The 57,671-nt window shown below is 67.6% G+C and carries 48 protein-coding genes (1 of these 48 running past the window's edge); 22 read left to right on the top strand and 26 right to left on the bottom strand.

The features are described 5' to 3' along the window. Positions 1-422, top strand: the end of a protein-coding gene (locus N7573_RS07340; RefSeq protein WP_032130162.1) for a heme biosynthesis HemY N-terminal domain-containing protein. Its footprint begins 874 nt before the window's first position; the window shows 422 of its 1,296 coding nt (coding positions 875-1,296); the start codon falls outside the window, past its left edge; its stop codon occupies positions 420-422. 116 nt (positions 423-538) lie between these two features. On the opposite strand, the gene N7573_RS07335 is transcribed toward N7573_RS07340, so the two are convergent. Then, positions 539-1,834: an acetyl-CoA C-acetyltransferase gene (locus N7573_RS07335; protein ID WP_099551602.1), complete on the bottom strand. Its 1,296-nt coding sequence runs from the start codon at positions 1,832-1,834 to the stop codon at positions 539-541. A gap of 93 nt (positions 1,835-1,927) precedes the next feature. On the opposite strand from N7573_RS07335, the gene N7573_RS07330 reads away from it, so the two are divergent. Further along, entirely contained in the window at positions 1,928-2,815 is an 888-nt protein-coding gene (locus N7573_RS07330) for a hypothetical protein (protein WP_049423143.1), read from the top strand. 117 nt (positions 2,816-2,932) lie between these two features. Here N7573_RS07330 and N7573_RS07325 read toward each other — a convergent pair whose 3' ends face one another. The 8 genes from N7573_RS07325 to N7573_RS07290 form a co-directional block, all read right to left on the bottom strand. Then, positions 2,933-3,547: a superoxide dismutase family protein gene (locus tag N7573_RS07325; protein ID WP_032130159.1), complete on the bottom strand. Its 615-nt coding sequence runs from the start codon at positions 3,545-3,547 to the stop codon at positions 2,933-2,935. A 31-nt stretch (positions 3,548-3,578) separates the two neighbouring features. Further along, complete coding sequence (locus N7573_RS07320; RefSeq protein ID WP_014035519.1) at positions 3,579-4,148, bottom strand: superoxide dismutase family protein; 570 nt, start codon at positions 4,146-4,148, stop codon at positions 3,579-3,581. Between the two features lie 93 nt (positions 4,149-4,241). Further along, complete coding sequence (gene ntrC, locus N7573_RS07315) at positions 4,242-5,690, bottom strand: nitrogen regulation protein NR(I) (protein ID WP_279913418.1); 1,449 nt, start codon at positions 5,688-5,690, stop codon at positions 4,242-4,244. Beyond that, a complete protein-coding gene (locus tag N7573_RS07310; RefSeq protein ID WP_279913420.1) occupies positions 5,683-6,744 on the bottom strand; it encodes an ATP-binding protein in 1,062 nt (353 codons plus the stop codon). Before N7573_RS07310 ends, ntrC begins: the two co-directional genes overlap by 8 nt. A gap of 115 nt (positions 6,745-6,859) precedes the next feature. Continuing rightward, positions 6,860-8,905 (bottom strand): TonB-dependent receptor, encoded by a 2,046-nt coding sequence (locus tag N7573_RS07305; protein ID WP_279913421.1) that lies wholly within the window; start codon positions 8,903-8,905, stop codon positions 6,860-6,862. Between the two features lie 140 nt (positions 8,906-9,045). After that, positions 9,046-9,360, bottom strand: a complete 315-nt coding sequence (locus tag N7573_RS07300; RefSeq protein WP_032130155.1) for a hypothetical protein — start codon at positions 9,358-9,360, stop codon at positions 9,046-9,048. Between the two features lie 84 nt (positions 9,361-9,444). Next, positions 9,445-10,620, bottom strand: coding sequence for an MltA domain-containing protein (locus tag N7573_RS07295; protein WP_279913422.1), 1,176 nt, complete (start codon positions 10,618-10,620; stop codon positions 9,445-9,447). A gap of 65 nt (positions 10,621-10,685) precedes the next feature. Beyond that, positions 10,686-12,197: an alpha/beta fold hydrolase gene (locus tag N7573_RS07290; protein ID WP_279913423.1), complete on the bottom strand. Its 1,512-nt coding sequence runs from the start codon at positions 12,195-12,197 to the stop codon at positions 10,686-10,688. 127 nt (positions 12,198-12,324) lie between these two features. On the opposite strand from N7573_RS07290, the gene N7573_RS07285 reads away from it, so the two are divergent. Next, positions 12,325-14,034 carry a sensor histidine kinase gene (locus N7573_RS07285; RefSeq protein WP_182267012.1) on the top strand — a complete coding sequence of 570 codons (1,710 nt, stop codon included), beginning with the start codon at positions 12,325-12,327 and terminating at the stop codon, positions 14,032-14,034. Continuing rightward, complete coding sequence (locus tag N7573_RS07280; protein WP_164080640.1) at positions 14,022-14,723, top strand: LytTR family DNA-binding domain-containing protein; 702 nt, start codon at positions 14,022-14,024, stop codon at positions 14,721-14,723. Before N7573_RS07285 ends, N7573_RS07280 begins: the two co-directional genes overlap by 13 nt. A gap of 87 nt (positions 14,724-14,810) precedes the next feature. On the opposite strand, the gene N7573_RS07275 is transcribed toward N7573_RS07280, so the two are convergent. The 4 genes from N7573_RS07275 to glnA all read right to left on the bottom strand — a co-directional run bounded on the left by N7573_RS07275 (position 14,811) and on the right by glnA (position 19,374). Next, positions 14,811-15,557, bottom strand: coding sequence for an N-acetylmuramoyl-L-alanine amidase (locus N7573_RS07275; RefSeq protein ID WP_189720335.1), 747 nt, complete (start codon positions 15,555-15,557; stop codon positions 14,811-14,813). Between the two features lie 248 nt (positions 15,558-15,805). Beyond that, positions 15,806-17,236, bottom strand: coding sequence for an ammonium transporter (gene amt / locus N7573_RS07270; protein ID WP_279913872.1), 1,431 nt, complete (start codon positions 17,234-17,236; stop codon positions 15,806-15,808). A gap of 21 nt (positions 17,237-17,257) precedes the next feature. Further along, entirely contained in the window at positions 17,258-17,596 is a 339-nt protein-coding gene (locus N7573_RS07265; protein ID WP_004134334.1) for a P-II family nitrogen regulator, read from the bottom strand. Positions 17,597-17,964: 368 nt separating this feature from the next. Next, positions 17,965-19,374 carry a type I glutamate--ammonia ligase gene (glnA, locus tag N7573_RS07260; protein ID WP_004153533.1) on the bottom strand — a complete coding sequence of 470 codons (1,410 nt, stop codon included), beginning with the start codon at positions 19,372-19,374 and terminating at the stop codon, positions 17,965-17,967. 224 nt (positions 19,375-19,598) lie between these two features. Between glnA and N7573_RS07255 the strand changes: the two genes are divergently transcribed. Together N7573_RS07255 and N7573_RS07250 are read left to right on the top strand one after the other, a co-directional pair. Beyond that, positions 19,599-20,393: an undecaprenyl-diphosphate phosphatase gene (locus tag N7573_RS07255; RefSeq protein WP_180844556.1), complete on the top strand. Its 795-nt coding sequence runs from the start codon at positions 19,599-19,601 to the stop codon at positions 20,391-20,393. Between the two features lie 73 nt (positions 20,394-20,466). Continuing rightward, entirely contained in the window at positions 20,467-21,294 is an 828-nt protein-coding gene (locus N7573_RS07250) for an META and DUF4377 domain-containing protein (RefSeq protein WP_012509681.1), read from the top strand. A gap of 137 nt (positions 21,295-21,431) precedes the next feature. Here N7573_RS07250 and N7573_RS07245 read toward each other — a convergent pair whose 3' ends face one another. From N7573_RS07245 to N7573_RS07205, 9 genes are all read right to left on the bottom strand, one after another. Further along, positions 21,432-22,043 (bottom strand): YbhB/YbcL family Raf kinase inhibitor-like protein, encoded by a 612-nt coding sequence (locus tag N7573_RS07245; protein WP_279913492.1) that lies wholly within the window; start codon positions 22,041-22,043, stop codon positions 21,432-21,434. 10 nt (positions 22,044-22,053) lie between these two features. Continuing rightward, complete coding sequence (locus tag N7573_RS07240) at positions 22,054-24,123, bottom strand: tetratricopeptide repeat protein (RefSeq protein WP_279913491.1); 2,070 nt, start codon at positions 24,121-24,123, stop codon at positions 22,054-22,056. Between the two features lie 56 nt (positions 24,124-24,179). Further along, on the bottom strand, positions 24,180-25,169 hold the full coding sequence (locus N7573_RS07235) for an alpha/beta fold hydrolase (protein ID WP_049462242.1): 990 nt from the start codon (positions 25,167-25,169) through the stop codon (positions 24,180-24,182). A gap of 52 nt (positions 25,170-25,221) precedes the next feature. Beyond that, positions 25,222-26,013 carry a lysophospholipid acyltransferase family protein gene (locus N7573_RS07230; RefSeq protein WP_049398187.1) on the bottom strand — a complete coding sequence of 264 codons (792 nt, stop codon included), beginning with the start codon at positions 26,011-26,013 and terminating at the stop codon, positions 25,222-25,224. 120 nt (positions 26,014-26,133) lie between these two features. Further along, positions 26,134-26,568, bottom strand: a complete 435-nt coding sequence (locus N7573_RS07225) for a hotdog fold thioesterase (protein WP_032128719.1) — start codon at positions 26,566-26,568, stop codon at positions 26,134-26,136. Between the two features lie 10 nt (positions 26,569-26,578). Beyond that, positions 26,579-28,630, bottom strand: coding sequence for a phospholipase D family protein (locus N7573_RS07220; RefSeq protein WP_049462234.1), 2,052 nt, complete (start codon positions 28,628-28,630; stop codon positions 26,579-26,581). After that, a complete protein-coding gene (locus N7573_RS07215) occupies positions 28,627-29,244 on the bottom strand; it encodes a YceI family protein (RefSeq protein WP_032128717.1) in 618 nt (205 codons plus the stop codon). Before N7573_RS07215 ends, N7573_RS07220 begins: the two co-directional genes overlap by 4 nt. Positions 29,245-29,248: 4 nt before the next feature. Continuing rightward, positions 29,249-29,725, bottom strand: coding sequence for a histidine phosphatase family protein (locus tag N7573_RS07210; protein ID WP_279913490.1), 477 nt, complete (start codon positions 29,723-29,725; stop codon positions 29,249-29,251). Between the two features lie 49 nt (positions 29,726-29,774). After that, the gene (locus N7573_RS07205; RefSeq protein ID WP_010487235.1) at positions 29,775-30,404 is read right to left on the bottom strand and encodes a ParA family protein; all 630 of its coding nucleotides are present in this window, start codon (positions 30,402-30,404) and stop codon (positions 29,775-29,777) included. 123 nt (positions 30,405-30,527) lie between these two features. Here N7573_RS07205 and N7573_RS07200 point away from each other — a divergent pair, with 123 nt between their 5' ends. Next, complete coding sequence (locus N7573_RS07200; protein WP_049398189.1) at positions 30,528-32,012, top strand: AAA family ATPase; 1,485 nt, start codon at positions 30,528-30,530, stop codon at positions 32,010-32,012. A 423-nt stretch (positions 32,013-32,435) separates the two neighbouring features. Here the strand turns inward: N7573_RS07200 and N7573_RS07195 are convergent, their stop codons facing one another. Further along, complete coding sequence (locus tag N7573_RS07195) at positions 32,436-33,071, bottom strand: hypothetical protein (protein ID WP_032128715.1); 636 nt, start codon at positions 33,069-33,071, stop codon at positions 32,436-32,438. 168 nt (positions 33,072-33,239) lie between these two features. Here N7573_RS07195 and N7573_RS07190 point away from each other — a divergent pair, with 168 nt between their 5' ends. From N7573_RS07190 to N7573_RS07180, 3 genes are all read left to right on the top strand, one after another. After that, positions 33,240-36,926 (top strand): indolepyruvate ferredoxin oxidoreductase family protein, encoded by a 3,687-nt coding sequence (locus N7573_RS07190; RefSeq protein WP_049421094.1) that lies wholly within the window; start codon positions 33,240-33,242, stop codon positions 36,924-36,926. 157 nt (positions 36,927-37,083) lie between these two features. Next, a complete protein-coding gene (locus N7573_RS07185; protein WP_004134030.1) occupies positions 37,084-37,341 on the top strand; it encodes a helix-turn-helix transcriptional regulator in 258 nt (85 codons plus the stop codon). A gap of 3 nt (positions 37,342-37,344) precedes the next feature. Further along, positions 37,345-38,667, top strand: coding sequence for a type II toxin-antitoxin system HipA family toxin (locus N7573_RS07180; RefSeq protein ID WP_279913748.1), 1,323 nt, complete (start codon positions 37,345-37,347; stop codon positions 38,665-38,667). Here the strand turns inward: N7573_RS07180 and N7573_RS07175 are convergent, their stop codons facing one another. Next, positions 38,668-39,282 carry a DUF938 domain-containing protein gene (locus tag N7573_RS07175; RefSeq protein WP_049462868.1) on the bottom strand — a complete coding sequence of 205 codons (615 nt, stop codon included), beginning with the start codon at positions 39,280-39,282 and terminating at the stop codon, positions 38,668-38,670. It abuts the gene before it with no gap. 642 nt (positions 39,283-39,924) lie between these two features. Between N7573_RS07175 and N7573_RS07170 the strand changes: the two genes are divergently transcribed. From N7573_RS07170 to N7573_RS07130, 9 genes are read left to right on the top strand one after another with little or no spacing between them, the layout of a single operon-like run. Beyond that, the gene (locus N7573_RS07170; protein ID WP_277778855.1) at positions 39,925-41,556 is read left to right on the top strand and encodes a TldD/PmbA family protein; all 1,632 of its coding nucleotides are present in this window, start codon (positions 39,925-39,927) and stop codon (positions 41,554-41,556) included. A 30-nt stretch (positions 41,557-41,586) separates the two neighbouring features. Beyond that, entirely contained in the window at positions 41,587-43,221 is a 1,635-nt protein-coding gene (locus N7573_RS07165; RefSeq protein WP_032128710.1) for a TldD/PmbA family protein, read from the top strand. 21 nt (positions 43,222-43,242) lie between these two features. Beyond that, positions 43,243-44,577: a TldD/PmbA family protein gene (locus N7573_RS07160; RefSeq protein WP_279913123.1), complete on the top strand. Its 1,335-nt coding sequence runs from the start codon at positions 43,243-43,245 to the stop codon at positions 44,575-44,577. Further along, positions 44,577-45,284 (top strand): DUF4159 domain-containing protein, encoded by a 708-nt coding sequence (locus N7573_RS07155; RefSeq protein WP_032128709.1) that lies wholly within the window; start codon positions 44,577-44,579, stop codon positions 45,282-45,284. Before N7573_RS07160 ends, N7573_RS07155 begins: the two co-directional genes overlap by 1 nt. A 16-nt stretch (positions 45,285-45,300) precedes the next feature. Continuing rightward, positions 45,301-46,284, top strand: a complete 984-nt coding sequence (locus N7573_RS07150) for a MoxR family ATPase (protein ID WP_279913122.1) — start codon at positions 45,301-45,303, stop codon at positions 46,282-46,284. 7 nt (positions 46,285-46,291) lie between these two features. Continuing rightward, positions 46,292-47,188, top strand: a complete 897-nt coding sequence (locus N7573_RS07145) for a DUF58 domain-containing protein (protein WP_279913120.1) — start codon at positions 46,292-46,294, stop codon at positions 47,186-47,188. After that, positions 47,185-48,306 carry a BatA domain-containing protein gene (locus N7573_RS07140; protein ID WP_279913118.1) on the top strand — a complete coding sequence of 374 codons (1,122 nt, stop codon included), beginning with the start codon at positions 47,185-47,187 and terminating at the stop codon, positions 48,304-48,306. Before N7573_RS07145 ends, N7573_RS07140 begins: the two co-directional genes overlap by 4 nt. Next, on the top strand, positions 48,303-50,465 hold the full coding sequence (locus N7573_RS07135) for a hypothetical protein (RefSeq protein WP_279913116.1): 2,163 nt from the start codon (positions 48,303-48,305) through the stop codon (positions 50,463-50,465). Before N7573_RS07140 ends, N7573_RS07135 begins: the two co-directional genes overlap by 4 nt. Continuing rightward, the gene (locus tag N7573_RS07130) at positions 50,462-52,276 is read left to right on the top strand and encodes a hypothetical protein (RefSeq protein WP_279913114.1); all 1,815 of its coding nucleotides are present in this window, start codon (positions 50,462-50,464) and stop codon (positions 52,274-52,276) included. Before N7573_RS07135 ends, N7573_RS07130 begins: the two co-directional genes overlap by 4 nt. Positions 52,277-52,375: 99 nt before the next feature. On the opposite strand, the gene N7573_RS07125 is transcribed toward N7573_RS07130, so the two are convergent. Together N7573_RS07125 and N7573_RS07120 are read right to left on the bottom strand one after the other, a co-directional pair. Then, a complete protein-coding gene (locus N7573_RS07125) occupies positions 52,376-53,050 on the bottom strand; it encodes a hypothetical protein (protein ID WP_277778862.1) in 675 nt (224 codons plus the stop codon). A 39-nt stretch (positions 53,051-53,089) separates the two neighbouring features. Next, positions 53,090-53,608: a hypothetical protein gene (locus tag N7573_RS07120; RefSeq protein WP_277778863.1), complete on the bottom strand. Its 519-nt coding sequence runs from the start codon at positions 53,606-53,608 to the stop codon at positions 53,090-53,092. A gap of 212 nt (positions 53,609-53,820) precedes the next feature. Between N7573_RS07120 and N7573_RS07115 the strand changes: the two genes are divergently transcribed. From N7573_RS07115 to N7573_RS07105, 3 genes are all read left to right on the top strand, one after another. Then, entirely contained in the window at positions 53,821-56,310 is a 2,490-nt protein-coding gene (locus N7573_RS07115; RefSeq protein WP_279913110.1) for a DEAD/DEAH box helicase, read from the top strand. After that, positions 56,307-57,329 carry a ribonuclease H-like domain-containing protein gene (locus tag N7573_RS07110; RefSeq protein WP_279913108.1) on the top strand — a complete coding sequence of 341 codons (1,023 nt, stop codon included), beginning with the start codon at positions 56,307-56,309 and terminating at the stop codon, positions 57,327-57,329. Before N7573_RS07115 ends, N7573_RS07110 begins: the two co-directional genes overlap by 4 nt. 66 nt (positions 57,330-57,395) lie before the next feature. After that, on the top strand, positions 57,396-57,671 hold a 276-nt coding region (locus tag N7573_RS07105), incomplete at its 3' end, for an I78 family peptidase inhibitor (RefSeq protein WP_279943113.1).

The following is a 57,671-nucleotide window of genomic DNA, read 5'->3' as shown; positions in this document are numbered from 1 at the left end:
TGGCGCTGTATGGCCGCCTGCCGGCCGAGCGCCTGGCCACGCGTCAGGCCAACCTCGCGCGCTGGCGCAACGTGCACGACAGCTCGGCTGCGCTGCGCCTGGCACAGGGCCGCGTGGCCCTGGCCCAGCAGCAGTGGGATGCCGCCGATGCGTTCCTGCACGAGGCCATCGCCGCGGGCGCCGGTGCCCCGGCGTGGGAGGCACTGGGTGAGCTGTTCGCACAGCGTGGCGAGCACGCGCTGGCCGCGCAGTGCCTGGCCAATGCGCTGCGACTGCAGCGTGGCGAGGACAGCGTGGAACTGGTGCGCGGCACCGAAGCGCCGCTGCGTGCCACGGTGGAGGAGCAGCCGGTTACGGTGCAGCCGCCGGTGTATGACGCCAACGAAGAGCGCGACGAATTCGGCAATCCACGGTTGCCGTGAAGCGTGCCGACCAACGGTCGGCACCCACCGGAGCAGAAAAACGCCGCCCATTGGGCGGCGTTTTCATCTGTGGAACCCGGTAGTCGCCAACCTTGGTTGGCGCGCGGTCGCAGCGATCAGCGCTCGACGATCGCCACTACGCCCATGCCGCCGGCGGTGCAGATCGACACCAGCGCGCGGCCACCGCCGCGTTCGGCCAGCTGCTTGGCTGCGGTGGCGATGACGCGTGCGCCAGTCGCCGCGAACGGGTGGCCAGTGGCCAGCGACGAGCCCAGCAGGTTGATCTTGTCCGGGTCGATGCGACCCAGCGGTGCATCCAGGCCCAGGCGATTGCGGCAGTAATCCTCGCTCTCCCACGCACGCAGGGTGCACAGCACCTGCGCGGCAAAAGCTTCGTGGATCTCGTAGATGTCGAAGTCCTGCAGGGTCAGGCCGTTGCGCTTGAGCATCTCCGGCACGGCCACGGTCGGCGCCATCAGCAGGCCTTCGCCATGCACGAAGTCCACCGCAGAGACATGCGCATCGCGCAGATAGGCCTGCGGCTCATGGCCGTGGGCACGCGCCCACTCTTCGCTGGCCAGCAGCACGGCGGCGGCGCCGTCGGTCAGCGGCGTGGAGTTGGCGGCGGTGAGCGTGCCGCGGCCGGAAACCTTGTCGAACGCCGGCTTCAGCGTGGCCAGCTTCTCCAGCGAAGTATCCGGGCGCAGGATGTTGTCACGCTCGACACCACGGAACGGTGCGATCAGGTCGTTGAAGAAACCGCGCTCATAGGCGGCAGCCAGCTTCTTGTGCGACGACACCGCCCACTCGTCCTGCGAGTCACGCGAGATGTTCCATTCCTTGGCCATGTCCTCGCAGTGGTCGCCCATGCTCTTGCCGGTGCGCGGCTCGGCCACGCCCGGGAATTCGGGCTTGAGCTCGGAGAACTTGAAGCCAGCGGTGAGCGCGCGGATCTTGTCGCCGGTGCTCTTGGCACGGTTGGCGGCCAGCAGGCGCGCGCGCAGCTTCTTGCCGTAGACGATCGGCACGTCGGAGGTTGTGTCCGAACCGCCACCGATACCCGATTCGATCTGGCCCAGCGCGATCTTGTTGGCAACCGTGATGATGCTGTCCAGCGAGGTGCCGCAGGCGCGCTGCAGGGTGATGCCCGGGGTCAACGGCGACAGGCCAGAAGAGAGCGTGGCTTCGCGGCCCAGGTTCCAGTCGCTGGAGTGCTTGATCACCGCACCCATCGCCACTTCACCCAGCTGCTGGCCGTGCAGGCCGAAACGTTCGACCAGCGCGCCCAGCGTACGGACCGACATGCCAAGGTTGCCGACATCCGAATACGCGGTGTTCTGGCGGCAGAACGGAATGCGGACGCCACCGAGGATGGCGACGGGACGAGCGTTGGGCATGGAGATACCTGGCATGGATGAGGGTGTCTGCAACATGGCCTGCACGACGGAGCAGGCATAATGGAGCCAAGTGTAGCTGCCGCCCTGTGATGGGCCAACCGTGGAACCATGAGCAAACCCGACCCCGCGATGAATGCCCTTGGCGTGCTGGCCCTGGAACTGGCCGGCGGCGAAATCCCCCGCCAGGCGGTGCTCAGCGCCGAACAGGCCGGTGAACTGGCCGATCGCGTCGGCCGCGACCTGTCCAAGCTGGTGCCGCAGGTGGCCGAGCTGGACCTGGTGTTCGCCGCCGCCCATTTCGACCCGGCCGAAGTACTGCGCCCGGGCTGGCCGATCCATCGCCGCCTGGAAGAACTGCAGATGCGTGCCCCGGGCCGTAACCAGGGCCCGCGCCTGCTGGCCTTCGGTACCGATGCCAACGGTGACGTGCCGCTGCCGTTCCAGGCCGATGCCAGCCTGGTGGGCGGTGGCCTGCGCGTGGTGCCGTTCCTGCTGACCGGCAGCGACGTGGCGACGACCAATGCAGTGGCCGAGGCGCTGGAAGACACGCTGCTGGCCAACGGCATGGCGCATGCCGATACCGCGTTGATGGCGCAGAACACCTTCGGTGCCCGCATCGAGCATGCGCGCTATTTCACCGTGAATGATCTGGCCGCGATGATGTCGATGCAGTACGACAATCAAGGCCTGGCCGCGCTGTGGCCGCTGATCGAGACCGCGATCATGGCGCCGGGCGAGGACGAGTGGCTCAATGCCGCGCCCGAGCCGCTGCTGCGCTATACCCATGGCGAGGCACGCATGGCGCTGTTCGATCCGGCCGGCTGGTGCGCGCACTACAACCACGGCAAGAACGACTGCGACCGCCTGAAGGGCATCTACGAGCAGTTCCTGATGCGCCAGCGGCAGATGGCCGCGGTGCTGGAAGCGCACGGCGTGCCGGTGCTGTTCGTGCACTGCGAGGCCGGTCAGGACGCGCGCGAGTTGCTGGCGCGCTGATGCGGGTGTTGGTAGTGCCGGCCGCTGGCCGGCAACCTCCGGATCTGCGATTGCCGACCAGCGGCCGGCACTACCTATAAAGAAAAACGCCGGCTTGCGCCGGCGTTTTCTGATGACTTACTGCGCCTTCTGGATCACCGCACACGCCAGGCGCGCACCGGCGTTGCCGGTCGGCTGGGTCTTGTAGTCATCCGCATCGGCGTGGACGATCAGGCCGCGGCCGATGATGTCGAAGTCATCACCCTTGCCGATGTTGACGTTGCTCGACACCGGGCCGTCGATGGTGGCCACGCCCTTGTCGTCGGCCTTGATGTTGGGCATGTCGCCACCGTGGTGCGGATCGGCGGACACGCTGCCGTGATCCTGCTTGCCCGGGTTGAAGTGGCCACCGGCGCTCATGCCGTCCGGGGCGCTGCAGTCGCCCTTCTCGTGGATGTGGAAGCCGTGCTCGCTGCCCGGCTTCAGGCCGCTGATCTGGCCGGTCACGTGGACCTTGCCGTCAACCACCTTGAAGGTGACGCTGCCCTTCGTCTCGTTGCCCTGGGTCGGCGCCAGCTCGGCCGTGGCCGAGGCATCGGCAGCCGGTGCAGGTGCTGCGGCCGGTTCGGCGGTGGTGCCGTCGGCCGGAGCGGCCGGCGCGGTTTCAGCCTGCGGCGCGGCCGGCTGCTGGTTGCAGGCCGCCAGGCCCAGTGCAGCAATGGCTGCGAACAGCGAAGTGTGGATCAAACGCATGGAATCTCTCCCTGGATGATGCCTGCAGTGATCAGCGGACAACCCGGATCACGCCACAGGCGATGCGGACGCCGGCATTGCCGGCGGGCTGGCTGCGATAGTCGTCGGCGTTGGCATGCACGACCAGTGCACGTCCGGCGATATCGGTGGCGGCGCCTCCGCCAAGGGTAACGCCCTTGAGGTGGATATCGACGTTGGCGCGGCCCTGGGCGTCGGCACGCAGATTGTCCATGTCGCCCAGGTGGTGCTTGCCGGTGCCGGCGCGGCCATGCGCAGCGCCACCGGGATTGAAGTGATTGCCGGCACTGCTGGCATCCACCGCGCTGCAGTCACCGCGCTCGTGGATGTGGAAACCGGCCTGCTGCATCGGCTGCAGGCCACCGATCAGCCCGGTGATGTGGATGCCACCGGGCTCCACCATCAGCGCGATGCGGCCACTGACGATGCTGGCCGAGGCCGGCGACAGATTGGCCTCGGCCTGCTTGGCGGCGCTGACCACGGTCGGCGGTGGCGGGGTGGGTTCGGCCTTCTTCGGTGCGCTGCCACAGGCAGACAGCAGCACGGCGGCGGACAACGGCAGGATGGCAAAGGACAGACGCATCGAAGACTCCTTGCAGGTGACACTACGGACGGCATCGTCCATGAACGATCAACGGTTCGGCAAGCGGGCGCGAGGATCGCGTGCAGGGACCGTTCAATGGCCCCCGCGACGGCGCCCGGCGCCCAGCTTGCGGGTAAGGGTATTGCGGCCAAGGCCCAGGCGGGCCGCGGCTTCGGCACGGCGGCCATGGGTGATCTGCAGCGCGGCCTCCAGCAGGGCATGGTCGACCCGCGCACGCACCTGCGCGTGCAGCCCTTCCACGCCTTCGGCCAGCTGACGGCGTGCCCATTCGGCCAGCAGTGCCTCCCACTGCCCCGGATCGGCGTTGGTGGTGCTGCTGCGACGACCGCGCGTACGGTTGAGCGCGGTATCGACGTCGGCCACGCCAATGGTGTCAGCGGCGGCCAGCGCCGCCATCCGCCAGCACACGTTTTCCAGTTCGCGCACGTTGCCCGGCCAGTCGTGTTCGCGCAGCGCCTGCAGTGCGGCAGCGGTCAGGCGCTTCGGCGGGGTATCCAGCTTGCGTGCGGCGGCGCCCAGGAACGTACTTGCCAGTTGTGCGATGTCCTCGCGACGCTCGCGCAGCGGTGGCAGCTGCAGGCGCACCACGTCCAGGCGATGCAGCAGATCGGCACGGAACTTCCCCTGCGCGACCAGTCCTTCCAGATCCTGGTGGGTGGCGGCAATCACCCGCACGTCGACGCGGATCAACTCGCGGCCACCGACGCGGAAGAACTCGCCCTGTGCCAGCACGCGCAGCAGGCGGGTCTGCAGCGGCAACGGCATGTCGCCGATCTCATCCAGGAACAGGGTGCCGCCGTTGGCCTGCTCGAAGCGACCGGTATGGCGGCGCTGGGCACCGGTGAAGGCGCCGGCTTCGTGGCCGAACAACTCGCTTTCCAGCAGCTCGGACGGGATTGCAGCAGTATTGAGCGCGACGAACGGCCCCTGCGCGCGCGGCGATTCGCGATGCAGCGCATTGGCCACCAGCTCCTTGCCGGTGCCGGTTTCGCCGGTGATCAGCACCGCCAGCGGCGCCTGCGCCAGGCGGCCGATGGCACGGAACAGCGCACGCATCGGCGGGGTATCGCCCACCAGTTGCGGTGGCTGGTCGCCATGCGCTTCCGCCGCAGGTGTGGGCGCCGCCAGTGCCGGTGCAACGGCCGGCAGCACACGCTGCGCCAGCGCCACGGCGTCGTCCAGATCGAACGGCTTGGACAGGAATTCATGCGCGCCACCGCGGAACGCACCGGCCGTGCTGGCCACGTCGGTGTAGGCCGACATCACCACCACCGGCAGCTGCGGAAGCGCGGCCTTGAGCTTGTCCAACAGCACCAGGCCATCGTCACCCGGCATGCGCACATCGGTGAACAGCAGCGCCGGCGGCGGGCCTTCGCTCAACGCCTGCAGGGCGGGGGCGGCGCTGTCGAAATCGACGACCTGGTAGCCCGCCTCACGCAGCGCGGTGCACAGCACGAAACGCACGGCCCGATCGTCATCGACCACCCAGATGCGCTGCGGGGACGAAGAGGACTCAGACATCGTGCGGGGCCTCCTCGGCCGGGGCGGCACCGCTGACGATCGGCAGCAGCAGGGTGAACACGGTATGGCCCGGGCGCGAGCGGTAGGTCAGCGTACCGCGGTGTTCGCGCGCGACCTGCTGCGCCAGCGCCAGGCCCAGGCCAGTGCCTTCGGCGCGACCACTGACCAGCGGCAGGAACAGATGCTCGGCCAGCTCCTCGGGCACGCCACGGCCGTCGTCGGCAATCTCCAGGCGCAGCGCCAGCGTGTGCAGCTGCTCGGCGATGCGTACACCGTGTTCTACGCGGGTACGCAGGGTGATGTTGCCGGCGCCGGCCTGGATCGCGTTGCGCACCAGGTTCCACACCGCCTGGGTGAGGCGGTCGGCGTCGCCATGGAATTCGGGAATGCTGGGGTCGTAGTCGCGCTGCAGGCGTACCGCCCAGCCGGCCTCGTTCTCGGCCAGACGCAGCACGCGTTCCAGCGCGGCATGGATGTTCAGCTCGGCATGCGGTGCAGCCGGGGCCGGCGACAGCAGCTGGTCGAGCAGGCCGTTGAGGCGTTCGATCTCCGAGCCGATCAGCTCGATCAGCTCGCGTTCGCTGGCATCGCGCTGGGCCGCGCGGCGGGCCAGCAGCTGGGCCGCGCCCTTCAACCCGGCCAGCGGATTACGAAGCTCGTGGGCCAGTCCCTTCAGCGCCGCGCTGAGCGCGCTGGGCAGGGCTTGGGTCGGGTCGAGCCCGGGGAATTCATCGACCGGATGCGCCTCCAGCAGCCAACCGCCATCGTCGCGGCGGCTCATCCAGCCCTCGGCGAAGCGCGGGGCCTCGCCGGGCACCGCCAGCGCCAACCGGTTCAGGCGCAGGCTGTCGCGCTCATCGCGGGCCAGGAAATGGGCCAGTGCCTCGCCCTGCACTTCCAGTGCGGCCAGCGGCCGCCCCAGCAGGCGCCGGACGCTGACGCCCAGCCAGCGGGCGAAGGCCGGATTGCAGCCGGCGATGCAGCCATCGGCCCCGGCCCAGGCCAACGGCGTGCCCAGGGCATCGAGGGACGGCGGGGGTGCGGGGTCGGACATTGCACCAATGTAGTGCAAAACGCGGGTCCGGGGTCGGATCCCTTTCCGTCAGGAAAGGGCCCTGACCACTGCCGCAGGGCGAGCAAGCTCGCCCACTACCGGATACGTGAGCGGGTCACAGTTTCATATTGAGGCCGACGAACACGCTACGGCCAGGGGCCGGCGAAAACATCGGGCGAGCGCTGTCCCAGAAGAAGCTGTCGTACCAGGCGTAGGCGTACTGGCGTCCGGTAACGTTCTTCAGCTGCAGGTCCACGCTCCAGCGTGGGTTGATCTGGTAGGCCGCGCTGAGGTCGAGCACGGCAAAGCCACCGAACTTTCCGGCCACATTGCGCTCCTCAAGGTAGTAGTCGTCCTGCGCGCGTGCCTGCAGGCCGAGGCGAAGCGCGTCGCTGGCGCGGTAATCCGCCCCCAGGTTGCTGATGTATCGCGGGGTGGCGGCCACTTCGCGGCCCTGCAGGGAAATGCTGGCGTCGCGGTCGTCGCGGGTGATCTTCGCTTCCTGGTAGGCGTGCGACGCCCATACCGTCCAGTCGTCGCCCAGCTGCAGGCTCAACTGCGCATCCACGCCGCGTCGGCGGGTCTTGCCCAAGGTGACCGTGGTACCGGTGGCCGGCATGTTGGACACCTCGTTTTCCGCATCCTGCTGCCATACCGCCAGACGTGCCTGGCTGCCCGCGAACGGCTGGAACTTCAGGCCCAGCTCCATGCCGGTGTTGGTGGACGGATGCATCGGCGCCTGGCCCGGGGCGAGGTAAGCCGGCGCGGTGGATCCAGTGAGCACCTGGAAAGTGCGGCCCCAGTTTGCGTAGACGTGGGTGTTCTCGCCCAGGCTGTGGATGACGCTCAGTTTGGGCTGGCCGATGCTGCCGTAATCCTGCAGCCGAGCGCTGAGGCCGTTCATCAGGTGGGTACGGCCACTGAAGCGGTCCACACGGTAGGCCGGCACGATCTTCCACGCCTCGACGGGCTGGTAGATGGCCTGCACGTAGGCGCCCCAATTGTCGAAGCTGTGGCGGTCGTTGTTCTGCACCCGTGCCGGGGCACGGCTGAAGTCGGTGGGTTCGGCGTAGGCGTAGCGATCGCGGAGGTAGCTGTTGTCCTGCTGCTCGTAGTTCAAGCCGCCCTCGACGGTAAGCGCGGGGCTGGCCTGCCAGGTGAGCGTGCTGAGCAGGCCGGTCTGCCGCTCATCCCACACGCGGCGCTGGCGCGGCAGGTTGCCGGTGGGCAGGTCGCTGAAGGTCACGCGGCGGTCGTCTTCGTAGCGGTTGTAATAGAGCCGCGTGCCGAAGGTGAGCCTCTCGGACAGTTTCATATCCAGGTGCGCGGCAATCTGGCGCATGTCGCGGTCATCGCCATCGTTGCCGTTGCGCAGGTCGCTGCCGCGGCGATGCGTGCGCAGTTCGTCGGCGGTCATGAAGCCGGGTTCTTCGGCTTCGTGGTGGTATGCACGCGCGGTCAGGCCCACGCGCAGGCCCTCGTCCAGCGAGCCGTAGAACCACTTGCCGCCCAGCGAATATTTCTTCGAGGTGTCGTGGTCGCGGTAGCCATCGCTGGCCTGGGTGCCGACGAAATAGTTCTGTGCGACGCCATTGGCTTCACGGCCTACCGCCAGCTGCGCATCACGGGTGTTGTAGCTGCCGTAGGCCAGCCGCGCATCGGTATAGCTGCCGCCCTGGCGCGTGCCGAAGTTCACGTTGCCGCCGATGTTGTGCAAGCCATAGCGCGGATCGTTGGTACCGCGCACTACTTCGATGTAGCTGATTTCCAGCGGGAACAGCATGTCGATGAAGCGCTGGTTGCCGCTGTTGACGTTGCTGGGGATGCCATCGATCAGCGTCTTGATGGCATTGAGGTAGCCCTCACCGTTGAAGGCGCGGAAGCTGACCTTGCCCGATTCGGCACCCTGCCGGGTTTCGGTGAGCTGGATGCCGGGCATCTGCCCGAGCAGTTCCCAGCTGTGCGAGACGTTTCGGTCTTCGATCTGGTCCGCGCCCAGCACGTCCACCGAGGTCAGCACCTGGTGTGCGCTCAGCTGGCCCTCCCCGTGCTGGTGTACCTGCACCCTGCCGAGGGTGAGTGCGGCGTCGGCCGATTGTGCGAGTGCTTCAGGGGCGAACGGAGCCGCCGCGAGGGCGGCCACCAGCGTGGAGGTTTTCATGGGGGTGGACGGGCGCAGATGAAATGTAATCATATAACATTACGCACGTCTGCCATGTGGAGTCGAGCCATGCTCGACTGCTCCTGGCAAACAGCAGTCGAGCATGGCTCGACTCTACAAAAACGGGGTGGAGCAGTGGCTTACACCGGGTAGCCGGTAGCTTCCCGGGCCTTCTTCCAGGCACTTTCGAATTCGCGCGCGGAGATTTCGTCGTCTTCGTCGAAATCCAGGAACGACACCGGCTGGTCGGCCAGCAGGAAGCGGTCATCGCTGTGGGCATGCTCGTCGGCCCAGACCATCTTGGTGCCGTAGATCTCCACCTGGCGCACGATCTTCTCGCCACGGGCTTCCATCAGCACGTTGCCCTTGCCCAGGCCCGATTCGGCCCAGTGCTTGTAGTACTTCTTCGCGGCGGATTTCGCGCCGGGTTTTGCGTTGTGCTTTGCGTAGGTCATTGCAGAGGTCCTGGCCGCAGGCGCGGTCGGAAAGTTCGGAATGGCGCCATTATCGCCCGACCTCGCAGCGCGCAGGTGAGTGCTTCACCGGGCCGACGCAGGCAACGCCACGCCCTTCGGCCACAGCATCCAGATGTTGCCCTTCTGCTTCATGTCGCCGGCCAGCTTGCCGGCGGCATCGCCGCTGCCCCAGTACAGGTCGGCGCGCACTTCACCGGCAATGGCGCCGCCGGTGTCCTGCGCGGCCACCGGGCGCACCACCGGGGTGCCGTCCGGGCGCGTGGTGGACAGCCACAGCAGGCTGCCCAGCGGCACCACGCTGCGATCCACTGCGACGCTGTAGCCGGCGGTGAGCGGCACGTTCAGTGAACCACGTGGGCCTTCCGGGCTGTCCGGGTTGCGCACGAAGAACACGTAGCTGGGGTTGCTGCGCAGCAGTTCCGGCACGCGCGCGGGATTGGCCCGGGCCCAGGCGCGGATCGCGTCCATGGTGACGTCTTCTTTCTTCAGCTGGCCCTGGTCGACCAGCCAGCGACCGATCGCGCGGTAGGGGTGGCCGTTCTGTTCCGCATAGGCCAGCCGCACCTGCGTGCCATCGGGCAGGCGCACCCGGCCCGACCCCTGGATCTGCAGCAGCTGCAGGTCCATCGGGTCGGTCAGCCAGGCCAGTACCGGCGCCTTGGCGCCCTTGGCCGCGATGGTGCCGGCGTCGTCATAGGGCTTGAGCACCTTGCCCTCGACGCGCCCGCGCAGGCGCTTGCCCTTCAATTCCGGGTAGACGCTGTCCAGCTGCACCACGATCAGATCATTCGGCGTGCCGTAAACCGGTACGGTGGCAGCAGCCGTGCGGGTGAGGCTGCCGGGGTAGATCGGCTCGTAGTAGCCGGTAATCAGCCCGTCGGCCTGGTGGCCGCCGGCACGCAATGCATAGACATCCAAATCGCGCTGTAGGAACTGGCGGATCGCCGCCGGGTCCTTGTCCGAAACCGTCGCGGCGGTGGCGCAGGATTTGGCCCAGACCGCATCGTTCTTCAGGCGGGTGCAGCTGCTGCGCCAGGCGACGAAACCGGCCTGCAGGTCGCTGTCGGAGACCGGTGGCAGTGCACTCCATGCGGCCTTGGCATAGGTGGCCGCGGGCGGCGTGACCGGCGTCGGCACTTCGGTTCCGGTGCGGGGAGCGGTGGTGGAGCAGCCTGCGAGCACGGCCAGCGCAACAAGGCCCAAGCTCGTGCGGTTCAGGGGGGCAATGATGTCTTTCATTGCCCCAATGTAGAGGAAACAGCACGGTGCCGGACGCGCCGGGTGCCCGGCACCACGCTCTCCCTTCAGCGTCCGCCACTGCCCAGCAGGCCACTGTTGCTGGTGGCGAACACCGGCGGCGGTACGTCCAGCTCGGCATCGTTCACGATGCGACCGGCCAGGAAGTCGACGATGCTGCGGGCAATGGCAGGATTGCCGGTCCACAGCTCGTGGTGATGGCTGGCGTTGCGCACCAGCAGCGAGCGGCCATGGCTGAAGCCTGGACGCAGCGCATCGGCATTGGCCGGTGGCGTGCGCCCATCCAGCGTGCCGCTGATGAACAGCACCGGCACGTCGCTGCGCAGCGGCCCGCGGAAGGATTCGCCCAGATCGGCCAGACCCAGGCCGTTGCCGATGGCGGGGAACGGGAAGTTCAGGGCGTCGCCGAACAGGCTTTCGCGTGCCTGCGCCTCCACCCTCGCCAGGCGCTGCGGGCTCTGCCCGGAAGCCACGTCCATGGCCAGCCCCATCGCCGGGTACTGGGCGAACTGTGCGCGCACGATCAGCACCAGATCGGCCAGCGGGTCGTAGTTGCCGCGCTCGGCCTCGCGGAGTATCAACGGCAGCCACTGCTGGGTATGCCGCTGGCCAAGAGTATTGGCAATCAGGATCTGCGCATCGAATTCACCGATGGTCACCTGGCGACCGTCATGCATGCGGCTGCGACCCTGTCGCGGCTGCTCACGCAATGCCTGCAGCACGCGCTTTGCCGATCCGGCCAGATCGTCGAAGCCGTCCCTGCGGGCCAGTGGCGTCAGTTCCTGTAGCAGCGCATCGCTGCTGAGCGGCAGTTTCAGTGTGTCATCGGGGCCTTCGGTGCCCATCAGCACGACGCGTTCCAGATCTTTGCCGTGCAGGCGCACCGTCGCAAGCGCCAGGTGGGTGCCATAGCTCATGCCCCACAAGCTGATCCTGGGCACACCCAGTGCGCGCCGCAGATCATCCAGGTCATCGGCACTCTCGGCGGTCGTATAGGCGCCCAGATCGACGCCAGCCTGACGCCAGAATTCCACGCACTTGGCAGCCGTCGCCTGCAATGCGGCCAGGGCCGCATCGCGCTGCAGTGGTTGGCCATCGTCGAAGCGGGTTTCATGCGGACACTCCGGCGGTGGTTCAGACAGACCGGCACCTCGCTGGTCGAGCAGCAGCACGTCGGCTTCGCGTCGGACCTGGTCGAACACCGGCCAGCGCGGGCCGCGCGCGGTATCGATGCCGGAACCACCCGGGCCACCGGCCAGATAAACCACGGGGGCGCTGCGGCCATTGCCACCGGTTGCACGCAGGCGTACCACCTTCAGCCCCATGCGCGGTCCGTCTGGCTCGCTGTGTCGGCGCGGCACCTCCAGCACGGCGATCTCTGCAGGGATGGCGCCATGTGCTTTGGTCTGCAGCGTGTACGGCTCGAACACCAATGCCCTAGGCGTGGCCTGCGCCGGCATGGCCGCAGCGAGCGCCAGGCAGAACGTAGCCACCGTGGCGACCAGGGCAGAGCGACGAGGATGGAGACTGCTGGACGATGTGCTGGCGTTGCGGCTCATGGTGGGCTCCAAAGGAGGGACGTGCGCGGTCAGCATCGGCTCGATCACAGGGCTGTGGGGACACCCGCCTGCCGAACGTCTCCAAAAGGCGGTCCAATGGCTCCACGCAACCGATACGATGGCCGCCATGCAGATCCCACGTACCCTGGCTGTTCTTGCTCTGCTGCTTGCGGCGGTGGCCGCATGGCTGGTCGTGTCGACGCCACCCGCCGGCGTGGTATTCGTGCAGGGGGCGCAGATGGCACCTGCGGACGCCGGGGCATCCAGCCCCCTGCCTGCGCGGCCGCCGCAGGACCTGGCCTGGCGTCCGCTGGATCAGCAGCTGCTGGCGCAGTGGCGCGGCCCGTACTGGCTGCGCTGGCAGGTGCCGGCGCCAACCGGCACCGACGATCATGACCGCACGTTGCGGCTGTCGCTGCGCGCTGCCAGCCAGCTGTACTGGAACGGCACGCCCTGGATCAGCAATGGCGTCGTGGGCCGCACCGCTGAAGAAGAACAACCAGGACGCATCGACCTTGTCCACGTGCTTCCCCCCGCTTCTGGCAATGCCACCGATGAGCTGGTCGTGCTTGCATCCAGCCAGCGACAACATTTCACCCTGCATGGCGCCGACGCGATGGCACTGATCGCGCCCGCAGCTGTGCTGTATGGCCAGATCATCCTGCCATGGCTGGTTGCGGCCTTCGCCATCGGCGCACTGGCGGCAGCCAGCCTGTATTTCCTGGCGGTACTGCGTGGCCAGACCCGCACGCCCGGCGCTCGCCTTCTGCTGGCACTGGGCGTGGTGGGACTGGCGTTGCCTGCAGTGGAAGCGTGGCGCTCCCTGCTGGGGTATGACTACCCGTGGCATGTCCCGCGCCTGATTGCACTGCTGGCATTGCACGTAGCCGCGGCCATGCTCCTGCCAGCCTATCTGGCGCGGCGATTCCAGGTGGCGGTTCCGCGTGCCGGGTGCTTCGTCTATCTGTCCGTGATCGCGGTGCTCGCCATCGTCCTGCCTGGCTTTGACACCCGCTCGGCGGCAGTGCTCTTGTTGAGCCTGCTCGCTTCGGCATCGCTGCTGCTGCGTGCGCGCGGCGACACAGAGGATAGATGGCCGATCCTGGCATTGCTGCTAGCCGGTCTGCTGGCGTTGCTGGTCGCGCGCGGCGCCTTCCTTGATGGGCCGTACTTCCTGCTGCTGGCGGTGCTGATGGTGTTCCTGCTGCTGCGTCATGCGGCACAGCTGCAGGCACTGGACCGGCACAATGCGTTGCTGCGTGAAGAGCGCGCACGGCTTTCATTGCAGCTGTTGCAGCGAGGCATCCAGCCACATTGGCTCATGAACACCCTCACAAGTCTGCAGGAACTGATCGAGCAGGCACCTTCGCGTGCCAGCCGCCTGGTGGAGTCGTTGGCCGATCAGTTCGATCGGCTGCGTGACAGCAGCAGCCGGCAGAGCATTCCGTTGCAGGACGAGCTGGCCCTGTGCCGCAGCCACCTGGACATCGTTGGCCAGGCACTGGGCCAGCCCCTGGTGCTGGACGTGGATGGCGAGGATGCGCCGCTGTTGCTGCCGCCCGGCATCCTGCATGCACAGGTGGAAAACGCGCTGACGCATGCCGGTGCGCTGGCATGCGCGCAGCACCCGTTCCGTCTGCGCGTGCAGCGCGGCGGTGGACGTTGGGTGCTGGAACTGCACAGCGCGCACGGCTCATCCTCGCATCGCGGTCGCGGCACGGGCACGCGCTACATCGAAGCCAGTCTGGCGGCCGCCAGCCCCGGCGGATGGAGCTTCGTGCAAGGCATCGACGGCAACCAATGGTGCGGACGGATCGAACTGACATGCGCATCCTGATCGTTGAAGACGAACCGCTGGTACGCCAACGCCTGCAGCGGCTGTGCGCCGAGCTGGCAGGAACGCGCGCACGCTTCGATGCCGTGGCCGATCTGGAGGCAGCCGGCGACCGCCTGCAGCGCAATGTCTACGACGGCCTACTGCTGGACCTCAACCTTGGGGGCGAGGACGGTTTCGAACTGCTGCGGCGTGCGGTAGCCGGCCGCTACCAGTGCGTAGTGGTGTCGGCCCACCGTGATCGTGCGCTGCAGGCATTTGAACACGGCGTGCTCGACTTCGTTCCCAAGCCCTTTTCGCGCGAACGCCTTGGTCAGGCGCTGGAACGCTTGTTCGATACCGGCGGTATGCGTTCAGGCCGGGCACGCTACCTGGGCATCTGGCGTGCGCAGGGAACGGCAACCGTCGAGCTCTCGGAAGTGATGTGGATCGCGGCAGATGGCGACTACAGCCAGGTGCGCATGCGCGATGGCCGCAGCGAACTGCATGACAAATCCCTGACTGCACTGGCCTCAGTACTGCCTCAGGATTTCGTGCGCTGCCATCGCTCGCACCTGGTCAACCTGCGGCACGTGCGTACGTTGCATGCCGGTTCCGGCAGCCGCTACTGGCTGGTGCTGAGCGACGGTAGCGAGCTGGTTGTTGGCCGCGCGCACATCGTGGCGCTACGCGATGCGTTGGGACTGGGGTGATCGCCAGAGGATGCCACGCACGGCCTGGCACTACCGGGGAGCGGGAGCCGCATGGAGATGCCTGCGCTGGAACGCGCCAGGCATGGCTCACGGCGTCTGCAGCAGCAGGGAATGCAGGATGCGGGCGTCTTCAGCATCCAGTGTCTTCGGCAGGTCGTCGCGGCCACGGAAACGGCGGTGGAAGGCGGCGACGGTGGCGTCCCGGTTGTCGAGCGGATAGCCGAAGCGGGCCAGCGCATTCCACGCGTCGAAGCCTTCCGGCGCAGCCCCGTCGGCGGCGCGTGGCCATACGCCGAATCCAGCCTCCGCCAGCTGCTGCCACGGGAAGAACCGGCTCGGATCCTGCTTGCGCGTCGGCGCCAGGTCGGCATGGCCGATGACCTGGCGCGGCGGGATGTTCAGGCGGGTGGTGAGATCGCGCAGCAGCACGATTAGCGATTCGATCTGCGCCGCACTGAACGGGCTGCGGCCATCGTTGTCGAGCTCGATGCCGATCGAGGCGGAGTTGAGATCGGTGATGGTGCCCCAGCGCCCGGCGCCGGCGTGCCAGGCGCGGCGCTCATCGGCGACCAGCTGGTAGCGATGGCCATCGGCACCGATCAGGTAGTGCGCGCTGACTGGTCCACCGCTGTTGGCGGTGCGCAGCGTGCGCAGGCTCTGCTGCACCGATTTCTGTTCGGTGTGGTGGATGACGATGATGACCGGCGTGCGCGCATTCTGGTTGGGTGACGACACCCAGGTGGCGAGCGGGTTGCGGGTTTCCTGCGGCGCGGAGGCACAGGCGGCCAGCAGCAGGCAGGCCGAGAGCATCAGGGCGGTGCGGATCGGGTGCATGGCCCGATTGTGCGCGATCAGGCGCGATGATGCATGCCGCCGTGCCGAGCAAGCTTGGCACCCACCAGAGAGGATGCAGTAGATCCACGCCATGCGTGGATGGGCTAGCCGCTGTGCCGACCAACGGTCGGCACCCACCAGAGCAGACCCAGACCCAGTGCCAAGCAAGCGTGGCACCTACCAGAGCAGTAGAAGTGCCGACCAACGGTCGGCACCCACAACATCAATGCAGCAGCTCGGCCGCTACTTCAGGCCTCGTACGCGGACTCGCCGTGCGAGGTCACATCCAGGCCGGTGCGCTCTGCTTCCTCGGTCACGCGCAGGCCGACCACGCTGCGCACCACCAGCAGGATCAGCGTGGTCACTACCGCCGACCAGACCACGGTCAAGCCGACGCTGACCACCTGCACCCAGACCTGATGGGCGATATCCAGATCGGCCTTGGTGCCGCCCAGCGACTGCGCGCTGAACACACCGGTGAGAATCGCGCCGACGATGCCGCCGACACCATGCACACCGAACACGTCGGCGGTGTCGTCCACCTTCAGCAGGCGCTTCAAACCAGTCACACCCCACACGCAGACCACGCCGGCGACGAAACCGATGATGATCGCGCCGAGCGGGCCGACGGTGCCGCAGGCCGGGGTGATGCCGACCAGGCCGGCCACTGCGCCCGAGGCCGCGCCCAGTGCCGACGGCTTGCCCTTGCTGATCGCTTCCACCAGCGTCCAACCGAGTACGGCAGCGGCCGTGGCCAGCATGGTATTGAGGAAGGCCAGCGAGGCGACGGTATCGGCGGCAGCGGCGGAACCCGCGTTGAAGCCGAACCAGCCGACCCACAGCAGCATCGCGCCGATATAGGTAAACGGCACGTTGTGCGGCTTCAGCGCGGTCTGGCCATAGCCCAGGCGCTTGCCGACGAACCACGCGGCGACCAGACCGGCCACACCGGCGTTGATGTGGACCACGGTGCCACCGGCGAAATCGATCGCGCCCATCTCACCCAGGTAGCCGCCACCCCAGACGATGTGCGCCATCGGGATGTAGCTGAGGGTGAACCACAGCGCCGAGAACAGCAGCACCGCACGGAACTTGATGCGCTCGGCGAACGCGCCGACGATCAGCGCGGTGGTGATGCCAGCAAACGTCGACTGGAAGGCGACGAACAGGTAATCCGGCAGGCCCTTGATCGGGGTGTTGCCGACCGACTCCGGAGTGAAGCCCTTGAGGAAGGCGAATTCGGTGAACGAGCCGAAGAACGGGTTGCCCGTGCTGAACACCGCGCTGTAGCCATAGGCCACCCACAGCAGCAGCACCAGCGAGAACACCACCAGGATCTGGCTGAGCACCGACAGCACGTTCTTCGAACGCACCAGGCCGCCATAGAACAAGGCCAGGCCCGGCACCACCATCAGCAGCACCAGCAGGGTGGACGTCAGCATCCAGGCCACGTCGCCATGGTCGTAGGTCGCGGCGGCTTCAGCCGCGGCCGGTGCGGCGGCCGGAGCGACCGGATCCTGCAGTGGTTCGACCGCCACGCTTTCGCTCGGCAGCGGCGAGATCTGGGCCTGAGCGTGGGCACTGCCCGGCCACGCACCGGCGGCCAGCGCGCTGAGCAGCATCAACAGGCACACGAAGTGGAACCGGGCTTGCCACCCGGTGAGAAGGCGCATCTTCATGGGGGAGTCTCCGGAAAGGGGTTACAGCGCGTCGGCACCGATTTCGCCGGTGCGGATGCGGATGACCTGTTCGACGGCGGTGACGAAGATCTTGCCGTCACCGATCTTGCCGGTGCCTGCCGACGACTGGATCGCTTCGATCACCGCGTCGGCACGCTCGTCGGTGACCACGGTTTCGATCTTGATCTTGGGCAGGAAGTCGACGACGTACTCGGCGCCGCGATACAGCTCGGTGTGGCCCTTCTGGCGGCCGAAGCCTTTCACTTCGGTCACGGTGATGCCCGACACGCCTGCGTCGGAGAGGGCCTCGCGGACCTCGTCGAGCTTGAACGGCCGGATGATGGCGGAGATCAGTTTCATGCGCATGTCCCGAGGGTGGATGGGGCCAGCGCGCCAGCGCGCGTTGGCATCAGGCAACCAGCGGCCATCAGGATGATGGCCGTGGCTGTTGCACCGGACACGTACAGGGCCGGGACGGCCGTGCCTCTCTCCTTGCACGACCGACGCGGGAGGGAGGGCGGCCCTGGTCGCGTATCCGGTCTCTCTTGCCCCTGTTTCAGCGGACTAACAGTCCGCTCTACTGCAGCGGGCCAGCGGCCCGCTCTACCACGGCGGGTCGGGGTCCGCTCTACCACGGCGGACCGGGGCCCGCCCTGCGGCTCCCCAGCCGCGAAGACGGAAGCGATGGCGGCGGGTGGGAGGGGGAAGCCCACCGCCATCGCCACCGGTCAGCTGGCGTAGTACAGCTGGTATTCCAGCGGGTGGGTGGCCGCGCGGAACTTGGTCACTTCCTGCATCTTCAGCGCGATGTAGCCGTCGATGAAGTCATCGCTCATCACGCCGCCGGCCTTCAGGAACTCGCGGTCCTTGTCCAGCGCTTCCAGCGCCTGGTCCAGCGAGGAGCAGACCTGCGGGATCAGCTTCTCTTCTTCCGGCGGCAGGTCGTACAGGTCCTTGTCGCTCGGTGCGCCCGGGTCGATCTGGTTCTTGATGCCGTCCAGGCCGGCCATCATCAGCGCGGTGAAGGTGAGGTAGCCGGACTGGATCGGATCCGGGAAGCGCATTTCGATGCGGCGTGCCTTCGGGTTGGACACCCACGGAATGCGGCACGAAGCCGAACGGTTGCGGGCCGAGTAGGCCAGCATCACCGGTGCTTCGTAGCCCGGCACCAGGCGCTTGTAGCTGTTGGTGCCCGAGTTGGCGAAGGCGTTGATGGCCTTGGCGTGCTTGAAGATGCCGCCGATGTACCACAGCGCCAGCTGGCTCAGGCCGCCGTAGCCGTCACCGGAGAACAGGTTGGTGCCGCCCTTGGACAGCGACTGGTGCACGTGCATGCCGCTGCCGTTGTCGCCGACGATCGGCTTGGGCATGAAGGTGACGGTCTTGCCGTTGCGGTGCGCGACGTTCTTGATCACGTACTTCATGCGCAGCAGTTCGTCGGCCTTCTGCACCAGGGTGCTGAACTTGGTGCCGATCTCGCACTGGCCGGCGGTGGCCACTTCGTGGTGCTGCACTTCCACTTCGATGCCGACCTGTTCCAGGGTCTTGCACATCTCGGCGCGCAGGTCGTGCAGGGTGTCGGTCGGCGGCACCGGGAAGTAACCGCCCTTCACGCCCGGACGGTAGCCGCTGTTGGCGCCGTCGTACTTGGCGCCGCTGTTCCACGCCGCTTCTTCCGAGTCGACCTGGAAGAAGGTGTGGCCCATTTCATTGGCGAAGCGGACCGAATCGAAGATGAAGAATTCCGGCTCCGGGCCGAAGAACGCGGTTTCGGCGATGCCGGAGGACTTCAGGTAGGCCTCGGCGCGCTTGGCGATGCCGCGCGGGCAACGGCCATACGGCTGCATGGTGGCCGGGTCGAGGATGTCGCAGCTGATCACGATGGTCGGATCGGCGTAGAACGGGTCGACGTAGGCGCTGGCGGTATCCGGCAGCAGCACCATGTCCGATTCGGCGATGCCCTTCCAGCCGGCGATCGAGCTGCCATCGAACATCTTGCCTTCTTCGAACAGCGACGGCTCAACGATGCTGACCGGGAAGGTCACGTGCTGCTCAACACCACGCATGTCGACAAAGCGCAGGTCGACGAACTCGATCTGGTTGTCCTTGATCAGCTTCTCAACGTTTTCCACGGACATCGGTACGACCTCGGATGGGGATGAATGCCTGCTGAGGTACAGCAACGACCGTGCCAACTTTTCGCAGGCTGCAAGTCATTGATTTCAAAAAGGCCGCCCCGCAGCGGTGCAGAACCGTGCGCACCAAATGGGTGCAGCCGACAGCGGACGCACCCGTTTGGTGCGGCAGTGATCGTCTATCCTCTCGACCTTCTTCCTTCCTGCCGCGCGTGCCCGCACCGTCCATGTCCGACCTGCTCTCCGCCCTGTTGCTGGGCATCCTCGAAGGCTTGACCGAGTTCCTGCCGATCTCCAGCACCGGCCACCTGCTCATCGCCCAGCACTGGCTGGGTGCCCGTTCGGACTTCTTCAACATCGTCATCCAGGCCGGCGCGATCGTGGCGGTGGTACTGGTGTTCCGCCAGCGCCTGCTGCAGTTGGCCACCGGTTTCGGGCAGCGCGAGAACCGCGAGTACGTATTCAAGCTGGGCGCGGCCTTCCTGGTCACCGCCGTGGTCGGCCTGGTGGTGCGCAAAGCCGGCTGGTCGCTGCCCGAGACGGTCAGCCCGGTGGCCTGGGCACTGATCATCGGTGGCATCTGGATGCTGCTGGTGGAGGCCTACACCGCGCGCCTGCCCGACCGCGACCAGGTGACCTGGACCGTGGCGATCGGCGTCGGCCTGGCGCAGGTGGTGGCCGGCGTGTTCCCCGGCACCTCGCGTTCGGCCTCGGCGATCTTCCTGGCCATGCTGCTGGGCCTGAGCCGCCGCGCGGCCGCCGCCGAGTTCGTGTTCCTGGTTGGCATTCCCACCATGTTCGCCGCCAGCGCCTACACCTTCCTGGAAATGGCCAAGGCCGGACAGCTGAGCAGCGAGAACTGGACCGAGGTGGGCGTGGCCTTCCTTGCCGCGGCCGTCACCGGCTTCGTCGTAGTGAAGTGGCTGATGGGCTACATCAAATCGCACAGGTTCACCGCGTTCGCGCTTTACCGCATCGCGCTGGGCGCCGCGCTGCTGCTGTGGTTGCCGTCCGGCAGCTGAACAGCGCCGGGGCACGGTAACCCCATTGCCGGCCCCACCCCGTTTCCCCCACGGTTCCCCAAGGAGAATCACCATGAACCGCAAGCTCACCCTGCTCCTCCCGCTGGCCCTGCTGGCCGCCTGCAGCCAGACCCCGGCCCCGGCCGGCACCGGCGGCGACGACGTGGCCCCGGCCGCGGCCAAGGCAGCAGACCAGCAGACGCTGGCGCACCTGGACGCGCAGCGCCTGCAGAGCCAGCACTGGCTGCTGCAGCAGGCCACTGCCGCCGACGGCAAGCGCATCGACGCGCTGTTCGCCCGCGAAGACAAGCCGGTCACCCTGGACTTCGCTGATGGCCGCCTGTCGGTCAGCAACGCCTGCAACCACATGGGTGGCGGCTACACCCTGGCCGACGGCAAGCTGACGGTCAGTGCGATGGCCTCGACCATGATGGCCTGCACCGACAAGGCGCTGATGGCACTGGACGAGGCTGTGTCGAGCCGCCTGCAGGGCGAGCTGAAGGCCGAGCAGGATGCCGATGGCAAGCTGACCCTGACCAACGCGAAGGGCGACGTGCTGGTGTTCAACCCGGAACCGACCGCTGAAACCCGCTACGGCGGCGCCGGCGAAACCGTATTCCTGGAAGTGGCCGCCAAGACCGAGAAGTGCTCGCACCCGCTGATCCCGGACTACCAGTGCCTGCAGGTGCGTGAAGTGAAGTTCGACGACAAGGGCCTGAAGCAGGGTGAGCCGGGCAAGTTCGAGAACTTCTACGGCAACATCGAGGGTTACACCCACGAGGACGGCGTGCGCAACGTGGTGCGCGTGAAGCGCTACGAAGTGAAGAACCCGCCGGCCGATGCGCCGTCGCAGGCGTACGTGCTGGACATGGTGGTCGAGTCGGCCATCGAGAAGAAGTAAGACGATGGAAGGGCGGCCGAAAGGCCGCCCTTCTTCGTGGTGGGTAGAGCCGGCCGCTGGCCGGCTGCCCCTTTTCATGGTGGCTCGACACTACAGAAGCAAAGCCGGCCAGCGGCCGGCTCTCCCCATCGTGCCGCTCAGCCCAGCGCCGGGTTCAACGTGTAGGTGCCATGCAGTGCGGCTTCGGCCAGCACGTGGCCGTGCATGGCGCGATATGCGTCGGCGGCGGTGAAGCGCGCCGGAAGCTCCAGCGAGGCCACATCCAGCGCGAACACGCGGAAGAAATAGCGGTGCACGCGTTCGTCGTTGAACGGCGGATACGGGCCGTCATAGCCCAGGTAATCGCCGGCCATGTCCGGGTTGCCCGCAAACCAGCCGGTGAAGTCGTTCAGGCCCTGGCGGCTGCCCGCCGGGCCAGCCGGTGCGGTCTTGCCCTTCACCACGAAGCCATCGCTGCAGCTGCCGGCGGCGATCTCCTGCACCGCGGCCGGAATATCGGCCATCACCCAGTGCACGAAGTCGCAGCGCGGCTGGTCGCGCGGCACGGTCATGTCGCTGCGGCCGACCGTTTCCGCAACGGTCGGCACATCCGGGTCCACGCACACCAGCAGGAACGAACGTGTGCCTTCCGGTGCGCCGTTCCAGGCCAGGTGCGGATTGCGGTCCGGCGCGAAACCGGTGGCATCGCCGGCGGCGAACGCGCGGTCGATCGGCGCGCCGTTGGTCAGGCTGTGGCTGCTCAGTTGCATCGGCTTCTCCTTACTCTTCCGGGTAACCCAGGCGCACCGCAATCGGGGTGAGCTTGGCAAAGGCGGCGCTCATCACGTCGCGGTAGTTGCGCCAGTGGCCCGGCGGGAAGCGCGGTGCGCCCAGCTGTGCGGCCGGCGGCATCTGCCGCTCGAACAGGCGTCCCAGCAGCTCGGCCATCGCGTGCGGATCATTGCCGATCTGGTCGATGCGCAGCAGCACGTGCGGATACAGTTCTTCCTCATGCAGGGTGGCAACCTGCGCCAGCCCGCGCGCCAGCCATTCGCTGGCTTCAGCCAGCGAGGTCATCGCCAGCGGAGCGGCAGCGCCGTAGGCCACCCAGTCCAGCAGCATGTCGCGCGGGTCACGCAGTACGAGCACCAGTCGTCCCTGCGGCAGCTGCGGGCGCAGCGCCCACAGCAGGGCGTTGTCCCACCACAGCAGCCAGTCGATGACGGCATCACCCTGCAGGCCACGCGTCGGCAGCTGCTCGCGCCAGCGCTGCACCAGCCGCTCCGGGGTCAGCACGCCGGAGGCGAGGTCCTGCAGCGTGTGGTAGTTCTGGAATGCATCATCCGGCGGATGGCTGGTGTAGCGGTCGCTGCGCAGCACCGGGCTGGCGGCCGCCAGGCCGGTCGCAACCCGCTCCACACCCGAACCCGGCGCACCCCACAGGAAGATCGGGGCGGAGCTGGCATCACTGTCGATCTCGCCCTTCTCCGGCCAGCTCGGCGGCGCCTTGGCCTGCGGTGGAAGCGGCAGGCGCTGCGGTGCCTGGTCGGCCTGCAGCGCCATCCACGTCTGCAGCGCCTGTTCCGGCTGGCCAGCGCGGTCCTGGATTTCACCCAGCCAGGTACGCAGGTCGGCGCGATGGCCGTCCGGCGCCCTGTCGATCAGCGCCTGCACGCGCGCGATCGCGGCAACCGGATCACGCTGCAGCAGGCCTTCGACCAGGCGTGTTTCGCCACTGACGCGGCCCGGTTCGAGGCTGACGATACGTTCGGCGATGGCTTCGGCCTGTTCGTGTTCGCCCACCATGTCATGCAGGCGCAGGCGTGCCTCCAGTGCCGGCAGATGACCCGGCATCGCGTCCATCCAGCGCTCCACGGTCGCCGCGGCGGTCGGGCTGCCGACTTCTTCCACGGCCAGGCGTGCCAGCCACAGGTCGTGCAGCTGCGGATGCTGTTCCAGGGCCGCGTCCAGGCGCGCGCGGGCCTCGTCTTCGCGACCCAGGCGCTGCCAGGACATCAGCAGCAGCTGCAGCACCTGGCGGTCGTCGGGGATCGATTCCAGCAACGGCAGCAGATGGTCCAGCGCCTGCAGCGGCTGGCCGCCGCGCAGCGACAGTTCACCGGCCAGGCGACGCATCGACGGCGTATCCATGCCTTCCTGCTGAAGCGCGATCTGCATCGCTTCGGCAGCCGCCTCCAGGTTGCCCTGGCGCAGCGCCAACTGCACTACCAGGCCATGCAGCGAGCTGATGGCCGGGTTCAGTTCCAGCACGCGGCGGAACGCCTGCTCGGCGAAGGCCAGCATGTCCTTGCCCAGGTAGGCGAAGCCCAGTGCGTACAGCACGCGGGTGTCGTTGGGCTGCGCCTGGTTGGCCGCGGACAGCAGCGTCAGCGCACGATCCGGGTCGTCGCGGCGCAGCGCGATCATGCCGTCGATGGTCAGCAGTTCCGGGTGGTCCGGCTCTACGCGCGAGGCCAGCGTGGACAGGCGCTGGGCTTCATCGAAGTCGTTGCGGCCGATCGCCAGGTGCGCCTGCATCAGATAGGCGGCGAAGGAATTCGGGTCAAGCCCGGTGGTACGTGCCAGCGCTTCGTCAGCGCCCTGATACTGGCGCAGGGCGAGCAGCAGGCCAGCGTGCTGCAGGTGCAGCTGGGCATCATCGGGGGCCAGCTGCAACGCCTGCTGCAGCGCCTCCATCGCATCCTCGGCCTTGCCCTGCTGCTGCAGCGCAAGCGCCAGCCAGCGGTGGGCTTCGGCCTGGCCGGGTTCATCACGGGTCCACGCCTGGGCCAGCTGCACGGCCTGGTCGGCCTGGTTCTGGCGCAACGCTTGGATGATCTGGTCTTGCATGGCGGTCCGGTTCAAGTGCAAACCCGCATTGTAGCGGTCCACGCACCGGTGCCGGTTCAGCCCGCCAGCACCCGCTGCAGGCGCTGCGCCACCCAGCGCTCGGAGAAGCCGTCGCCGCGCCAGTTTTCGATGAACCCGCAGTGGCCGCCCCAGCAGGCGGTTTCCAGGCGCGCCTGGCCCGGCAGCTGCCAGTTGCTGAAGGTCGCGTACGGAATCACCGGGTCATCCTGCGCCATCAGGATGTCGGCCGGTACCTGCAGGGACGACAGGCGGTCGCCGGCGATCGAGTAGCCGTCGAAATAGGCCTGCAGCGAACCGAAGCTGGTGTGGCGCTCGACCAGCCAGGCGGTCAGCGCGCGGATGTCCAGCTTCAGCACGCGGTCGTCGCAGTCGCTCAGCTCGGGGAACAGATCGCGCTTGCGGCGCAGCGAGCCGGCCCACTTGCGGCGGAAGTACCAGTCGTACATCGCCGGGCCGTTCTCGATGCTCTCCATCGTCAGCGCCGGGTCCAGCACCGGGCACACCGAGGCGACGCGCAGCAGCGGCACGCCGGCCGCCGGCGCGCGCAGGGCCAGGCGCAGCACGAAGTTGCCACCCAGCGAATAACCGGCGGCCACCAGCGGCAGCTGCGGCCAGCGCTGGGCGATATCGCCCGCGGCGTGCACCACTTCATCGATGAGATTGGAGTGGAAGATGCCGGGGTTCAGGTGATGGGTGTTGCCGTGGTCGCGGAAGTTCAGCCGCACCACGTCGAAGCCCTGCTCGATCATGCGCGCGGCGGCCATGCGCATGTAGCTGGATTCGGCACTGCCTTCCCAGCCATGCAGCAGCAGCGCGATGCCCTTGGGCTCGCGGCCTTCGACATGGCTGTGCCAGCCCTGCAGGCGCACGCCATCACCACCATCGAGGATCAGCTCTTCGCTGACCGCACCGGTGGCGGCCAGCAGCAGCAGGCCGCGCTGCAGGCGCATGCGGCTGGAGCTGAGCATCGACTGCAGGTGCGGATTGCGCAGCCAGCGCGGCGGCTGGTAGTCAGTCGCATGCAACGTCGGTGTACCGGCGTCCAGGACGGGTGGCGGGACCAGGGCCACCGTGCCCTCAGCCGGTGCTCATGGCCGCCACGATGCGCGCGCGCGAGGTTTCCGCGATGCGTCGACGGCCTTCCAGGTCCTGGGTACCGATCGGCTCCAGGAAATGCACTTCGGTATGCCGCGCCGGCTCACCCAGCAGGCGCAGGAAATTGGCGGCGAAACTCTCGCCCGGGCCGAATGCCACGATGGTCTGTGCGTCACCCTTGAACCCATAGACCAGCGCCACAGGCTGCACCGGAACACCGGTTTCGACCGCGGCCTGGAAGATGCGGGCATGGAACGGCCCCACTTCATGACCACCGCGGGTGCGCCCTTCCGGGAACACGCCTACTGCCTTGCCGGCACGCAGGCGATCGGCCATCACCTGCATCACGCCACCGAGCGATTCGGTATTGCCGCGCTGGTGGAAGATGGTCTGCCCGCGCGCGGCGAGCCAACCGACCAGCGGCCAGCTGGCGATTTCGCGCTTGGCGACGAAGCCCATCATGCGCTGGCTGTGCAGGATGGAGATGTCGACCCAGCTGACGTGGTTGGCGACGAACAGCACGGCACCGGGCAAGGGCTGGCCCACCCGTGACAGGCGGAAGCCGAAGATCCACATCAGGCCGCCCTGCCACCAGTTCACCACCTTCGCCCCGAAGGTATCCTCGCCCACGCGCAGCTCGCCCCACGGCGGGAGCATGCCGATCAGGATCAGCGGCAGGAACACGATGATGTGGACCAACAGCAGCGGTACGCGGTACAGGTAACGGCACACACGCGCCACGCCGCCACGGGGGGCCGGAGTGGGGGAAGTCATCCGCGCACGATACCGGAGCGCCGCAGCAGCTGCCAGCCGATTTAGGCCATAACCGCCATTGACCGGGGCAATCGGCGGGGAACGCTGGGTTCTGCCGCCGTCAACACGCCCGCCGGGGGCTCAACCGTGGCCGGCGGCCACCACCGCCAGGGTCAGCCGAGAGATGCACACCAGCCGGCCCTGCTCGTCTTCGATGCGGATCTCCCACAGCTGGGTGCTGCGGCCGACGTGCAGCGCGCGGGCGGTGCCGGTGACCGTGCCCGAGCGCACGGCGCGCACGTGGTTGGCGTTGATTTCCAGGCCCACGCAGATCTGCTTGCCGGTATCCACGCACAGGTTGCCGGCGCTGCTGCCCAGGGTCTCGGCCAGCACCACCGAGGCACCGCCGTGCAGGATGCCGTACGGCTGCCGGGTGCGCTCGTCCACCGGCATGGTGGCCTGCAGCCAGTCTTCGCCCGCAGCGCTGAAGACGATGCCGAGGGATTCGATCGCCGTGTTGCGGCTGAGCGCGTTGAGCTGCTCGATGGAAACGGCTTCGCGGAATACCTGGGTCATGCGGGCACCTTCAGAGGATGGGAACGAGGCCGGCGCCGAATGCAGTCAGCATGCGCACCAGCAGCCACTTCGGGCCGACGTTGACTTCGGGGAAGTCGCCGACGGCGACGTAGCAGTTGTGGAACGCCGGGTCCTGCCGTGGCAGCGGCTGCGGGCAGTCCGGACCGGGCTTGAACTCGTAGTCGGTGGCGTAGCGCCACGGCCAGAAGTCGAGGATCGGCAGCGCTTCGGAGGCTTTGCCGACGCTGTAGTTCAGGCCCGACAGCACTGGCGGCTTGGCCCGCGGCGCCACTGTCCACGAGTTCTGCGGATGGGTATCGCGCAGGATGCTCTCGGCCAGCTGCTCGGCAAACACCGGATCGTCGATGATCACCGCGCCTTCGGTGTTGTAGTTCTCGCTGCGCGGATCGAAGTTGTGGGTGCCGACCACGCCGATGCGGCGATCGACCACCAGCGACTTGGCGTGCAGGCCCATGCGGGCGCCCTTGCGGGTGACCGGCAACGGCTTGTTGACCGCCTTGCTGCCCAGGAACGACGGACGCGTCTCGGTGCGCAGCAGGCGCGTTTCCACCTCGCTGCCGGCGGCGCGGCGACGTTCGCGCGCGTTCTGGTAGGCACTGCCGGTACGCGGATGATGCACCGCCACCTGCTTGCGGGGCGCGGCCAGATCCCCGTCGCTGCCACCACCGGCATTGCTGCCAGCGGCGCTGCCGCCGATCAGCGGATTGCGCCCGCCGTCGTCGTCGCCTCCGGGCGCGGCGATCGGGTCGGGCAGCAGGTTGCGGTAGTCGACCGGTGCATCCAGCGGGAACGGCTTGTACTCGAAGATGTTGAAGCCCAGTTCGCGCATGTTGCGTCGCTTGTACTTGTACGACAGCGCATACACGATCGGGTTGTCGGTGGCCGCCAGGCTGTTGCTGGACACCACCACGCGCGGCGGCTGCGGGCGCTTGCGCAGCTCGCGGAACAGCTTCTGCGCCGGCTTGGACAGCACCAGGTACGGCGTCTGCAGGATCACTTCCTTCTGCGCACCGGCAATGAGTGCGTCCAGCTGCGGCTCGGTCACATGCTGGCCGGCCAGCGGGGCATCGGCCTTCTCGCGGCGGTGCTTGCGCGGCAGGTCGGCGACGTAGCGCACCGAGGCCACCGGCAGCGCGGTATCCACGAAGGAACGGGTGACGAACTCCATGTCATTGGCTTCAGCGCTGACCCGCTGCACCCGCTCCGGGCGGCGGAACGTGGCGGGCGGCAGCACCGGCACGCCTTCGCGCAGCAGGGTGCGGCCCACGTCATTCAGGCGCTCGGCCGGCACGCTGCGCTTGGCGCGCCAGAACGCATCGAAGTTGGCCGCCATCGCCCGCGCTTCCGGGCCGGCGATCATGACGTCGCGATCGCGGAAGTTGTACTCGCGATCCCAGTCGTAATAGTCGTCCTGGTAGTTGCGGCCGCCGACCACGCCGATCGCATCGTCGATCACCAGCAGCTTGTTGTGCATGCGCTGGTTGAAGCGACGGAAGCAGCACAGCACGCTGCCGGCGTAATCGAAGTAGTTCAGCCGGGCCTTGCCGAAGGTCGGGTTGTAGACCCGCAGCTGGAAGTTCTGGTGGGCGCCGGACAATGCGCCGAGGATCTGCAGGTCGGAGATCGCAGAGAGCTGGTCGATCAGCACCCGCACCTTCACCCCGCGCCGCGACGCGGCCAGCAGTTCGTCGATGACCAGCCGCGCGCTGTCGTCCTTGTCGAAGATGTAGGTCTGCAGGTCGATGCTGCGGGTGGCACTGCGCAGCAGGTTCAGGCGCGCCACCAGGGCGCCCTCCCCCTCGTCCAGCAGGGTGGCGTAGTGGCGCGGCTGCTCCGGGGTGGATTCGGTGAACGCCCGGCCTGCCAACGCCCGCAGCGGCGAATCCTGTGCGCAGCGGTCGGCGCGCTGGCAGTCGACCTGGATCGAGCGCGCCTGCACGGCGATCGCTTCGGCGCGGTCGCGCTCGGCATTGGACAGCGATGCACAACCGCTGCCCAGCAACACGGTTGCCAGCGCCAGTACACGCAGCAGGAGGTTCACGGTTTCGGCGCCTCGCTCAGGCGCGCTCGCAATACGAAGGTCACTCGGTCACTCAAGGCAAGCTGCCAGCTGTCCATTCCATACCGGCCTCGCTGCACGGTACCGCGGCTGACGACGTCGCAATCATAGCCGGGTCGGGCGCAATCCGCCTTCTCGACCTTCAGTGTCTCGGGGTGGCTGATCCCGCGCAGGGTCAGCCGCCCGTTGATGTCGCCCCCGTCTTCCACGGTCTCCGGCCAGTACGGCAGCGAGTCGAACTCGACCACCGGGTGGCGGCCTGCGTCGAAGAACTCCTCGCCGCGCATCCAGCCGGTGTAGCGCGCCTTGCCGGGGATCTCGACCGAACGCGTGAACATCTTCAGGTGCACCTGATGGCGGCCGTCGGAGAGGATCTCGATGCGACCCTCGAAGTGCGGGAACAGGCCTTCGATGCGTTGCCCGAAGCGGGTGCGCACCTCGAAACCGATCTGCGAGCGCTGGGTATCCAGGTGCAGGACCCGGTGCGCTTCAGCGACCACCGGCGGCAAGGGCGTTGGCGGTGGCGCGGCAGCCCAGGCCGCGCCGGAAGCCAGCAGCACGGGCAGCAGAAAGCGGCTGCGCCGCGCCAGGCTCATTGGATCACGGCCACCAGAACGCGTTCAGGCTGGCCACGCCCGGCTCGATCGAGGCCTCGCGCGGGAAGCCGAGCACGGCAATGCCGGCCGGCGGCATGCCGCGATAGTCGCTGCTGGTGCCTTCCGTCATCAACGCCACCAGGCGCTCCAGGCCGGGGTTATGGCCGACGATCAGCACCCGGTCGAGGTCACGGCGGTCGTCCACCAGCGCCGCCAGGGTGCCGGGGGTAGCCTCGTAGATGCGGTCTTCCAGGCGCTTCTCGACATAGCCGATGGTGCCGAGCACGGCTTCCAGGGTCTCCCGGGTGCGCCGCGCCGGTGAGCACAGCACGCAGTCCGGCAGCAGGTTGTTCTCCTTCAGCCACTTGCCGGCGGCTTCGGCTTCGGCGAGCCCCACCGGCGACAACGGCCGGTCGAGGTCGGCCTGGCCGGCGGTAGCCGGTTCGGCATGGGCATGGCGCAGCAGGATCAGTTCACGCATCGCGGGTTTCCATGAAGAAGAGGATGCAGCAGAAAGAGTGACGCAGGCATCAAAGCTTCAGCCAGGACAGCAGCGGCTCCCAGTCGGCCTGGTGCTCGCGCACCTGGGCCGAGCGGTAGTCGAACAGGCTGCGGCCCAGGCCGGTCATGACCACATAGCTCTGGCTGTCGCGCAGCTGCGCGACCACCGGGTACGGCCATTCACCCAGCATCTGCAGCGCCTGCTGCGAGGTCTGGGTCCATGGTTTGGTACGGTTGAGCACCAGCCCCACCGGCAGCTTGCGGCTGTGCACGCGCGGGTTCTGGGCCAGGCTGTTGAGGAAGCCGACGATCGCTTCGATGTCCAGCGCCGAGGGCAGCACCGGTACCACCACCGCGTCGGCTGCGTCGAGGAAATGGGGAATATCGTCAGCCAGGGCACCGGCCGGCGCATCGATGATGACGGTGTCGGTGCCGTCGGGCAGCTTCTGCGCCCACTGCTTCTTCCGATACACGTCGATGGGGAGCACCGCGCTTTCCAGCCCGGCACGGCGTTGTGCCCAGCGGGTGCTGGAACCCTGCGGGTCGGCATCGGCAATCACCGTGGCCTTGCCCTGCAATGCCGCGTACGCGGCCAGGTGGGTGGCGACGGTGGTCTTGCCCACCCCGCCCTTGGAACCGGCCACCAGGATCGTCTTCATGCCAGCCTCGCTTCCGGGTACGTGCCCCGAGCGTACACCGGTGATGGTGACGGGAGGTAGCGTCGTGCTGAACCAGCGGCCATCGCCTTTGCTATCGTGGCGCCCCCGAAGGATCGAACCGGCATGAGCGAACTGCAGGATCTGAGCGCGTTGATCCGCGCCAATACCCCACTGATCGTCATCGAGACCCAGGACGAGGGTCGCATCGTCGAGCTGTTCCGGCAGACGCTGATGCACGTCTGGCGGGCGCTGCACCGCTGGTCGATCACCGAGGGCCTGCGCCGGATCGACCTGGACAGCGAAGACCCGCCAGTCGGGCCGCCCGACGCCAGCGCGGCCCTGCAGATGATCCGCCAGGCCGACCAGCGCGGCGTCTACCTGCTGCTCGATTTCCATCCCTACCTGGGCTATGCCAGCCACCAGCGCGCCCTTCGCGACCTGATCCAGCGCCGCCACAGCGAGCCGCATGTGCTGGTGCTGATCGGTGCCAAAGTGGAGCTGCCGGCCGAGCTGGAAGCGCTGGCGGTGCGCTTCAACCCGCGCCTGCCCGATGCCAATGCCCTGCTGAAGATGCTGCGCGAGGAGGCCGACGCCTATGCGCGCGAGCATGGCGGCCGCCGGGTTGAAGTCGACAGCGAGGCGGTGAAGAAAATCCTGAAGAACCTGCAGGGCCTGAGCCTGGTCGATGCCCGGCGCATCGCGCGCCAGCTGATCTACGCCGACGGCGCACTGCGCGACGACGACCTGCCACAGCTGGCGCGGCTGAAGTTCGAGCTGCTCAACCGCAGCGGCCACCTGTTCTTCGAGCATGACAGCGCGCGCTTCGGCGATGTGGCCGGTGCCAACCGGCTCAAGCGCTGGATCAACCAACGCCGGGTGGCCTTCATTGCCGGCTCCGCCCCGGCCGGGCTGGACCCGCCGCGCGGCATGCTGCTGCTGGGCGTACAGGGCTGTGGCAAGTCGATGCTGGCCAAGGCCACCGCCGCCGGCTTCGGCGTGCCCCTGCTGCGCCTGGACGTGGGCGCGCTGTACAACAAGTACCACGGCGAGACCGAAGCCAACCTGCGCCAGGCACTGGCCTCGGCCGAACAACTCGCGCCCTGCGTGCTGTGGATGGACGAGATCGAGAAGGGCCTGGCCAGCGGAGGCGAGGACGGCGGCGTGTCACGCCGCGTGCTCGGTTACCTGCTGACCTGGATGGCCGAACGCAAAGCGCCGGTGTTCATCGTCGCCACCGCCAACCAGGTGCACGAGCTGCCCGCCGAGCTGCTGCGCAAGGGCCGCTTCGACGAGATCTTCTTCGTCGATCTGCCCTCGCCCGACGTGCGCGTGGAACTGCTGCGGCTGCACCTGGGCCGGCGCCAGCTCAACGCCGACGACTTCGCACTGCCCGCGCTGGCGGCGGCCGCCAATGGTTTTTCCGGCGCCGAGATCGAGCAGGCGATCGTGGCTGGCCTGTATGCGGCGCATGCCGAGGGCCGGCCGCTGGACACCGAGCTGCTGATGACCGAGATCCGCGCCACCCGACCGCTGTCGGTGCTGATGGCAGAGCAGGTAGAAGCACTGCGTGCGTGGGCGTCGGGGCGGACGGTTTCCGCGGACGACTGAGGGGTTTCCAGCGAACGGCGCAGCCCCTCGTGGCGGCTGGTTGACTGTGAACATCAAAAGCCGCGCTTGGCCGGCCGCTCTTTGTAGAGCCGAGCCCACATTCAGCTGCATTTCGATCAGATATCGAATAGTCGATTCCGTTACAGATTCATCCACGCATGGCGTGGATCTACCGTGTCGACCAAGGTCGACACCTACCAACAGCTGCCGGAATCTGTCGAAGGCGGGGCACTGTGGGTTTGCGGGGTGTGAGCCGCATGGATGCGGCGACCAAGCCCCCAGGACGGGTTTACGGCGGCCCCGCAAACCCACAGTGCCCCGCCATCCCGCAGGAAGCCCGCTGTTGCTTCGGCTGTTGCTGTTGCTGTTGCTTCAGCTGTTGCCTCTGCGGGTGCCGGGTGCAACCCGGCCGAACCCCTTCCCTCAGGGCCAGGCAGGTGGTGCGGCCGCCCAGGCCTGCTGCACCTCGGCCAGCGACGCGCGCTCATCCTCACGCCACTGCGGCAGCAGCTGCCCATAGTTGGCCGTGGTACTCCACTGCGTCGGCTCGGTGCGTACCGCAGCCGCATACCACTGCACCGCCTCCTGCTTCTGCCCCATCCGCCACAATGCCAACGCATAGGTCGGTGGCACCCAGGTGGGCTTCGTACGGGCGTTGCTGGCCGATACCAGCCACTGTTCCAGCGCCGCCTCCGGCTTGCCCTGGCGCAGCAGGTCCCAACCGTAGTTCCAGCGCACGCTGCGACCGCTGCTGCTCTGTGCCGGCGCCTCTTTCATCGCCTCGCCATACAGCTGCTCGGCCAGCTCGCCACGGCCCTGCGCGCCGGCCACCGATGCCAGCTGCACCGTCGCTTCCACCGCGCGGCGGCCGCGCTCACGCAGCTTGACCAGCTGGGCCACCAGCTCATCGCCCTCGCCCTGCACCGCCACCATCGGCGTTGCCGCCAGGTCGTTGTCGAAGTAGAACTCCTGTGGTGCCGGCACGGCCGGCGCGGCCCACGCAGTGGCCACTCCCGAGGCCAGCAGCACGCTGGCCAGGATCTTTCCTGGAACTGACATCCCTTCTCCCCAGGCCGCAACTGCAGCCTCCCTCTCTCTCCCCGATCCTAACCCCAGCACCGCCGCGGGCGCGAGTGCCGGGGCCTCGCGGCCCCGCTGCTACAATTCGCGCCTTTCCCGCCGCGTGCCTGCACGCGGCCGGTGCCAGCCGATCCTACCGGGCCAGCCATGACCAGTACCGCGCAACTCACTTCGCCCTCGTCCGCCGACCTGCTCGACCGTGATTACACGCTCGACCACAAGTACACCCGCAGCGAGGGGCGGATCTATCTGAGTGGCGTGCAGGCGCTGGTGCGGCTGCCGCTGATGCAGCGGCTGCGCGACGCCGCCGAAGGCATCGACAGCGCCGGCTTTGTCAGCGGCTACCGTGGCAGCCCGCTGGGTGGCTTCGACCTGGAGCTATGGCGCGCGCGCAAGCACCTTGAAGCAGCCAAGGTGAAGTTCACCCCGGGCCTGAACGAGGACCTGGGCGCCACCATGGTGTGGGGCACGCAGCAGACCAACCTGTTCCCCGGCGCCAACGTGCAGGGCGTGTTCGGCATGTGGTACGGCAAGGGCCCGGGCGTGGACCGCTGCGGCGACGTGTTCAAGCACGCCAATGCCGCCGGCACCTCGCGCTACGGTGGCGTGCTGGCACTGGCCGCCGATGACCATGCCTGCCGCAGTTCGACGCTGCCGCACGGCAGCGAGGACGAGTTCGTCAGCGCGATGATGCCGGTGCTGAACCCGGCCGGCGTGCAGGACATCCTCGACATGGGCCTGCTGGGCTGGGCGATGAGCCGCTATACCGGCCGCTGGGTCGGCTTCAAGACGATCGCCGAGACGGTGGAATCGTCGGCGTCGGTGCAGGTCGATCCGATGGCGCGCCGCATCGTGCTGCCGGAAGACTTCGAGATGCCGTCGGGTGGCCTCAACATCCGCTGGCCAGACCCGCCGCTGGACCAGGAAATGCGCCTGCACCGCTATGCGGTGAAGGCCGCACAGGCCTTTGCCCGCGCCAACGGCATCGACAAGGTGGTGATGGATGCGCCGCGCGCGCGGCTGGGCATCGTCACCACCGGCAAGAGCTACCTGGACGTGCTGCAGGCGCTGGAGTACCTGGGCCTGGACGAAGCCGCGTGCGCCGACATCGGCATCCGCGTGTACAAGGTCGGCATGACCTGGCCGCTGGAACCGCAGGGCATCGCGCGCTTCGCGCAGGGCCTGGAAGACATCATCGTGGTGGAGGAGAAGCGTGCCTTCATCGAGCGCCAGATGAAGGAACAGTTCTTCAACTGGCCGGCCAGCTGGGGCCAGCGCCCGTCCATCGTCGGCAAGTACGATGAAAGCGGCGAATGGATCCTGCCGTCCACCGGTGAGCTGACGCCGGCCACCATCGCCGGCGTGATCGGTCGCCGCATCCAGAAGTTCTTCAACAACGAATCGATCGAGCAGCGCCTGCAGTGGATGCAGGAGAAGGAAGCCGAGCTTGCGTTGCCGCGCGCCAGCTTCCCGCGCGTACCGCACTACTGCTCGGGCTGCCCGCACAACACCTCTACCCAGGTGCCGGAAGGCTCGCGGGCGCTGGCCGGCATCGGTTGCCACTACATGGTGACCTGGATGGACCGCAGCACCGACACCTTCACCCACATGGGCGGCGAAGGCGTGACCTGGGCCGGGCAGGCGCCGTTCACCGACACCCCGCACGTATTCCAGAATCTGGGCGACGGCACCTATTTCCACAGTGGCTCGCTGGCGATCCGCCAGGCGGTCGCCGCCGGCGTCAACATCACCTACAAGATCCTCTACAACGACGCGGTGGCGATGACCGGTGGCCAGCCGGTGGACGGCCCGCTGAGCGTGCCCGACATCGCAAAGCAGATGCGCGCCGAAGGCATCCACACCATCGTGGTGCTGTCGGACAACATCGGCAAGTGGACCGGCCAGCGCGAGCACTTCCCCAGCGACGTCGAGTTCCACGACCGCAGCGAGCTGGATGAGGTGCAGAAGCGCCTGCGCGAGGTGAAGGGTGTTTCGATCCTGATCTACGAACAGACCTGCGCCACCGAGAAGCGCCGCCGCCGCAAGCGCGGCAAGCTGGAAGATCCGCAGAAGCGCGTGCTGATCAATTCGCTGGTCTGTGAAGGCTGTGGCGACTGCGGCAAGAAGAGCTTCTGCGTGTCGGTACTGCCGAAGGAAACCGAGTTCGGGCGCAAGCGCGAGATCGACCAGTCCAACTGCAACAAGGACTATTCCTGCGTGAACGGTTTCTGCCCGAGCTTCGTCACCGTGCACGGTGGCCAGCCGCGCAAGGGCAGCAAGCGCGATGCTTCCACCCTGCTGGACAACCTGCCGGCACCGGCCATCCGCGGCACCCTCGAACAGCCCTGGAACATCCTGATCACCGGCGTCGGCGGTACCGGCGTGGTGACCATCGGCGCGCTGCTGGGCATGGCCGGCCACCTGGAAGGCAAGGGTGCGACCGTGCTCGATCAGACCGGCCTGGCACAGAAGGGCGGCGCGGTGACCACGCATATCCGCATTGCCCGTCGCCCTGAAGACATCCACGCCGTGCGCATCGCCGCCGGCGAAGCCGACCTGGTGGTGGGCTGCGACATGGTGGTGGTGAACGATTACTGGGCACTATCGAAGGTGCGTGCCGGCCGTTCGCAGGTGGTGCTGAACACCTACGAAGCAATGCCCGGCACCTTCACCACCCGCCCGGACATGCAGTTCCCCGCCGCCGACATCGTGGCCGGTGTGCGCGTGGCGCTGGGCGGCCAGGAGCCGTTGCTGCTGGATGCCACCCAGCTGGCCACCGCGCTGCTGGGCGATGCGATCGCCGCCAACCTGTTCATCCTCGGCTATGCGTGGCAGCAGGGCCTGGTGCCGCTGTCGTTCGAGTCGCTGATGCGCGCCATCGAGCTCAACGGTGCGGCCGTGGCGATGAACCAGCAGGCCTTCGCCTGGGGCCGCCTGGCCGTGGTCGACCCGCAGGCCGTGCAGCAGGCCGCCGGCCTGGTGCGCAACCGCCACACCGATACCGAATCCACTCCGGGCCCGCTGCACCCGCTGCCGCCGGGCGAGTGGGAGGGCAACGAATGGGGTGCCACCGCCGCACCGCGCAACACCGGCGACGAACGCGAACTGCGTGGCCTGCCCTCGCACGGTGGCGACGTGGCATTCCTGCCGCTGGACGACGCGCGCCTGTCGCGCTCGCTGGATGAAATGATCGAGCGCCGCGCCGCGTTCCTGGTCGAGTACCAGGACGCTGCCTACGCCAACCGCTACCGCAGCCTGGTCGAGCGCGTGCGCGCCGCCGAAGCCGACCGCATCGGCGGTTCCACCGCGCTGACCGAGACCGTAGCCCGTTACCTGTTCAAGCTGATGGCCTACAAGGACGAGTACGAAGTGGCCCGCCTGTATACCAGTGGCGACTTCCAGCGCCGCCTGCAGCAGCAGTTCGAGGGCGATTACCAGCTGCGCTTCCACCTGGCACCGCCGCTGTTCGCCAGGAAGGACGAGCAGGGCCGGTTGCTGAAGAAGGAATACGGCCCGTGGATGTTCAAGGCCTTCGGCCTGCTGGCCAAGCTGAAGTTCCTTCGCGGCGGCCGGCTTGATGTGTTCGGCCGCACCGAGGAACGCCGCATGGAGCGCAAGCTGATCGGCGATTACGAGGCCACCGTGCAGCTGCTGCTGGACGGCCTGGATGACGACCGCCTGGCGCTGGCGGTGGAAATCGCCAGCGTGCCCGAGCACATCCGCGGCTTCGGCCACGTCAAGGAAGCGCATTTCGAGCAGGCCAAGGCGCGCGAAGCCGCCCTGCTGGCGCAGTGGCGGAACCCAAAGGCGCTGCACATCGTGCAGGTGGCTTGAGCACCGCGGACGGCACGAAAGCAACCTATTGATTGCATATTGAGATAGCAATCGATAGGTTGCCTCCAGCGAAGGAAAGAGATAGGTTGCTTGTCGTAATGCAACCTATCCTTTGCGTACACGTTCGCGTACGGTCACTTTCTAGGGGACTGCCGATATGGACAGGCCGCTGCACACGGTGAGGACACCTCAACAACTGGCACCGCTGATGCGTGCGTTCAGGCGCCAGGCGGGCCTGAGCCAGGCGCAGTTGGCGGCACAGCTCGGCATAAGCCGCCAGGCAGTAGGCGCATTGGAGCGCGACCCGGCATCGGCAAGCTTCGAACGGCTGATGCGGGTCTGGGCAGTGCTGGGTCTGGAAGTCAGATTGCAGCAGCGAAGCCCCCCGGAGACAACGTCAACGTTGGAGTGGTGAGCCATGGGTACGTTGCGGGTCTGGATGAATGGTGTCGAGGTCGCGCTCTGGGATGATGTCCGGAGCGGCTCTTCCCGGCTTTCGTACGTCGACTCGTGGATCAGCTCCGCCCAGTCCCGGCCGTTGTCACTCTCACTGCCCCTGCTCCCGGAGGGTGAGAGCCATCGGGGCGATGTCGTCAACAACTACTTCGACAACCTTCTTCCCGACAACGCCGTCATCCGCAACCGGATCCGCGACAGGTTCTCCACGCGCAGCAGCGACACATTCGATCTTCTCGAAGCCATTGGCCGGGATTGCGTCGGCGCAGTGCAACTGCTGCCGCTTTCGCATACACCGGGGGACATCCAGCAGATTACGTGCGAAGCGTTGGACGAATCAGGCGTCGCTGCGATCCTGCGTCAGGTGACGGCAGGGAATCTACCTGGCGCACCCACCAGTGATGATGCGTTCCGCATATCCATCGCCGGTGCGCAGGAGAAGACGGGACTTCTGCTGCATGCTGGCCAGTGGTGCATTCCTACCGGCAGTACCCCATCCACCCATATCTTCAAGCTGCCGCTTGGCATTGTGGGCAACATGCGGGCGGACATGCACCAATCCGTCGAGAACGAATGGCTGTGCATGCAACTGCTTTCCGCCTTTGGAATCCCCGTTGCGAATACGCAGATGGGACGCTTCAAGGACGAACGCGCGCTTATTGTGGAGCGATTCGACCGCCGCCTTTCTGCGGATCGCCGGTGGTGGCTGCGGCTGCCGCAGGAAGACATGTGCCAGGTCTTCGGTCTGCCCGCTGCCAGGAAGTATGAATCCGATGGCGGCCCAGGCATCGTGACCATCATGGATCTGCTTCGACAATCCGAGCATTTCGAGGATCGGACGACCTTCTTCAAGACGCAGATTCTTTTCTGGATGTTGGCTGCAACCGATGGACATGCCAAGAACTTCAGTGTTTACCTCGAAGCCGGTGGACGCTTCCGCCTGACACCCGTCTACGACGTATTGTCGGTGCATCCCATCCTGGGTAGGGGGCCAAACCAGCTCGACCCGCGGAATGCACAGCTCGCCATGTCCGTCCAGGGCAAGAATCGCCACCGGAAGCTGCACCTTGTGCGACGACGCCATTGGAACGAAACCGCACGCGCCTGTGGTGTCGCTGATGATGCGGAGCCGTGGATCGAAGCGCTGATCGCAGCCGTCGAACCCGCCATCGAGCAGGTCACGCGTCAGCTCCCAAGTGATTTCCCCGTAAACGTGTCCGAACCCATTTTCAACGGGCTGCGCGCTGCGGCGGCACGCCTTTCCAGCATGTCGCCGGACGCCTGATCACCCCAGCCGCCACAGCAGCAACCGGTTGTTGGCCGGCATCGCCACATCACCCAGGCGGGTGAAGCCGTTGTCCGCCGCCAGCGCCTGCACCGCTTCCACATCGCGGATGCCGCTGCGTGGATCACGCGCCTTCAGCCAGGCATCGAACTGCGCGTTGCTGTCGCTGGTGTAGCGACCGCCGTAGTTGAACGGGCCGTACACCGCCAGCAGCGCACCATGCCGCAGCACCGACGGCAGCGCGGCGAACAGCGCCTGCACATGCTCCCAGCCCATGATGTGCAACGTGTTGGCACTGAATGCGGCATCGAACGTGCTGCCCTCGGGCAACGACAGGCCCGGCGCCGGGGGGAGTTCCACCTGCAGTGCCACCGGCGGCAGCAGATTCAGCAACGCCGCCTCCGCGCGCCAGGCCTCGATGCCCGGCAGATGGTCCGGATGATCGCTAGGCTGCCAGCGCAGCCAGGGCCAGCGCTCGGCGAAGAACGCCGCGTGCTGGCCGGTGCCACTGCCGATCTCCAGCAGCCGATGGCGGTCGCCCATCCACGGGTCGAGTGCGGTGGCGATGGGTTCGCGGTTGCGCTCGCAGGCTTCTGAATACGGCTTGCTCGACATCATGGACGGTGTCCAGGCGGGGTCGGCCCCATTGTGCACGAGGGGGTGTCTGCAGGGCTTGCAGCCCTGCACCCGCAGGAGCCGGAGCAACAGCAACAGCCAAAGCAACTGCAACAGCGGGCTTCCTGTGGGATGGCGGGGTGGATCCGGTTGCGGGGGACGCCGTGAATCCATCCATGGCGCTCACGCCCCCGCAACCGGACCCATCCCGCCTTCGACAGTTTTCTGCGGTCTGTCGGAACGGCTCTGACCCCGGATACATTTCGATATCTGACATCGATATCTGACAGACGTGTCGACCAAGGTCGACACCTACCAACAGCCGAGTGAACCTGTCGAAGGTGGGGCGGTGTCGGATTGCGGGGTGTCAGCCGCATGGATGTGGCTGCCAAGCCTACAGGGACGTACTTGCGGCGTCCCCGCAGTCCGACACCGCCCCACCAACCCACGGAATGCCGCTCTGGCTTTGGCCGTTGCCGTTGCCGTTGCATTGAGCAGGTGCAGGGCTGCAAGCCCTGCCGAAACCCACCCAACCATGACTGCAGTCACTTGCCCGGACGCGCCGCGCTGGCGAAAGTCGAGGAGTTGACGTGATCGGTCCGGCCCGTTGCCAACCGCACGCAAGCGAGAGAGAGAAACGCTGTGCAACGACGTGAGTTCCTGGCTTTTTCCGGTCTGGGCCTGGCGGGCCTGCTGCTGCCGCATTCCCGTGCCATCGCCGCCGAGCAGCTGCTCGCCCCGGTCGATACCGCCCAGCGCAGACGCCTGGCGGACGTTGCGCTCGCCGCCGCACGCACCGCCAAGGCCAGCTACTGCGACGTGCGCATCGGCCGCTATCTCAACCAGTCGGTCATCACCCGCGAGCACCAGGTCGGCAATGTGACCAACCGCGAATCGTCCGGTATCGGCGTGCGGGTGATCGTCAACGGCGCCTGGGGCTTTGCCGCTACCCACCAGCAGACCGAGGCTGCCGTGCGCGCGGCGGTCGAGCAGGCCGCAGCGATCGCCCGCGCCAACGCCGGCATCCAGACCCGGCCGGTGCAGCTGGCACCGACGCCGTCGGTGGGCGAGGTGCACTGGCAGACCCCGGTGCGCAGGAACGCGATGGCGGTGCCGATCCAGGACAAGGTCGAGCTGCTGCTGGCGCTCAACGCCGCCGCGCTGAATGCGGGCGCCGACTACATCAATTCCACCCTGTTCCTGGTCAATGAACAGAAGTACTTCGCCTCCAGCGACGGCTCGTTCATCGACCAGGACATCCACCGCATCTGGCTGCCGTTCACTGCCACCGCCATCGACAAGGCCAGCGGCAGGTTCCGCACCCGTGCCGGGCTGTCCTCGCCGATGGGCATGGGCTACGAGTTCCTCGATGGCGATGCGCGCGGCAAGGTGCAGCTGCCCGGGGGCATCACCGCCTACCGCGATTCCTACGACCCGGTCGAGGACGCCATCGCCGCCGCCCGCCACGCGCGCGAGAAGCTGAAGGCGCCGTCGGTGAAGCCGGGCAAGTACGACCTGGTGCTGGACCCGTCCAACCTGTTCCTGACCATCCACGAGAACGTTGGCCACCCGCTGGAGCTGGACCGCGTGCTCGGCTACGAAGCCAACTACGCCGGCACCAGCTTCGCCACGCTGGACAAGCGCGATGCCGGTTTCCGCTGGGGCAGCGACATCGTCACCTTCTTCGCCGACAAGACCCAACCGGGCAGCCTCGGTGCGGTCGGCTACGACGACGAAGGCGTCAAGACCCAGCGCTGGGATCTGGTGCGCGACGGCATCCTGGTCGATTACCAGGCCACCCGCGATGAGGCCCACATCCTCGGCCGCAACGCCTCGCACGGCTGCAGTTACGCCGATTCCTGGTCCAGCGTGCAGTTCCAGCGCATGGCCAATGTCTCGCTGGCACCTGGCAAAAAGCCACTCAGCGTCGAGGACATGATCAAGGACGTGGAGAACGGCATCTACATCCACGGCCGCGGGTCGTATTCGATCGACCAGCAGCGCTACAACGCGCAGTTCGGCGGCCAACTGTACTACCAGATCAAGGACGGAAAGATCGCCGGCATGGTCGAGGATGCGGCCTACCAGATCCGTACGCCGGAATTCTGGAATGCCTGCACTGCGATCTGCGACGAGCGTGACTTCCGCCTGGGTGGTTCGTTCTTCGACGGCAAGGGCCAGCCCGGCCAGGTCTCGGCGGTCTCGCACGGTTCGTCCACCACCCGCTTCAACGGCATCAACATCATCAACACCGCGCGCAGTCTCGGCGCTTGAGCCACCCATCCTTCGACATGGAGAGCAGCCTTGCAAAGACGTGACTTCCTGGCCCTGACCGGGCTTACCGCGGGCGGGCTGATCGTGCCTTCCTTCTTCGGCAAGGCGATTGCCGCCGAACAACTGCAGAGCACGCTGGACCTGGGGCTGAAGAAGCGCCTGGCCGATGCGGCGCTGGCCGCTGCCCGCCAGGCCGGTGCCACCTACTGCGACGTGCGCATTGGCCGCTACCTGCGCCAGTTCGTGATCACCCGCGAGGACAAGGTGCAGAACGTGGTGAACACCGAGTCCACCGGCGTGGGCATCCGCGTGATCGTCAACGGTGCCTGGGGCTTCGCCGCCACCAATGCGCTGGGTACGGCCGATGTAGCCAAGGCCGCGCAGCAGGCCGCAGCAATCGCCAAGGCCAATGCCGGCGTGCAGACCGCACCGGTACAGCTGGCCAAGGCGCCGGGCGTGGGTGAGGTGAGCTGGCGCACGCCTATCCGCAAGAATGCGATGGAAGTGCCGATCAAGGACAAGGTCGGCCTGCTGCTGGACGTCAACGCTGCGGCGATGGGCGCCGGTGCCAGCTTCGTCAACTCGATGCTGTTCCTGGTCAACGAGCAGAAGTACTTCGCCTCCACCGATGGTTCCTATATCGACCAGGACGTGCACCGCATCTGGGCACCGATGACGATCACCGCCATCGACAAGTCCAGCGGCAAGTTCCGTACCCGCGAAGGCCTGTCCTCGCCGATGGGCCTGGGCTACGAGTATCTGGACGGCGCGGCTGCCGGCAAGGTGGTCAGCCCGAATGGCGTGGTCAACTACAGCTCTTCCTACAACATGAAGGAAGATGCCATCGCCGCCGCCAAGCAGGCGCAGGAAAAGCTGAAGGCCCCGTCGGTGAAGCCGGGCAAGTACGATCTGGTGCTCGACCCGTCGCACACCTGGCTGACCATCCATGAGTCGATCGGCCACCCGCTGGAGCTGGACCGCGTGCTCGGCTACGAAGCCAACTACGCCGGCACCAGCTTCGCCACCCTGGACAAGCGCGAACAGCATTTCCAGTACGGCAGCGAGCTGGTCAACATCTTCGCCGACAAGACCCAGCCGGGCAGCCTCGGTGCGGTGGCGTACGACGATGAAGGCGTGAAGTGCAAGCGCTGGGACCTGATCAGCAACGGCAAGCTGGTGGATTACCAGACCATCCGCGACCAGGCCCACATCCTCGGCAAGACCGAGTCCGACGGCTGCTGCTACGCCGACTCGTGGTCCAGCGTGCAGTTCCAGCGCATGGCCAACGTGTCGATGGCACCGGGCAAGAAGCCGCTGAGCGTGCCGGACCTGATCAAGGACGTGGAGAACGGCATCTACATCATCGGTGATGGTTCGTTCTCGATCGACCAGCAGCGCTACAACGCGCAGTTCGGCGGCCAGCTGTTCTACGAGATCAAGAACGGCCAGATCACCCGCATGCTGGAAGACGTGGCCTACCAGATCCGCACGCCGGAGTTCTGGAATGCCTGCACCGCCGTCGCCGACGAGCGCGACTACCGCCTGGGCGGTTCGTTCTTCGACGGCAAGGGCCAGCCGGGCCAGGTCTCGGCGGTCTCGCACGGTTCGTCGACCGCGCGTTTCAACGGCATCAACGTCATCAACACCGCACGCAGCCTCGGCTGATCGGTCAGGAGCCCTTACACCATGAGTATCTTCACCGAAGCCCAGGCCAAGGCCATCCTCGACAAGGTCATCGCCCTGTCCAAGGCCGACGAGTGCACCGCCGTGCTGGCCGGCGCGATCAGCGGCAACATCCGTTTCGCACTGAACAACGTCTCCACCAGCGGCATCGTCGACAACACCGAGCTGGCGGTCACCGTTGCCTTCGGCAAACGCGTCGGCACTGCCTCGATCAACGAGTTCGACGATGCCGCGCTGGAACGCGTGGTGCGCCGTGCTGAAGACCTGGCCCGCCTGGCGCCGGAGAACCCGGAGTTCATGCCGGCCATCGGCAAGCAGAGCTATCGCGCCAGCCCGACCTTCAGCGAATCCACCGCTGCGATCGATCCGGCCTTCCGCGCCAAGGTCGCCGCCGATTCGATCGCCCCGTGCCGTGGCCACGGCCTGATCGCCGCCGGCTTCCTCGAGGACGGCCAGGGCTTCCAGGCCACCGCCAACAGCAACGGCAACTTCGCCTACCAGCGCACCACCAACTTCGACTACACCTGCACCGTGCGTACCGAAGATGGCCGCGGTTCGGGCTGGGTCGGCCGCAACCTGAAGGATGCCGCCGACTTCAAGGCCGACCAGGACATCCTCATCGCCATGCGCAAGGCCACCGAATCGGCCGAAGCCAAGGCGCTGGAGCCGGGCAAGTACACGGTGATCCTGGAACCGGCCGCGGCCGCAGGCCTGATCAGCTTCATGATGAACTTCTTCAGCGCACGCTCGGCCGATGAGGGCCGCAGCTTCCTGTCGAAGAAAGGCGGCGGCAACAAGCTGGGCGAGCAGGTCTACGACCCGCGCGTGACCATGATTGCCGATCCGTGGCATCCGGACGCACCGGTGCTGCCGTGGGACGGCGAAGGCATGCCACGCGAGCGCATGGCCATCATCGAGAACGGCAAGATCGCCAACCTGGACTACTCGCGCTTCTGGGCGCAGAAGCAGGGCAAGACCGCCAAGGCAACGCCGGGCAACCTGCTGATGAGCGGTGGCGACAAGAGCACCGCCGAGCTGGTGCGCGGCACCCAGAAGGGCATCCTGGTCACCCGTACCTGGTACATCCGCATGGTCGATCCGCAGACCGTGCTGCTGACCGGCCTCACCCGCGACGGCACCTTCTACATCGAGAACGGCCAGATCAAGCACCCGGTGAAGAACTTCCGCTTCAACGAATCGCCGGTGATCATGCTCAACAACATCGAAGAGCTGGGCAAGCCGGTGCGCGTGGCCGGTGATGAATCCAGCTACGTGATGATGATCCCGCCGATGAAGCTGCGCGATTTCACCTTCACCTCGCTGTCCGACGCGGTCTGATGGATCGCCGGGCCTGCCTGCGCTGGTTGGCCGCTGCCGCTTCGGCGGCGGCGCTGCCGGCCTTGGCGCAGTCAGGCCCGCGCAGTTCGCGCTACGACTTCTGGTTCACCCGCCTGCAGTACGACTCCGGCGACTGGGATGTGGACGCGCGCATGCCGTCCAACCTGATCACCTCGCTGATCGACTACACCTCGCTGCGCGTGGATCCGCAGGAGCATGTGGTGGCGCTGGCCGATCCGCGCATGCTGGAAGCGCCGTTCTGCTACCTGGCCGGGCACACGCTGGTGGAGTTCAACGCCGCCGAGCGGCAGAACTTCGTGCGCTATGTGCGCAATGGCGGCTTCGTCTTCGTCGACGACTGTAACCACGATATCGACGGCCTGTTCGCCACCTCGTTCGAGGCGCAGATGGGTCGCCTGTTTGGTCCCAAGGCACTGCAGAAGCTGCCCAACAGCCACCCGCTGTACCGCAGCTTCTTCCGCTTCCCCGATGGCCCGCCCGCCACCAGCTTCGAACTCAACGGCTGGGGCGACGACCTGGTGCACGACTATCTGAAGGGCATCGAGGTCGATGGCCGCCTGGGCCTGCTCTACAGCAACAAGGACTACGGCTGCGAGTGGGACTACGACTGGCGCAACAAGCGTTTCCTGGCCGAAGACAACACCCGCTTCGGCGTCAACATCGTGATGTACGCGTTGAACAATTGATAGGACCTGCACGACCATGACTTCCCCCGACCTCGATTCCCTGTTGCCGCGCCTGGATGCGCTGCGCGCCGCGCTTGCACGCGCCGTGGTGGGCCAGAACACCGTGGTCGAACAGCTGCTGATCGGCCTGCTGGCCGGCGGCCACTGCCTGCTGGAAGGTGCGCCCGGGCTCGGTAAGACCCTGCTGGTGCGCTCGCTCGGGCAGGCGCTGGAACTGCAGTTCCGGCGCGTGCAGTTCACCCCGGACCTGATGCCCAGCGACATCCTCGGCACCGAGCTGCTGGAGGAAGACCACGGCACCGGCCATCGCCACTTCCGTTTCCAGCAGGGCCCGATCTTCACCCACCTGCTGCTCGCAGACGAACTCAACCGCACCCCGCCCAAGACCCAGGCCGCGCTGCTGGAAGCGATGCAGGAACGCACGGTCAGCTACGCCGGCACCACCTACGCATTGCCCGCGCCATTCTTCGTGCTGGCTACGCAGAACCCGATCGAGCAGGCCGGTACCTACCCGCTGCCGGAGGCACAGCTCGACCGCTTCCTGCTGCACGTGCTGGTGGATTACCCGAGCGAGGACGAAGAGCGGCAGATCCTGGAACAGACCACCGGCGGTGCCACCGACGCGGTGCCGAAGGTGATGGATGCCGAAGCGGTGATCGCGCTGCAGGCCGCGGTGCGCCAGGTGCATGTCAGCCCTGATGTGCTGGCCTGGATCACCCGCCTGGTGCGCGCCAGCCGCCCAGGCGAAGGCGCACCGGCGGCGATCAACCAGTGGGTGAAATGGGGTGCCGGCCCGCGCGCCGGGCAGTCGCTGGTGCTGGCGGCGAAGGCACGCGCATTGCTGCAGGGCCGCTTCGCCGCCACCCGCGAGGATGTGCAGGCACTGGCCGCACCGGTGATGCGCCATCGCCTGCTGCTGTCGTTCGCCGCCGAGGCCGAGCAGAAGCGTGCCGACGACGTGGTCGCCGCCCTGCTGCAGGCCGTGCCGTTCCCGGGTTGAGCCACGCGTGAACGCAGGTGCCCCGCTGACGTTGCCACCGGAACTGCGTGCGCGCCTGCGCCTGCTGCGGTTGCGGCCGCGCCTGGCCAGCGGTGCGAGCGGCATCGGCCAGCACGCCAGCCGCAGCCGTGGTGCCGGCCTGGAGTTCGCTCAGTACCGGGCCTACGAGCCGGGCGACGAACTGCGCCAGATCGACTGGAAGCTGTACGCCCGCTCGGACCGCTTCTTCGTGCGCGAATCCGAGCGCGAAAGCCCGATTACGGTCTGGCTGCTGCTCGATGCCACCGCCTCGGCCGGCCAGGCCGATCGCGCGGCACCACAGCGCACGCGCCTGGATCATATGCGCGGCGTTGCCGCCTGCCTGGTCGAGCTGGCCCTGCAGCAGGGCGACCGTTTCGGCCTGCTGGCGATCAATGGCGATGGGCTGCAGCTGGTGCCCGCAGCGAGCGGCGCACGCCAACGCGACCGCGTGCACCTTCAACTTCATGCGCTGCAGGCACGCGGCGGCTGGCCATCGGCGGATCGACTACGCCCGCTGTGGGAACGCGTACGCCCCGGCGACATGCTGCTGGCCATTGGCGATGGCTTTGATGAAGCCAGCATCGTGCTGCTGGAACAACTGGCCAGCGCGCGCCGTGAAGTGGCCCTGCTGCAGATCCTGACTGCCGACGAACGCGACTTCCCATTCGACGCCGGCCACCGCTTCCGCGACCCGGAAACCGGCGAGGAACTGCTGGGCGATGGCGCGGCGATCCGCGCCGACTACCTGCAGCGCTTCGCCGACGCACGTACCGCATTGCAGTCGCGGCTGCAGGCCAGCGGGATTGCCAGCGCAGCCGGCTGGCTCGACCAGCCGCTGGACCAGCCGCTGCAGGCGCTGTTCGGCCGTGGGGGCGATCCATGACCCTGCTGTTCCCGCTGGGGCTGGCAGCGCTGGCCGCGTGGCTGCTGCCGCTGCTGATTCACCTCGCCCGCCGCCATCCGTATACGCCGCTGGATTTTGCCGCGCTGCGCTGGCTGCGCGTGCAGATCCGGCCGCGCCAGCGCATCCGCTTCGATGACTGGCCGTTGCTGCTGGTGCGCCTGCTGTTGCTGGCCGCGCTGGCCTTGTTGCTGGCACGGCCTGCGTTGACCGGTCCCGCTCCGACCCCCAGTGCGTGGACGGTGGTGGCCCCAGGACTGGATGCCACGGCGCTGCGTGGCACGGCCAAGGATGGCAACTGGCATTGGCTGGCACCCGGCTTCCCGGCCATTGATCAGGCGCCCCCCGCAGCCAGCGCATCCCTGCCCAGCCTGCTGCGCGAACTGGACACGCAGCTGCCCGTTGGCACCGCATTGACCGTGCACGTTCCCGATCCCCTGCCCGGCCTGGATGGCGCCCGCCTGCAGCTGTCGCGTGAGGTGCAATGGCACACGCAGCCGATGCCGGTCACTGCGCAACCGCGTGCCGCAACGTCGCCGCGCCTGCGCGTGCACAGCGATGCTTCGGCCGCTGCCCAGCACTGGTTGAATGCACTGCAGCGCGCATGGGGCGTGCAGGCGCCGCTCGCTCCTCTGGTGGCGGATGCCCTGCCCGAACGCGGCGAGATCGGCGTATGGAGCCGCAACGACGCACTGCCGGCGAACTGGCAGGCCTGGCTGCGCGACGGCGGCAGTGTGCTGATCGCCGCCAAGCCCGCCACGGAAGCCCAGGTCCTGCTGCGCAGCGCCGAAGGCGTGCCGCTGTTGTGGCAGCAACGTGTCGGCCTTGGCCGCCTGCTGTCACTACCGGGTGATTGGGATGCCGCCAGCAACACCGCGCTGCGCGATCCACAGCTGCCGCGTTCCCTGCTGCTGGCCCTGCAGCCGCCGCCGTCGCCACGCGTGGGCGATGCACAGGACCAGGCGCCGCGCCAGATTGCACTGCCCGCCGCAGCGTCGCCGGTGCGTGAGCCCACGGCGTGGCTTCTGCTGGCAATCGTGCTGCTGTTCGCACTGGAACGCTGGATGGCCAGCAGCGCGCGGCGCAGGGCGATCGCATGAAGACGCTGCAGCATGCCTGGCAACGTGCGCGTCGTCGCCGCGCCGCCATCACCCTGCTGCTGGGCCTGCCGTGGGCGCTGGCTGCGACGGCGCTCGCACTGCGGCTGTCCGGTTTCGATATCGCCTGCGTGGTCGCCACGGTCAGCCTGCTCGCCTGCGCGGCCTTCGCCACTGCACGTGCCCGCCAGCTGGACCGCCAGTGGCTGCAGCGCCAACTCGATGGCAGTGGTGCCAGCGAGGACAGCGCCGATCTGCTGTTCGCCGATACGCTCACCCTCAATCCGCTGCAGCAGCGCCAGCGCGCACATGTGCTGGCCACGCTGGAACGCGCGATGCCGGAACTGCGTCCGCGCTGGCCGCGTGGGGCATTGGCGTTGTGCGGGATCGCAGGCCTGGCCATCGTTGCACTGGCAGTCGGCTGGCCACGTTCCAGCCCCGTCTCCGCGCCAGCCCGTACGGCGGCACCTGGCAGCACGGCTGCCGCGGGCCCACTGCACCTGCAGTCCACCCGCCTGCGCATCGACGCACCGGCTTATACCGGCCAGTCCACGCTCACCCAGAACGCACTGGATGCCAAGGTCGCCGCCGACAGCCAGCTGTCGTGGTCGTTGCGCTTCGACCACGCACCGGACAAGGCATGGCTGCAGTTCCACGATGGTCGCCGGTTGCCACTGAGCGAGCACGATGGACAGTGGCAGGCGCAGGATGTGGCACGCACGCCGGTGCTGTACCGCGTGGTGAGCGAACCGGCACTGGCAGAGACCCGCCTGCATCGGCTGGATGTAGTGGCCGACCGCGCGCCCAGCGTGCGCGTGCTGGAGCCCTCCGCCAGCCTGGTGCTGGGCACGCCGGGGCAACGCAAGTGGGCGCTGCGCTTCGAGGCCAGCGACGATTACGGTGTCGCGGCGCAGGCAACGCTGTCGATCACCACCACCCAGGGCAGCGGCGAGAACATCACCTTCGTGAAGCGCAGCGTCACGCTTGCCGGCAGCGGCGAAGCCACCGCGCGGCGTTTCGCCCACACCCTTGATCTGGCTGCGCTGGGCGCACAACCGGGCAACGATGTCATCGCCCAGCTGGAGGTGCGCGACAACCATGCGCCCACGCCGCAGACCGGACGCAGCAGCAGCGTGATCCTGCGCCTGCCCAGCGCCGAAGTCGCGCTCGGTGCAGAGCTCGAGGGCCGCATCAAGAAGACCCTGCCGGCCTACTTCCGCAGCCAGCGGCAGATCATCATCGATGCCGAAGCGCTGATCCGGCAACGACGCAGCCTGGCCGCCGAGGACTTCGTGAAGCGCAGCGATGCGATCGGTGTCGATCAGCGCATCCTGCGCCTGCGCTACGGCCAGTTCCTGGGTGAGGAAAGCGAAGGTGCGCCGAAGCCACCGCCGACCAGCGACCTGCCCACCAGCGATACGCCCGCCGCAGACGATCACGATCACGACCACGACCATGGCGCCGAGGCCGGAGCGCACGATGAGCATGGCCACGATCACGGCGGCAAGGCGTCCAATGCCGATACGCCATCGGTGTTCGGCAGCGCCACCGACGTGCTCTCGGAATACGGACACACCCATGACCACGCCGAGGCGGCCACCCTGCTCGATCCGCAGACCCGCGCCACGTTGAAGGCCGCGCTGGACCAGATGTGGTCGGCCGAAGGCGAGCTGCGCCAGGGCCGTCCGGAGCAGGCATTGCCCTTCGCCTACAAGGCATTGGGTTTTATCAAGCAGGTGCAGCAGGCCGAACGCATCTATCTGGCCCGGGTCGGGCCGGAGCTGCCACCGATCGATGAGGGCCGCCGCCTCGGCGGTGACCGTGCCGGGCTGGCCAGTCGTGAACTGCCGCTGGCCGCCCGCACCCCGCCCGATCCGGCCATCGTCGAAGCCTGGCAGCGTCTCGGCGACGACACCGGCGCGCCGGATCTGGATGCGCTCGCGACCTGGCAGCAGCGCAACGCGGCCTACCTGCCCGATGCACTCGATCTGGCTGCGGCCATCGAGCAGCTGCGCATCGAGCCCGGTTGCCACGACTGTCGCCAGCGCCTGCGTGCACAGTTGTGGCGGGCGCTGCAGCGTCCGCTGCCGCAGGTGATGCGGCGCAGTGCCGCCGATGCGATGGGGCAGCGGTACCTTGATGCGCTGGAGGCGCAGCCATGAACGCCTCCGCTGTGAACCTGTGGATTGCACTGGCACTCGCCCTGATCGTGGTCTTCGCCAGCGTGCGCCAGCTGCGTGGAAACACCGCGCACCCTGGCCGCCGGTGGATCGTGATCGCACTGCAGATCATCGTCGCCGCGCTGCTGTATTTCTGCCTGGTGCCGCTCACCCGCCAGCAACCTGCAGGCGGGCTGGTGGTGCTCGGAACCGATGCCGGCAAGGACGGCGCACTCCCGGGCAGCGAAGGCCCGCTGTTGCTGTTGCCGGAAGCTGCCGATGTGCCCGGCGCACAGCGCGTACCCGACCTGGCCACCGCGCTGCGCCAGCATCCGGCCGCCACGCTGACGCTGGTCGGTGCTGGCCTCGCCGCACGTGATCGCGACGCGGTGTTGCCGCCGGATGTACGTTGGCAGGCCGCACCGGAGCCGCGCGGCTGGATCGCACTGCAACCACCGGCCGATGTCGCTCCCGGTGCTCGTTTTGACGTCCAGGCACAGGCGCGTGGCGCGGCCAAAGCGAAAGCGAAAGCAGAGCTGCTCGACCCCGCCGACAGCGTGGTTGATCGCACGGACGTTGCCGAGGACGGGCGCGTGAAGCTCAGCGGCATCGCCCGCGCCGAAGGCCGCAGCGTGTTCCAGCTGCGCCTGCTTGACGCCGACGGCCATGTGGTGGACAGCGTACCGGTGCCGCAGCAGACCCTGCCGGCCGCACCGCTGCGCCTGCTGGTGCGCGCCAGCGCGCCGGGTCCAGAGCTGAAGTATCTGCGGCGTTGGGCGGCCGATGCCGGCATCCGCGTGCAGGTGCAGGCCGATACCGGGGCGGGTGTCAGCGTGGGAGATGGCGCGGTCGCGCTGGATGCGGCGTCACTCGCGCGCAGCGATCTGCTGTTGCTGGACGAGCGCAGCCTGGCCGCATTGAGTGCCGGCCAGCTGGCTGCCGTGCGGCAGGCGTTGCGCGAGGGACTGGGCGTGCTGGTACGCGGTGCGGGCGCACCTTCGGCCAGCGCGCGCCAGCGCCTCCGCGATCTGGGCCTGCCGGTGCAAGGCGATGGCAGCAGCCACGCCCTCGAACTTCCCGGCGACGGCGACAGCGCGGTCCTCGCCGCACGGCGTGGCCCGCTCGCCGCGGGTACGCTGCCGACCGGCTACGGCGAAGAGGCTGACCGCAGCTCGCACAATGCTCCCCTGCCTGTGCTGGAAGCACTCGCGCTGCAGGCACCGGGCAGCACCGCCCTGCTGCAGGATGGCACGGGCAAGGCTGTCGGTGGCTGGCGCGCTGCCGGCAAGGGCCGCATCGGCCTGCTGCCGCTGACCGACAGCTGGCGCTGGGTACTGGCCGGGCGCGACGACCGCCACGGCGAACTGTGGAGCGGCGTGGTGGCCACGCTGGCACGCGCACAGGGCAGCGCTGATGCGCTGTGGTCACCGCAACCGATCAGCTGGGCAGGCGAACGGCAGGCGCTGTGCGGTGTGCAGGCGCCGCTGCAGGTCTTCAACAAGCGTGGCGACGATGTACCCCTGATCGTCGATGGCGCGACGTCGGCGCTGCGCTGCGTCGGCTGGTGGGCCCGTGAGGCAGGCTGGCAGCGCCTGCAGCATGGCGGCAGCGTTGTCTGGCGCTATGTGTTCGATCCGAAGGATGCACCGACGCTGCATCGGCAGGCGATGATCGATGCGACCACGCGTGCATTGGCTGCCAGCACGCCGGCAGACGCGTCAGTGATGCAACCCGTGGCAGGCCCACGCTGGCCGTGGTGGCTGGCGTTCGTGTTGTGCGCATCGCTGCTGTGGTGGCTGGAACGGCGACGCTGAGCCCATCGATTGGATCGCGGACAGCATCCACGCATGGCGTGGATCTACTGGCCGGTTGCCCTGGTAGATGCCAACCTTGGTTGGCGCCTTTCCGCGGGGTCAACGCGTGCCGGCGCGCCGGTACACGCCGTTGAAGCGCACGTTCATGCCACCGCATTCGCTGTTGTCGGCCACGATCAGCACCTCCCCCAGCGAATGCACGCGCACCTTGCAGGTGTCCTCTACAAACTCGACATCGGCACCACGCGGCGCCGCGCGCGCTTCCACCTGGCCCATGTTCGGCCCGTAGGGACGCTGCTCCGGCGTGGGGTTGGCGGAGGGCCAGTAGGCGTCACCCTCCACATGCAGCTGCCCGCCCTGCACGGTGATGCGCAGGCCGTTGTCGCCGTCCTTCCAGTGGCCCGCCCAATCCTGCAGCGACGGCACGACCACCGGCAATGCCTGCAGCTTGCTGCGGTCCACCCAACCAGCACTGCCACCCACCTTGTTCGGGAAGAACGCGCAGCGGTAGCGGCCAAGATCACGCCCGGTCACCACGGTATCGCCATTGACCACATAGCTGCGCTGTCGGCAGGCCGGTTCGCCCTTCGCCGGGCAGCCGTCCATGTCGCCAAGCAGGTACAGACGGGGCGCATCGACCACCCGCGCCAGAGCGAACCGGCTCTGTTCAGAGGGAAACGCGCCATTGCGGCAGGCGCCATCATCGGCGATGCCATCGGCGAAGGCGGACGCCGGCAGCAATGCGGCCAGCAGGCAGATCGAACGCAGGAACATGGCAGCACTAGCGGTGGGGAGCCGGCAGGATATACCGGCCTACTTCACCGGCGGTGCATCGCCGGCATCCTGCTCCCGGGAGAACCGCAGCGCACGCTGCTGCTGTTCGGCACTGAGCTCCGGCGGTGGCCGCGCCACGGCGGCCTGGATCTGCGCCGGTCCGCCGGTGAGTTTGTTGATCCCCTTGGCCGCCGCCATCACACCCTTGACCACGCCCATCATGATGTAGCCACCGCCCATGCTGACCTGCTCCGGCGACGGCGGTTCGCTCCAGTCGCGACTGAAGCGGTTGTCGCCGAACTTCACCGGGTTCTTGAAACGGTACAGATCCAGCGGCTCGTCTTCGGGCTTGAGCGCACGCACTTCGCCAAGGGTGGTGACGTTGTCCTGCGGCAGGGTGGTGGAGATCGGCGCGGTGGTTGCCGCCGGCGCATCTGCAGGAGGTTCGGGCGCTGGGTCGGGCACCGCTACCGGCGTGGCCTGCTGCGCCTGCGCGATACCGGCCAGCAGCATGCTGGCCAGGACGGCTCCCTGCGTTCCACGTCGTGCCACAGCCATCCACCCTGTTGGTTGCGTCCAGCACCCAAGGATACGGATGCCGGCTTCAGATTTCGTTGCTGCACTGGCAGCTGTTCAGCCAGGGGAGATGCGGCGACGCCACGGGACGCGAGCACTGAACGGTTCATGCCCTTGGTGTGCGGTGTCTCACATCCTGAGACGTGAGTGTGGTGCCATGTGACCCCTCGCAATCCGTCCCGGCTCCACTTTCCATGGCTTACGAACTCGCCAAGCGCACCGCCGATGCCGAGCAGAAGCTCGCCACCCGCGATGGCCTGCCCGCCCGCGACGGCGCACTGCTCAGCGCGCGCCTGCAGCGCCGCTACCAGGACCGCATCACCGGCAGCTTTGCCATTCCCGGCCGCGAAGGCCGCTATGCGCCCATTCCCGATTCGGTTCCGCCGGCACTGGCTGCCGCCCTGAAGGCGCGTGGCATCGAACAGCTCTACAGCCACCAGGCCGAGGCCTGGAACGCCAGCCAGCGCGGCGAGCACGTGGCCATCGTCACCCCCACCGCCAGCGGCAAGTCGCTGTGCTACACCCTGCCGGTGGTCAGCGCGGCGATGCAGGACAAGGCCAAGGCGCTGTACCTGTTCCCGACCAAGGCACTGGCCCAGGACCAGGTGGCCGAGCTGCTGGAACTCAACCGCGCCGGCGATCTGGGCGTAAAGGCCTTCACCTTCGATGGCGACACTCCCGGCGATGCGCGCCAGGCCATCCGCCTGCACGGCGACATCGTGGTGTCCAACCCGGACATGCTGCACCAGGCGATCCTGCCGCATCACACCAAGTGGGCGCAGTTCTTCGAGAACCTGCGCTACGTCGTCATCGACGAAGTGCACACCTATCGTGGCGTGTTCGGCAGCCACGTCACCAACGTGCTGCGCCGGCTCAAGCGCATCTGCGCGTTCTACGGCGTGCAACCGCAGTTCATCCTGTGCTCGGCCACCATCGGCAACCCGCAGGCGCATGCCGAGGCGCTGATCGAGGCACCGGTCACCGCCATCACCGAATCCGGCGCGCCCAGCGGGCCCAAGCAGGTGCTGCTGTGGAACCCGCCGGTGATCAATCCGGACCTGGGCCTGCGCGCCTCGGCACGCTCGCAGAGCAACCGCATCGCACGCATTGCGATCAAGTCCGGGCTGAAGACCCTGGTGTTCGCGCAGACCCGCTTGATGGTCGAGGTGCTGACCAAGTACCTGAAGGACATCTTCGACCACGACCCGCGCAAGCCGCCGCGCATCCGCGCCTACCGTGGCGGCTACCTGCCCACCGAACGCCGCGAGACCGAGCGTGCGATGCGCGCCGGCAACATCGACGGCATCGTCAGCACCTCGGCGCTGGAGCTGGGCGTGGATATCGGCAGCCTGGACGTGGTCATCCTCAACGGCTACCCCGGCAGCGTGGCCGCCACCTGGCAGCGCTTCGGCCGTGCCGGCCGCCGTCAGCAGCCAGCGCTGGGGGTGATGGTGGCCAGTTCGCAGCCGCTGGACCAGTACGTGGTGCGGCATCCGGACTTCTTCGCCGAGGCCTCGCCCGAGCACGCGCGCATCGCGCCGGACCAGCCGCTGATCCTGTTCGACCACATCCGCTGCGCGGCGTTCGAGCTGCCGTTCCGGGTCGGCGATGGCTTCGGCCCGATCGACCCGGAAGTGTTCCTGGAAGCGCTGGCAGAGACAGAAGTGATCCACCGCGAAGGCGAGCGCTGGGAATGGATCGCCGACAGTTACCCGGCCAACGCGGTCAGCCTGCGTGCGGTGGCCGATGGCAACTTCGTGGTGGTCGATCGCAGCGATGGCCGCCAGCAGATCATCGCCGAGGTCGACTATTCCGCTGCCGCACTCACCCTGTATGAAGGTGCCATCCACATGGTGCAGTCCACGCCCTACCAGGTGGAGACGCTCGACTGGGACGGCCGCAAGGCCTACGTCACCCGCACGCATGTGGATTACTACACCGACAGCATCGACTTCACCAAGCTCAAGGTGCTGGACCGCTTCGACGGCGGCGTGGCCGGCCGGGGTGATTCGCATCATGGCGAAGTGCACGTGGTGCGCCGCGTGGCCGGCTACAAGAAGATCCGCTACTACACCCACGAGAACATCGGCTACGGCCCGGTGAACCTGCCCGACCAGGAACTGCACACCACTGCGGTGTGGTGGCAGCTACCGCAGGCACTGCTGCTGCGCGCCTTCGCCAGCAAGCAGGATGCGCTGGATGGCTTCCTCGGCGCCGCCTATGCGCTGCACATCGTCGCCACCGTGGCGGTGATGGCCGATGCGCGCGACCTGCAGAAGTCGGTCGGCAACGGCGATGGTGCCTGGTTCGCGATTGCCGACCAGAGCGGCCGTGGTCAACTGCGCGGCAGCGAAGGAGATCCTGGTGTGGTGGAGCTGCTGCAGGAGTTCGTGCCCACCGTGTATCTGTACGACAACTTCCCCGGCGGCGTCGGCCTGAGCGAACCGCTGTGGCAGCGCCAGGCCGAGCTGGTGCAGCGCGCGCGCGAACTGGTGCAGCGCTGCGACTGCAAGGCCGGCTGCCCGGCCTGCGTGGGCCCGGTGCTGGCCGCGCAGGAAGAGGATGACACCTCGCCGCGTGCGCTGGCGCTGCGCGTGCTGGACCTGTTCGATGGCGAGGCCTGCCGGCACGTGCCCGACGTGGTGGTGACCACGCGCGATCCGATGGAGCTGCTGGCACCGTGAGCCTGAGCCTGGACAAGCTGCGCCTGCTGCGGAAGCAGGCCGGTGACCCGAAGGCAGTCACGCCGGCTGCGCCCGAGCCGCCGCCCGCAGCGCCGGCACCGGTTGCCGCCAATGATGCGCGGCAGCCACCGGCCGAGCGTTCGGTGTTCGCCTGGGTCGAACAGGAAGTCCGCCACAAGCCAACCGGCGCTGCGGCCTCCACACCGGCACCCGCACCGCTGCGTCGGCCGGAAGTGGGCAGCCTGCATCGCCTGCTCGGCCTGCGTTCGCGGGGTGTAGCCGCGCCGGCACGCGCCAGCGCGCAGGATCGCCAGCTGCCCGGTGAGGAGATCGCACCGGGCCTGTTCCTGATCGAATCGCTGCAGCCGCAGCCCATTCCGGCACAGCCGCTGTCACTGGATTTCGCCCGCCGCGAAGGCGAACACGTATCCCCGCTTGACCTGCTGTTCTTCGATACCGAGACCACCGGCCTGGCCGGCGGCACCGGCACCCGCGCCTTCATGATCGGGGCCGCCGACTGGCATGTGTGCCCGCAACGCGGCGAAGGCCTGCGCATCCGCCAATTGTTGATGGCGACGATGGCCGCCGAGGACGCGATGCTGGCCACCTTCGCCCGCTGGCTGCAGCCGTCCACCGTGTTCTGCAGCTACAACGGCCGCAGCTACGATGCGCCGCTGCTGAAGGCGCGCTACCGGCTGGCCCGCCAGCGTTGCCCGATCAGCGCGCTGGATCACGTCGACCTGCTCTATCCGACCCGTCGCCGCTATCGCGGCACGTGGGAGAACTGCAAGCTGTCCACCATCGAGCGCCAGCTGCTGCGCGTGGTGCGCGAGGACGACCTGCCCGGTTCTGAAGCGCCGGGCGCATGGCTGCGCTTCCTGCGCGGCGGCGACGCGGTGAACCTGCGCCGGGTGGCCGACCACAACCACCAGGACGTGGTGACCTTGGCCCTGCTGCTGCAGCGGCTGGTACGGGAAGAACAACGTGAGCGCGAAACCCTGGCGCTGGTCGGGCAGTAGGCGTTGACGCAGCCTGACGGTGGCAGCGGTGACACTGCCGCCACCATCCACGCCTGGAGACCGACGATGCGCCTCAGCCCCCTGGTCCTGCTCGCCATCCTGCCCTTGGCCGCCTGCAGTCACGCCGGCAGCAGCACCACCCACGATCCCGCGCCGGCACCCGTGGCCGATGCTGCGCACGAATGCAGGCCGGAGGCGCTGGAGGCCTTCACCGGCAAGACCGCCGACGAAGCCACGATCAAGAAACTGGTGGCTGACAGCGGCGCGCGCGGTGCACGGGTAGTCAAACCCGGCATGGCGGTGACCATGGACTTCCGCCAGGACCGCGTGACCGTGCAGGTG

The organism is Stenotrophomonas sp. GD04054 (assembly GCF_029836955.1).
Classification (GTDB): Bacteria; Pseudomonadota; Gammaproteobacteria; order Xanthomonadales; family Xanthomonadaceae; genus Stenotrophomonas; species Stenotrophomonas maltophilia_A.
The sequence above is the reverse complement of the archived record's forward strand: the minus strand, read 5'-3'. Positions and strand labels throughout refer to the sequence as shown.

What these genes read in the sequence shown, in the direction of transcription:
- N7573_RS07300 (WP_032130155.1), bottom strand. Translation starts at nt 9,360, where the DNA reads ATGACCTACGCAAAGCACAACGCAAAACCCGGCGCGAAATCCGCCGCG.
- N7573_RS07130 (WP_279913114.1), top strand. Translation starts at nt 50,462, where the DNA reads ATGAACGCCTCCGCTGTGAACCTGTGGATTGCACTGGCACTCGCCCTG.
- N7573_RS07335 (WP_099551602.1), bottom strand. Translation starts at nt 1,834, where the DNA reads ATGCCAGGTATCTCCATGCCCAACGCTCGTCCCGTCGCCATCCTCGGT.
- N7573_RS07135 (WP_279913116.1), top strand. Translation starts at nt 48,303, where the DNA reads ATGAAGACGCTGCAGCATGCCTGGCAACGTGCGCGTCGTCGCCGCGCC.
- N7573_RS07125 (WP_277778862.1), bottom strand. Translation starts at nt 53,050, where the DNA reads ATGTTCCTGCGTTCGATCTGCCTGCTGGCCGCATTGCTGCCGGCGTCC.
- N7573_RS07280 (WP_164080640.1), top strand. Translation starts at nt 14,022, where the DNA reads ATGCGCATCCTGATCGTTGAAGACGAACCGCTGGTACGCCAACGCCTG.
- N7573_RS07185 (WP_004134030.1), top strand. Translation starts at nt 37,084, where the DNA reads ATGGACAGGCCGCTGCACACGGTGAGGACACCTCAACAACTGGCACCG.
- N7573_RS07115 (WP_279913110.1), top strand. Translation starts at nt 53,821, where the DNA reads ATGGCTTACGAACTCGCCAAGCGCACCGCCGATGCCGAGCAGAAGCTC.
- N7573_RS07200 (WP_049398189.1), top strand. Translation starts at nt 30,528, where the DNA reads ATGAGCGAACTGCAGGATCTGAGCGCGTTGATCCGCGCCAATACCCCA.
- N7573_RS07195 (WP_032128715.1), bottom strand. Translation starts at nt 33,071, where the DNA reads ATGTCAGTTCCAGGAAAGATCCTGGCCAGCGTGCTGCTGGCCTCGGGA.
- ntrC (WP_279913418.1), bottom strand. Translation starts at nt 5,690, where the DNA reads ATGTCTGAGTCCTCTTCGTCCCCGCAGCGCATCTGGGTGGTCGATGAC.
- N7573_RS07225 (WP_032128719.1), bottom strand. Translation starts at nt 26,568, where the DNA reads ATGACCCAGGTATTCCGCGAAGCCGTTTCCATCGAGCAGCTCAACGCG.
- glnA (WP_004153533.1), bottom strand. Translation starts at nt 19,374, where the DNA reads ATGTCCGTGGAAAACGTTGAGAAGCTGATCAAGGACAACCAGATCGAG.
- amt (WP_279913872.1), bottom strand. Translation starts at nt 17,236, where the DNA reads ATGAAGATGCGCCTTCTCACCGGGTGGCAAGCCCGGTTCCACTTCGTG.
- N7573_RS07320 (WP_014035519.1), bottom strand. Translation starts at nt 4,148, where the DNA reads ATGCGTCTGTCCTTTGCCATCCTGCCGTTGTCCGCCGCCGTGCTGCTG.
- N7573_RS07295 (WP_279913422.1), bottom strand. Translation starts at nt 10,620, where the DNA reads ATGAAAGACATCATTGCCCCCCTGAACCGCACGAGCTTGGGCCTTGTT.
- N7573_RS07155 (WP_032128709.1), top strand. Translation starts at nt 44,577, where the DNA reads ATGGATCGCCGGGCCTGCCTGCGCTGGTTGGCCGCTGCCGCTTCGGCG.
- N7573_RS07240 (WP_279913491.1), bottom strand. Translation starts at nt 24,123, where the DNA reads ATGCAAGACCAGATCATCCAAGCGTTGCGCCAGAACCAGGCCGACCAG.
- N7573_RS07285 (WP_182267012.1), top strand. Translation starts at nt 12,325, where the DNA reads ATGCAGATCCCACGTACCCTGGCTGTTCTTGCTCTGCTGCTTGCGGCG.
- N7573_RS07215 (WP_032128717.1), bottom strand. Translation starts at nt 29,244, where the DNA reads ATGAGCCTGGCGCGGCGCAGCCGCTTTCTGCTGCCCGTGCTGCTGGCT.
- N7573_RS07230 (WP_049398187.1), bottom strand. Translation starts at nt 26,013, where the DNA reads ATGACTTCCCCCACTCCGGCCCCCCGTGGCGGCGTGGCGCGTGTGTGC.
- N7573_RS07305 (WP_279913421.1), bottom strand. Translation starts at nt 8,905, where the DNA reads ATGAAAACCTCCACGCTGGTGGCCGCCCTCGCGGCGGCTCCGTTCGCC.
- N7573_RS07290 (WP_279913423.1), bottom strand. Translation starts at nt 12,197, where the DNA reads ATGAGCCGCAACGCCAGCACATCGTCCAGCAGTCTCCATCCTCGTCGC.
- N7573_RS07330 (WP_049423143.1), top strand. Translation starts at nt 1,928, where the DNA reads ATGAGCAAACCCGACCCCGCGATGAATGCCCTTGGCGTGCTGGCCCTG.
- N7573_RS07265 (WP_004134334.1), bottom strand. Translation starts at nt 17,596, where the DNA reads ATGAAACTGATCTCCGCCATCATCCGGCCGTTCAAGCTCGACGAGGTC.
- N7573_RS07120 (WP_277778863.1), bottom strand. Translation starts at nt 53,608, where the DNA reads ATGGCTGTGGCACGACGTGGAACGCAGGGAGCCGTCCTGGCCAGCATG.
- N7573_RS07250 (WP_012509681.1), top strand. Translation starts at nt 20,467, where the DNA reads ATGAACCGCAAGCTCACCCTGCTCCTCCCGCTGGCCCTGCTGGCCGCC.
- N7573_RS07310 (WP_279913420.1), bottom strand. Translation starts at nt 6,744, where the DNA reads ATGTCCGACCCCGCACCCCCGCCGTCCCTCGATGCCCTGGGCACGCCG.
- N7573_RS07255 (WP_180844556.1), top strand. Translation starts at nt 19,599, where the DNA reads ATGTCCGACCTGCTCTCCGCCCTGTTGCTGGGCATCCTCGAAGGCTTG.
- N7573_RS07210 (WP_279913490.1), bottom strand. Translation starts at nt 29,725, where the DNA reads ATGCGTGAACTGATCCTGCTGCGCCATGCCCATGCCGAACCGGCTACC.
- N7573_RS07160 (WP_279913123.1), top strand. Translation starts at nt 43,243, where the DNA reads ATGAGTATCTTCACCGAAGCCCAGGCCAAGGCCATCCTCGACAAGGTC.
- N7573_RS07275 (WP_189720335.1), bottom strand. Translation starts at nt 15,557, where the DNA reads ATGCACCCGATCCGCACCGCCCTGATGCTCTCGGCCTGCCTGCTGCTG.
- N7573_RS07175 (WP_049462868.1), bottom strand. Translation starts at nt 39,282, where the DNA reads ATGTCGAGCAAGCCGTATTCAGAAGCCTGCGAGCGCAACCGCGAACCC.
- N7573_RS07190 (WP_049421094.1), top strand. Translation starts at nt 33,240, where the DNA reads ATGACCAGTACCGCGCAACTCACTTCGCCCTCGTCCGCCGACCTGCTC.
- N7573_RS07150 (WP_279913122.1), top strand. Translation starts at nt 45,301, where the DNA reads ATGACTTCCCCCGACCTCGATTCCCTGTTGCCGCGCCTGGATGCGCTG.
- N7573_RS07140 (WP_279913118.1), top strand. Translation starts at nt 47,185, where the DNA reads ATGACCCTGCTGTTCCCGCTGGGGCTGGCAGCGCTGGCCGCGTGGCTG.
- N7573_RS07245 (WP_279913492.1), bottom strand. Translation starts at nt 22,043, where the DNA reads ATGCAACTGAGCAGCCACAGCCTGACCAACGGCGCGCCGATCGACCGC.
- N7573_RS07325 (WP_032130159.1), bottom strand. Translation starts at nt 3,547, where the DNA reads ATGCGTTTGATCCACACTTCGCTGTTCGCAGCCATTGCTGCACTGGGC.
- N7573_RS07205 (WP_010487235.1), bottom strand. Translation starts at nt 30,404, where the DNA reads ATGAAGACGATCCTGGTGGCCGGTTCCAAGGGCGGGGTGGGCAAGACC.
- N7573_RS07180 (WP_279913748.1), top strand. Translation starts at nt 37,345, where the DNA reads ATGGGTACGTTGCGGGTCTGGATGAATGGTGTCGAGGTCGCGCTCTGG.